At 69.1% G+C, this 57671-nt stretch carries 43 protein-coding genes and 5 pseudogenes (1 of these 48 running past the window's edge); 25 read left to right on the top strand and 23 right to left on the bottom strand.

From position 1 onward, the window contains the following. The 6 genes from J7E94_RS07655 to J7E94_RS07630 all read left to right on the top strand — a co-directional run. A protein-coding gene (locus J7E94_RS07655) for a hypothetical protein (RefSeq protein WP_308344686.1) crosses the window boundary here: on the top strand, positions 1-468 show its final stretch. Its footprint begins 1365 nt before the window's first position; the window shows 468 of its 1833 coding nt (coding positions 1366-1833); its start codon lies off the left edge, out of view; its stop codon occupies positions 466-468. 1 nt (position 469) lies between these two features. After that, on the top strand, positions 470-1990 hold the full coding sequence (locus J7E94_RS07650) for an SCO6880 family protein (RefSeq protein WP_215013498.1): 1521 nt from the start codon (positions 470-472) through the stop codon (positions 1988-1990). Then, complete coding sequence (locus J7E94_RS07645; protein ID WP_215013496.1) at positions 1990-3549, top strand: type VI secretion protein; 1560 nt, start codon at positions 1990-1992, stop codon at positions 3547-3549. The genes J7E94_RS07650 and J7E94_RS07645 overlap by 1 nt, the downstream gene beginning before the upstream one ends. Position 3550: 1 nt before the next feature. After that, positions 3551-5236, top strand: a complete 1686-nt coding sequence (locus tag J7E94_RS07640; protein ID WP_215013495.1) for a type IV secretory system conjugative DNA transfer family protein — start codon at positions 3551-3553, stop codon at positions 5234-5236. 30 nt (positions 5237-5266) lie between these two features. Continuing rightward, entirely contained in the window at positions 5267-5782 is a 516-nt protein-coding gene (locus J7E94_RS07635) for a hypothetical protein (RefSeq protein WP_215013494.1), read from the top strand. 330 nt (positions 5783-6112) lie between these two features. Then, a complete protein-coding gene (locus tag J7E94_RS07630; protein WP_215013493.1) occupies positions 6113-6286 on the top strand; it encodes a hypothetical protein in 174 nt (57 codons plus the stop codon). 74 nt (positions 6287-6360) lie between these two features. On the opposite strand, the gene J7E94_RS07625 is transcribed toward J7E94_RS07630, so the two are convergent. From J7E94_RS07625 to J7E94_RS07610, 5 genes and pseudogenes are all read right to left on the bottom strand, one after another. Beyond that, a complete protein-coding gene (locus J7E94_RS07625; RefSeq protein WP_251056284.1) occupies positions 6361-7032 on the bottom strand; it encodes a hypothetical protein in 672 nt (223 codons plus the stop codon). Further along, entirely contained in the window at positions 7029-7781 is a 753-nt protein-coding gene (locus J7E94_RS07620) for a hypothetical protein (RefSeq protein ID WP_215013492.1), read from the bottom strand. The genes J7E94_RS07625 and J7E94_RS07620 overlap by 4 nt, the downstream gene beginning before the upstream one ends. 289 nt (positions 7782-8070) lie before the next feature. Beyond that, positions 8071-8303, bottom strand: a pseudogene (locus tag J7E94_RS35600) (hypothetical protein); the annotation flags it as partial. A gap of 37 nt (positions 8304-8340) precedes the next feature. After that, positions 8341-9945, bottom strand: a complete 1605-nt coding sequence (locus J7E94_RS07615; RefSeq protein WP_215013490.1) for a hypothetical protein — start codon at positions 9943-9945, stop codon at positions 8341-8343. A gap of 1 nt (position 9946) precedes the next feature. Further along, entirely contained in the window at positions 9947-10354 is a 408-nt protein-coding gene (locus J7E94_RS07610) for a hypothetical protein (RefSeq protein WP_215013488.1), read from the bottom strand. A gap of 372 nt (positions 10355-10726) precedes the next feature. On the opposite strand from J7E94_RS07610, the gene J7E94_RS07605 reads away from it, so the two are divergent. Beyond that, positions 10727-11353 (top strand): ATP-binding protein, encoded by a 627-nt coding sequence (locus J7E94_RS07605; RefSeq protein WP_215013485.1) that lies wholly within the window; start codon positions 10727-10729, stop codon positions 11351-11353. 171 nt (positions 11354-11524) lie between these two features. Here J7E94_RS07605 and J7E94_RS34280 read toward each other — a convergent pair whose 3' ends face one another. The 5 genes from J7E94_RS34280 to J7E94_RS07580 all read right to left on the bottom strand — a co-directional run bounded on the left by J7E94_RS34280 (position 11525) and on the right by J7E94_RS07580 (position 21313). Next, positions 11525-15301 carry a hypothetical protein gene (locus J7E94_RS34280; RefSeq protein WP_251056283.1) on the bottom strand — a complete coding sequence of 1259 codons (3777 nt, stop codon included), beginning with the start codon at positions 15299-15301 and terminating at the stop codon, positions 11525-11527. Between the two features lie 459 nt (positions 15302-15760). Further along, the gene (locus J7E94_RS07595; protein WP_215013483.1) at positions 15761-16426 is read right to left on the bottom strand and encodes a nucleotidyl transferase AbiEii/AbiGii toxin family protein; all 666 of its coding nucleotides are present in this window, start codon (positions 16424-16426) and stop codon (positions 15761-15763) included. Beyond that, the gene (locus J7E94_RS07590) at positions 16423-16788 is read right to left on the bottom strand and encodes a hypothetical protein (protein ID WP_215013481.1); all 366 of its coding nucleotides are present in this window, start codon (positions 16786-16788) and stop codon (positions 16423-16425) included. Before J7E94_RS07590 ends, J7E94_RS07595 begins: the two co-directional genes overlap by 4 nt. Positions 16789-16796: 8 nt before the next feature. Further along, positions 16797-17006 (bottom strand): hypothetical protein, encoded by a 210-nt coding sequence (locus J7E94_RS07585; RefSeq protein WP_215013479.1) that lies wholly within the window; start codon positions 17004-17006, stop codon positions 16797-16799. Positions 17007-17110: 104 nt separating this feature from the next. Further along, a complete protein-coding gene (locus J7E94_RS07580; protein WP_215013477.1) occupies positions 17111-21313 on the bottom strand; it encodes a LamG-like jellyroll fold domain-containing protein in 4203 nt (1400 codons plus the stop codon). 442 nt (positions 21314-21755) lie between these two features. Here J7E94_RS07580 and J7E94_RS07575 point away from each other — a divergent pair, with 442 nt between their 5' ends. The 6 genes from J7E94_RS07575 to J7E94_RS35355 all read left to right on the top strand — a co-directional run bounded on the left by J7E94_RS07575 (position 21756) and on the right by J7E94_RS35355 (position 32247). Continuing rightward, entirely contained in the window at positions 21756-28985 is a 7230-nt protein-coding gene (locus J7E94_RS07575; protein ID WP_215013475.1) for an RHS repeat-associated core domain-containing protein, read from the top strand. Positions 28986-28998: 13 nt separating this feature from the next. Then, a complete protein-coding gene (locus J7E94_RS07570) occupies positions 28999-29415 on the top strand; it encodes an SUKH-3 domain-containing protein (RefSeq protein WP_215013473.1) in 417 nt (138 codons plus the stop codon). A 674-nt stretch (positions 29416-30089) separates the two neighbouring features. Further along, positions 30090-30254, top strand: coding sequence for a winged helix-turn-helix domain-containing protein (locus J7E94_RS07565; RefSeq protein ID WP_308344682.1), 165 nt, complete (start codon positions 30090-30092; stop codon positions 30252-30254). A gap of 267 nt (positions 30255-30521) precedes the next feature. Beyond that, positions 30522-30683, top strand: coding sequence for a hypothetical protein (locus J7E94_RS07560; RefSeq protein ID WP_215013471.1), 162 nt, complete (start codon positions 30522-30524; stop codon positions 30681-30683). Beyond that, positions 30680-31156 (top strand): hypothetical protein, encoded by a 477-nt coding sequence (locus J7E94_RS07555; RefSeq protein WP_215013469.1) that lies wholly within the window; start codon positions 30680-30682, stop codon positions 31154-31156. The genes J7E94_RS07560 and J7E94_RS07555 overlap by 4 nt, the downstream gene beginning before the upstream one ends. Continuing rightward, positions 31153-32247, top strand: coding sequence for a tyrosine-type recombinase/integrase (locus J7E94_RS35355; protein WP_215013467.1), 1095 nt, complete (start codon positions 31153-31155; stop codon positions 32245-32247). Before J7E94_RS07555 ends, J7E94_RS35355 begins: the two co-directional genes overlap by 4 nt. Positions 32248-32786: 539 nt before the next feature. Here the strand turns inward: J7E94_RS35355 and J7E94_RS07545 are convergent. The 3 genes from J7E94_RS07545 to J7E94_RS07535 all read right to left on the bottom strand — a co-directional run bounded on the left by J7E94_RS07545 (position 32787) and on the right by J7E94_RS07535 (position 36372). After that, positions 32787-33701, bottom strand: coding sequence for an aminoglycoside phosphotransferase family protein (locus J7E94_RS07545; RefSeq protein ID WP_215013466.1), 915 nt, complete (start codon positions 33699-33701; stop codon positions 32787-32789). A gap of 383 nt (positions 33702-34084) precedes the next feature. Further along, positions 34085-35014 carry a hypothetical protein gene (locus J7E94_RS07540; protein WP_374224400.1) on the bottom strand — a complete coding sequence of 310 codons (930 nt, stop codon included), beginning with the start codon at positions 35012-35014 and terminating at the stop codon, positions 34085-34087. Between the two features lie 665 nt (positions 35015-35679). Next, positions 35680-36372 carry a DUF1062 domain-containing protein gene (locus tag J7E94_RS07535; protein WP_215013464.1) on the bottom strand — a complete coding sequence of 231 codons (693 nt, stop codon included), beginning with the start codon at positions 36370-36372 and terminating at the stop codon, positions 35680-35682. A gap of 533 nt (positions 36373-36905) precedes the next feature. On the opposite strand from J7E94_RS07535, the gene J7E94_RS07530 reads away from it, so the two are divergent. Further along, positions 36906-37706, top strand: coding sequence for a maleylpyruvate isomerase family mycothiol-dependent enzyme (locus J7E94_RS07530; protein WP_215013463.1), 801 nt, complete (start codon positions 36906-36908; stop codon positions 37704-37706). Positions 37707-37994: 288 nt separating this feature from the next. Here J7E94_RS07530 and J7E94_RS07525 read toward each other — a convergent pair whose 3' ends face one another. Next, positions 37995-38366: a recombinase family protein gene (locus J7E94_RS07525; RefSeq protein WP_251056281.1), complete on the bottom strand. Its 372-nt coding sequence runs from the start codon at positions 38364-38366 to the stop codon at positions 37995-37997. Positions 38367-38659: 293 nt separating this feature from the next. On the opposite strand from J7E94_RS07525, the gene J7E94_RS07520 reads away from it, so the two are divergent. Next, positions 38660-39670 (top strand): recombinase family protein, encoded by a 1011-nt coding sequence (locus J7E94_RS07520; RefSeq protein WP_215013462.1) that lies wholly within the window; start codon positions 38660-38662, stop codon positions 39668-39670. Positions 39671-39687: 17 nt separating this feature from the next. Here the strand turns inward: J7E94_RS07520 and J7E94_RS07515 are convergent, their stop codons facing one another. Then, positions 39688-40044: a helix-turn-helix domain-containing protein gene (locus J7E94_RS07515; protein ID WP_215013461.1), complete on the bottom strand. Its 357-nt coding sequence runs from the start codon at positions 40042-40044 to the stop codon at positions 39688-39690. 158 nt (positions 40045-40202) lie between these two features. On the opposite strand from J7E94_RS07515, the gene J7E94_RS07510 reads away from it, so the two are divergent. Continuing rightward, positions 40203-40463, top strand: a complete 261-nt coding sequence (locus tag J7E94_RS07510; protein WP_215013459.1) for a hypothetical protein — start codon at positions 40203-40205, stop codon at positions 40461-40463. A gap of 380 nt (positions 40464-40843) precedes the next feature. Here J7E94_RS07510 and J7E94_RS07505 read toward each other — a convergent pair whose 3' ends face one another. Beyond that, a complete protein-coding gene (locus J7E94_RS07505) occupies positions 40844-41203 on the bottom strand; it encodes a hypothetical protein (RefSeq protein ID WP_215013457.1) in 360 nt (119 codons plus the stop codon). Between the two features lie 316 nt (positions 41204-41519). Here J7E94_RS07505 and J7E94_RS34270 point away from each other — a divergent pair, with 316 nt between their 5' ends. Further along, on the top strand, positions 41520-41849 hold the full coding sequence (locus J7E94_RS34270; RefSeq protein WP_251056280.1) for a hypothetical protein: 330 nt from the start codon (positions 41520-41522) through the stop codon (positions 41847-41849). Positions 41850-42006: 157 nt separating this feature from the next. Here the strand turns inward: J7E94_RS34270 and J7E94_RS35890 are convergent. Further along, positions 42007-42573, bottom strand: a pseudogene (locus J7E94_RS35890) (transposase); the annotation flags it as partial. Here J7E94_RS35890 and J7E94_RS07495 point away from each other — a divergent pair. Together J7E94_RS07495 and J7E94_RS07490 are read left to right on the top strand one after the other, a co-directional pair. Then, positions 42572-42727 carry a hypothetical protein gene (locus J7E94_RS07495; RefSeq protein ID WP_215013574.1) on the top strand — a complete coding sequence of 52 codons (156 nt, stop codon included), beginning with the start codon at positions 42572-42574 and terminating at the stop codon, positions 42725-42727. The pseudogene J7E94_RS35890 and the gene J7E94_RS07495 sit on opposite strands and share 2 nt — an antisense overlap. Beyond that, positions 42724-44202, top strand: a complete 1479-nt coding sequence (locus J7E94_RS07490; protein ID WP_215013453.1) for a site-specific integrase — start codon at positions 42724-42726, stop codon at positions 44200-44202. The genes J7E94_RS07495 and J7E94_RS07490 overlap by 4 nt, the downstream gene beginning before the upstream one ends. A gap of 142 nt (positions 44203-44344) precedes the next feature. Here the strand turns inward: J7E94_RS07490 and J7E94_RS07485 are convergent, their stop codons facing one another. The 3 genes and pseudogenes from J7E94_RS07485 to J7E94_RS07475 all read right to left on the bottom strand — a co-directional run. Then, on the bottom strand, positions 44345-45091 hold the full coding sequence (locus J7E94_RS07485; protein ID WP_215013451.1) for a nucleotidyltransferase domain-containing protein: 747 nt from the start codon (positions 45089-45091) through the stop codon (positions 44345-44347). Between the two features lie 228 nt (positions 45092-45319). Continuing rightward, positions 45320-46183, bottom strand: coding sequence for an ABC transporter permease (locus J7E94_RS07480; protein ID WP_215013449.1), 864 nt, complete (start codon positions 46181-46183; stop codon positions 45320-45322). Beyond that, positions 46180-46857 (bottom strand): annotated as a pseudogene (locus J7E94_RS07475) (ATP-binding cassette domain-containing protein); the annotation flags it as partial. The pseudogene J7E94_RS07475 and the gene J7E94_RS07480, both read right to left, overlap by 4 nt. Before the next feature lie 132 nt (positions 46858-46989). Between J7E94_RS07475 and J7E94_RS07470 the strand changes: the two are divergent. Continuing rightward, positions 46990-50211 carry a Tn3 family transposase gene (locus J7E94_RS07470; protein ID WP_215013445.1) on the top strand — a complete coding sequence of 1074 codons (3222 nt, stop codon included), beginning with the start codon at positions 46990-46992 and terminating at the stop codon, positions 50209-50211. Positions 50212-50500: 289 nt separating this feature from the next. Here the strand turns inward: J7E94_RS07470 and J7E94_RS07465 are convergent, their stop codons facing one another. Continuing rightward, a complete protein-coding gene (locus tag J7E94_RS07465) occupies positions 50501-50905 on the bottom strand; it encodes a MerR family transcriptional regulator (protein ID WP_215013443.1) in 405 nt (134 codons plus the stop codon). An 80-nt stretch (positions 50906-50985) separates the two neighbouring features. On the opposite strand from J7E94_RS07465, the gene J7E94_RS07460 reads away from it, so the two are divergent. The 3 genes from J7E94_RS07460 to J7E94_RS34260 all read left to right on the top strand — a co-directional run bounded on the left by J7E94_RS07460 (position 50986) and on the right by J7E94_RS34260 (position 54188). Beyond that, on the top strand, positions 50986-51795 hold the full coding sequence (locus tag J7E94_RS07460) for an alpha/beta fold hydrolase (protein WP_215013441.1): 810 nt from the start codon (positions 50986-50988) through the stop codon (positions 51793-51795). Beyond that, entirely contained in the window at positions 51792-53000 is a 1209-nt protein-coding gene (locus J7E94_RS07455; protein ID WP_215013440.1) for an MFS transporter, read from the top strand. Before J7E94_RS07460 ends, J7E94_RS07455 begins: the two co-directional genes overlap by 4 nt. A gap of 135 nt (positions 53001-53135) precedes the next feature. Beyond that, complete coding sequence (locus tag J7E94_RS34260) at positions 53136-54188, top strand: tyrosine-type recombinase/integrase (protein WP_308344678.1); 1053 nt, start codon at positions 53136-53138, stop codon at positions 54186-54188. A 56-nt stretch (positions 54189-54244) separates the two neighbouring features. Here the strand turns inward: J7E94_RS34260 and J7E94_RS35350 are convergent. After that, a pseudogene (locus tag J7E94_RS35350) lies at positions 54245-54493 on the bottom strand (ATP-binding cassette domain-containing protein); the annotation flags it as partial. A gap of 133 nt (positions 54494-54626) precedes the next feature. Here J7E94_RS35350 and J7E94_RS07435 point away from each other — a divergent pair. Continuing rightward, positions 54627-55796, top strand: coding sequence for a sensor histidine kinase (locus J7E94_RS07435; protein WP_215013439.1), 1170 nt, complete (start codon positions 54627-54629; stop codon positions 55794-55796). Further along, on the top strand, positions 55793-56452 hold the full coding sequence (locus tag J7E94_RS07430; protein ID WP_215013438.1) for a response regulator transcription factor: 660 nt from the start codon (positions 55793-55795) through the stop codon (positions 56450-56452). Before J7E94_RS07435 ends, J7E94_RS07430 begins: the two co-directional genes overlap by 4 nt. Positions 56453-56501: 49 nt before the next feature. Here the strand turns inward: J7E94_RS07430 and J7E94_RS07425 are convergent. Further along, a pseudogene (locus J7E94_RS07425) lies at positions 56502-57440 on the bottom strand (transposase); the annotation flags it as partial. Positions 57441-57671: the final 231 nt, after the last annotated feature.

Genomic DNA, 57671 nt, shown 5'->3' with positions numbered 1-57671 from the left:
GGCTCGGGCGCCGCCATGGCCTCGGGATGGCTGAGTTCTGCGGGGTCCTCCGCCTCCTCCATGACCGGTGGCTACCGCCCGGAGCCCAGCGGCGCCGGCTCGGTCGGCGGCGGCCCTGGCTACACCAAGGCCCTTGAATCGGAGAACACAACGACCTCCGCGGCTCCCTCGCCCTCCGGCACGGCCGGGGCAGGCGGCGCCGGGAGATCCGCAGGCCGCTTCGGCGGCCGGGCGCTGACCATGGCGGCCTTCGGCCTGCAGGTCGCGGCGGTCGGTAAGGACTCCCTGGAGTCCGGGCTGGGCAGCGCGGCCGCCAACGCCGGTCTCGACCAGGGTGGGGCCGGCGGCCGCCATGTGGTCATCCCGCCCCGCAGGCAGCCGTCCTCCGCGCCCGCTGCGGTCGGAGCACCGACCGAGGCAGCGGACCCCGGCCCGCGACCCTCCCCAGCCCATCGAACGGAGGGATGACGTGTCCCAGCCCATTTCCTACGGCGGCTGGCAGTCCGAGACGACCGGCTTCATGGGCCGCCTGTCCGGGCCCGGCTTCGCGATGGTCGCCGCCGCCTCCCTGCTCGCGCTCATGCCATTCAACGTCGGCTGGCAGGCAGCGTTCGTATGCGTGCCCATCGCACTGCTCCTGCTCGCCCTCGCCTTCGGGCGGGTGGCAGGCCTCAGCGCCGACGAATGGATCTCTCTCGCAGTAAGGCACCAGATCTCCGTGGCTACCCGACGCAACCTCTTCTTCTCCGGCGCCTTCGCCCCGCGCTCCGCCGACACCGGCCGCCAGCCCATGGACCTGCCCGGCGTCCTGGCCCGCCTGCGGATCCTGGAAGCCCCCGACGGGCTCGGCGGCCAGCTCGGCGTCGTCCACGACCCCGTGGCCGGTACCTACAGCGCCATCGCCCGCATCACCTTCCCCGGCCTGGCCCTCGTCGACACCGACAAGCAGACCGCCCGCGTGGCCACCTGGGCGCAGTTCCTGCGCAGCTACTGCACCGAGGACTCCCCCGTCGTACGGATCGCCGTGCACCAGCGGTGCCTGCCCGACGACGGCGCCGCCCTCGCCTCCTGGACCGCCCGCCACGTCACCGCGGACGCGCCGGCCGCCGCCGTGACGGCGCTGACCGAGCTGATGGACGGCGCCGGCCCGGCCGCCGCCTCGCGCGAGACGTACCTGACGGTGACCCTCTCCGCCGCCCGGGCCCGCCTCGCCATCAAGGGTGCTGGCGGCGGGCAGGTCGGCGCCGCGGCCGTCCTCGTACGCGAACTGCACGCGATGGGCCAGGGCCTGTCGACGGCCAGCCTCCAGGTCGTTGAGTGGCTGCCGCCCCGCAAGGTGGCCCAGACCGTGCGCACCGCGTACGACCCCGAGGCCCAGCAGGCCCTCGCCACCCGCAACGCGGCCGCCCAGGCCCCCGGCTGGACCGGTACCGCGCCCGGCGTCGACCCCGACCTCGCCGGCCCCGCCGCCACCGAGACGGCCTGGGGCGTCTACCGGCACGACGGCGCCTGGTCGGTGTCCTACCAGGTCCGCACCTGGCCCCAGGCCGAGGTCTACGCAACGATCCTTCAGCCCCTGATGCGGCCCCGGCAGAACGCCCGCCGCGCCATGAGCCTGCTCTACGAGCCGATCGGACCCCGCCGCGCCCGCCAGGAGCTGGCCCGCGACAAGGCCAAGCGGAGTTCCGCCCGCCACCTGCGCGCGAAGTCCGGTCGCGACGAGAGTGAGGACGAGCGCCGCGAGGAGGCCATCGCCCGTCAGCAGGACGCCGCCCGCGCCTCCGGCCAGGGCGTCATGCGGATGACGGCCGTCCTCACCGTGACCGTCACCGAACTCGACGAGCTGGAGACGGCCTGCGCCGAGCTCCAGGCCGACGCCGCCGCCTCCGGGCTGGAGGTGCGGCGCATGTGGGGCGCCCAGGACACCGGCTTCGCCACCGGCGCCCTCCCCCTCGGCCAGGGCCTGCCCGACCGACGGATGGGATTCTGATGGGCCTCTTCTCCCGCCGCCCGGCGGGCGACACCCTCCTCGACGCCATCAGCATCGACGAGGCGGCCGGCGTCGCCGACCGCCCGCCCCTGCCGATCCCGCCCCAGCGCACCGCCCGCGAACTGCGCCGCTCCCGCCTTCTGGAAGACCCGGCGACCTCGATGCGGGTGGCCCCCAGGAAAGGCTGGAGCCAGCCGTTCGCCGGCCGCGCCGCCGCCGTGCCGCGCACCGAAGTCGTACGCGCGGACACCGCGAACGCCGCCGGCCTCTACCCGTTCCTGCACGCGGCAAGCCTGCCGCCCATCGGCGCGTACATCGGCCGCAACGTCCTGACCACGGAGGCCTTCAGCGCCCACCCCGCGGTCTGGGTGAAAGAAGGACTGTGCACCAACCCCAACGTGATGATCACCGGCATCCCCGGGTCGGGTAAGAGCGCGCACGTCAAGGCCTTGTCGCTGCGACTGATGGCGTTCGGGCACCGCACGCTGATCGCCGGAGACGTCAAGGGCGAGTACCAGGCCCTGTGCCGCCACCTCGGCGTCGAGCCGGTACGCCTCGGCCCCGGCCTGCCCGGCCGCCTCAACCCGCTGGACGCGGGCCCGCTCGGCGCGGGTTTGGACCTCATCAAGGACCCGGCCGAGCTCAAGTCCCGCCTGACCGAGATCCACCGGCGCCGCCTGACCCTGCTGAAGGCACTGCTCGAACTCCAGCTGCGCCGCACCCTGCTCCCCCAGGAGGAAGAAGCCCTCGACGTCGCCGTACGCGAGGTCACCGGCGAGCTCCACGGCACCGGCACCTCCCGCTTCGCCGTGCCCACCCTCCCCCTCGTCTACGACCGGCTGCGCGACCCCACCGACGTCATGGCCCGCGAGTTGCGCATCCGCGACGGAGAAGTCCAGCGGGCCCGCGAGCAGATGGCCTCCATCCGCTCCGCGCTGGGCGGCATGGTCACCGGCCACCTCGGCGGTCTCTTCGACGAGGCCACCTCGATCGACCTGGACTGGGACGCCCCGCTCCAGTCCGTCGACATCTCCGCCCTGCAGGAGTACGGCGACGAGACCGTCGCCATGGTGCTGTCCTGCGTATCGAGCTGGGCGCAGTCCGCCATCGACCAGCCCGGACAGAAGCCGTGGATCGTCGTACGCGACGAGCTGTGGCGGCAGATGCGCTCCGGCGGCGCCACCATGGTCAAGAAGATCGACGCCGACCTCAGGCTCAGCAGGGCGACGGGCACCATCCAGGTCCTGGCCACCCACCGCCTCTCCGACTTCGAGTCCGTCGGCGCGGCGGGCTCCGAGGCCGTCGCCATCGCCCGCGACCTCATCGCCTCCTGCGAGACCCGCATCCAGCTCGCCCAGGACACCCGGCCCCTCCAGATCACCCGCGAGGCCATTGGACTCACCGACTCCGAATGCGCCCTCATCGGCTCCTGGGGAGCCGGCCAGCGCGGCCGCGCCCTGTGGAAGGTCGGCCGCGGCGGCGGCTCCCACGCCGTCCAGCTCGTGCTCTCCCGCACCGAGGAACGCCTCTTCGAGACCGACGAGAAGATGGTGATCTGACGTGCCCGAGCGAGGTACAGGCCCGTCCGCCGCCGGACTCGACGACAACACGCTGCTCGCCGCGTACGGCGCGGGCCTGGCCGTCACGATCGGCGGCTCCGTCCTCCTGGCCGGGCCGCTCGCCGGGCTGCTGTCCGGCAACGGCTGGGCCCGCAGCACCGGCAGCGTGCCCGTCACCGTCATCTCGGCCCTCGCGAAAGGCCCTGCCTCCGTCTACCAGCCGGCCCCGCCGCCCTGGCTGTTCTACGCACTCACCGTGCTCCTCGTACTCGCCCTGGGCGCCGTGATCGTCAAGGTCGCCGGCGCGGTGTCCTTCGGCGGCCGCTCGGGCGGAGCCCAGTGGGGAGGCGCGAAGACCGAGCAGAAGATGTCCGCGGCGAACGACCCGACGAAGCGGGTCAACCGCATCACCGCCGGACGGGGCCTGCGGACCAGGAAGGTGGTGGCCGCCCAGCCCAATATCTCCGCGACCGTCTTCGGCGTGCCCGGCTCGTCGAAGACGACCGGGCTGGTCCTGCCCAACGCCGCCGAGTGGCAGGGCCCCCTGGTCGTCACCACCACCAAGGCCGCGGACCTGGACGTCATCTACGCCCGCCGCCGCGGGGTCGGGCCCGTCTGGGTCATTGCCCCGGCCGGTATCCCGGGCCGCGACAGCGACCACTGGTCGCCGGTCGAGTACTGCGCCGACGCGAAGGACGCGGACCGGATGGCCTCGTGGCTGGCCGAAGCGTCCCCCTCAGGCGACGAAAAGCGGGCTGCGCCCTGGATCGACCAGGCCAAGAGCGTCCTCAAGGGCATCCTGCTCGCGGCCCACCTCTCCGGCGGTGGCATCTCCGACATGCGCCGCTGGATCTCGCTGGGCAAGGACGCCGTCGACCACGTCCGCGCCGTTCTCCTCGCCCACGGTTTCACCGACGTCGCCGACGACTACGCCTCCCCCTGGCTGCGCCTGCACGAGGACGGCATCGGCTCCATCCAGTTCACCCTCAACGTCCTGGCCCGCGTCTTCGCCGACGAGGAAGTCCGCGAGACCTGCGCCCGCTCCGACTTCACCTTCGCGGAATGGCTCGACAGGCGGGGCACCATCTGTGTCATCGCCTCCGAGGCCGACGCCGACCGCTTCGCCCCGCTCATCAGCTCCCTGATCGCCGGAGCCATCCACGCCGCGGAGTCCCGCTACAACCGCACCGGGAAGCCCATCGACCCCGCCGTCGGCATCCTCGTCGACGAGGCCGGCAACATGCTGCGCTACCCCCGCCTGCCCAACATCCTCACAACCGGCCGCGGCATGGGCATCACCCTCCTGACGGTCTGGCACGACCTCTCCCAGCTCCGCGAATCCCTCGGCACGCAGAAGGCCAACACCGTCCTGTCGGCGAGCGGACTGCGCATGCTCCTGCCGGGCTGCGGCGACCTCGAGACGCTGCGCTACTTCTCCGGCCTGTACGGGCGGACCGAGGTCATGAAGACCAGTCACGGCCGCTCCCGGGGCGAGCACTCCACCAACACGCAAGCCACCGAGACCGACCTGGCCCCGGTCCATTCCCTCCAGCAGCTGCCCGACTTCACCGCCATCGCGCAGTACACCAACCTGCCGCCGATCAAGGTGAAGATGCGCCTCACCTTCCGCGACAAGGACCTCAAGAAGCTCCTCGCCGAGCCCACGGCGGGCCCCGCCACGAAGTAGAGCCGACGACGAACCGCCCCAGGAGCGCACGTGCCCGACCCGATGAACCCCGCCGACCTCTGGCCGATGCCACCCAACGCCCCCCGGCTGACCGAGCCACAGCGCTGGGTGTGGGCGGCCATGGACCCCTCGGAGCGGCGGATGCGCATGCGCGAGCTCGGCGGATGGGTCGACTGGCTCCGCAAGACCTTCGAACTCCACAACACGCTCACGCACTGCTGGTACCGGCACTCCGCGGTCGTCGAACACCTCACCGCCCTCTACGCAGGCTGGATGCGCACGTACGCCGGCGAGGAGGCCCCAGGCCGTGAGCTCGCCGAAGCCGACTGGATCAACACCCTGCACGCCTTCGTCCCCCGCCTGCAGCTCGCCGCCTGCGCGACCGGCACCCACCAGGACCCGCCGCTCATCGTTCGCCGCCCGGCCGGCAGCGAGGACGCCTTCGAGCTGTACCTGACGCTCTCGGACGCGACGACCGCCGAGGCCGCCCACCCGGCAGCCGCCGAACTCGACCGCCGCGAAGCCGAGCTCAACGCGCCGCTGTAGCGACGTACGGACCTGGGGAGGCACCCGAGACGGCCACACCAGCAGACCGGGCCGCCCCCCTGGGGCCGCCACCCAGGAGCGGCGTGAAGGCGATGCCCCTGTGGGGCGGCGCTGATCGTTCAGCCCCCGGCCGGCCGGCCCCGGGCCGGCCCGAACCTGACCCGTCTGCGGTCAGGTCCACGCCATCCGGTGACGTCCCGACCTCAGAAGACGTCAACTGGGCGGACTTCGACGAAGTCCTCGCCGCCTGGGACGAGCTGGCCCTTCCCGTCAGGGCCTCGGAGGTCCGTGCCGCCGTACCGAGGCCGTGGCCGTCTTCAACCCACACGTTTGGGACGTGATGAAGGAGAAGGCCGACCCGGCCTCTACTGGAACACCTTCCAGAACGACCTCCGCTTCCAGGGCTTCTGGAAGGCCTCGATCCGGGTCTTCGAGGCGATCTCCGTCCAAGCCGGCAACCACTCGCGGCCTTGCTTTCCCGTCGGCCGTCACCAGTTCCCGTAGATATCCACGATGTTGGCGATCAACTCGCGCAGGGCGTCGGCGCGGTGACGGTCCTCGCGCTGATCGCGCAGGGACTACTCGTCGGCGGCCCGGAGCCGGGCCAGGGCGACCGGATCGCCGTCCTCCACGTCTTCGAGCACCGGCTCGGTGGTCAGGTCCAGGCATTCGGTGAGCAGGCGACGGGCCTCGGGGGAGGGCGGGCCGGGATCGGGGTCGGCGAACGTGGTCGTCAGGTACCGGACCGGGTCGGTGAGGCTCCAGCCGACGACGGTGCCGTGCTGGACGAGGAGCGCCACGTCGGGTGCGATGCCGATGCGGGCCTCCAGCGGCTCGTCGAGGACCTCGAGGTCGCGCAGGCACGTGAGCACGGTGTCCCCGGGAGCACGGCACAGGACCGTGGTGATCTCGTGCCGGAAGTCCCGGGCCTCGTCAGCGCGGAGTCCGCCCGGGCGTGCCGCGGGCGTGACGGGGACACGGGCGGCGTCCTCGGCGGATGCGGTCTCTCCCGGCAGCTGGAACTCGGCCCCGACCAGATTTCGGCCGGCCGGATCAAACCGGAAGACGTCAGGGGTGTCCCACAGCCAGTCCTGGCTGCCGAACGTACCCAGGAGCCACCGCTCACGTTCCTTCACGTCCGCGTACTGCACGACATCCACAGAAGTGCCCGTGAAGCGGGGAGCGATGGGCAGCGGATCGTCCGTCACCGCTGCCCGCCACTCGCCGTCGAACGTCAGCTGCGCGGTCACCCGTAGTCCTCGAGCAGTTCCGCGACGAGCGCGAGCAGGGCGTCGGCCCGGTGGCGGTCCTCGCGCTGGCTTCGCAGGGCGCGGTCGAGCGCCCGGAGTCTGGTCAGGGCCACTGGGTTCCGGTCCCTCATCTCGTCGAGCAGCGACGTGGTGATCAGATCCAGGCATTGGGTGAACAGGAGCCGGGTGGCCGGGGAGGGAGGAGCCGGGTCCGGGGCGGCGAACCCACTGGTCAGATAGCGCACGGGATCCGTGAGGCTCCAGCCGACGACGGTGCCGTGCTGGACGAGGAGCGCCACGTCGGGTGCGATGCCGATGCGGGCCTCCAGCGGCCCGTCGAGGACGTCGAGGTCGCGCAGACAGGTCAGCACGGTGTCCCCGGGAGCACGGCACAGCTCCGTGGTCACCTCCAGGCGGAAGTCCCGGGCCTCGTCCGCACGGAGGCCGCCCGGCCGGACGGCGGGTGTGGCGGCCACGCGGACGCTGTCCTCGGCATCCGCGACCTCACTGGGGACATGGAACTCGGCACCGACCAGTTCCCGGCTCGCCGGATCGAAGCGGAAATCGTCGGGCGTGTCCCACAACCAATCCTGACTGCCGAAGGTGTCGAGCTGGAACCGCTCGCGCTCCTTTACGTCCGTGTACGTCGCGATGCGCACACGGAAGTCCCGGAAGACGAAGCCCGGGGCGATGGTCAGGGGTTCGCCCGTCACGGTCGCGGTCCAGTCGCCGTCGATGGTGAGTCTCATGGTGGTTGCTCCTCATCGGATCTACACGGCCGGAGCCATGTAGCCGTGCTTGCCCTTCGCTTCGTGCAGCCCCCTGACGCCGGTCCCGGAGCGCGACCGCAATGCGCCGGCCGCACGCGTCCTCCTCATCAGTGAGCTGGCCGCTGTACCCGCCGTCGGCTCGGTGGACCTCTCGGCTCCCCTGATGCGCACGCAGTTGTGCTGCGTTTCTGCTGCCAACTGACCTGGATACGCTGGCAACTACTGACTCGTCTCCGCAGCCACAACCACTTGACCAGCACAAATGGGCCTAACTCCCTCTAAAAACGCCAGCCCCCCGATGCTGCGCAGTGCGGGCTTGTCTCCGGTCTCCGTCTGCGGGCTCCACGCCCGCGCCGGCCGTGAAGGCCAGGACGGAGGCGGCGGAGGCCGCACAGCCGGCGAGGACGGCTACCGGGACGAGACGCGAGGCCACGGTCCACCTCCGGTGGCCCAGGCGGCGAGCGAGCCGGCCAGCACGACGAAGGCGGCGCACAGAGCGACGGTCCGGCCGGTGAGTTCGCCCGGGAACGGGGCGGGCTCACCGGCGCATCCCCGGGCGGCGCCCGGTCAGCAGTTCGGTCGGGACGTGTGCCCGGGGCAGGTCGCGGGGCGGCGCCTGTACCGGTTTGGTGGTGACCCACTTCTGTTCCCGGGCGATCGCCTGGTGCGCGGAGGCGTCCAGCACCGCACGGGCAACGGGCGTTCCGGCGTGGAGTGCGGCTTCGAGGAGTTTGCCCGCGGAGCTCTGTTCCGCGCTCATCACCGCCGTGTAGGCGGTGGTGAGGGCTTCCACCTGTCGGAGGTGGACCGGGTAGAAGCGCCGGCCCGGGTCGAGCTGCGCGGGCCGGTGCTTGGCGGTGTTGGTCACCAGGCCCGCTCCGGCCCGTCGGACGGTCCATGGGGCGGCGACGGCCATCTGCCACCCTGCCGCCGGCAACCGGTAGAGCGATGCGGTGAGCGGGCCCGCGCCTCCCGCGTCCGCGAGGATGTCTCCGGCGGGACGGGGTGTTCCCGGCGCCTGTTCCGGCGTCCACCGGGGCCCGAACATCAGCTGCCCGACGCGTACGCAGGCGGTACGGGAGATGACCACGGCCGGGTGGGGGTCCGTCGACGGAAACTGTGTGACCTGGCCCTTGCGGACGAGCTCGTAGCCCGGCGGGGGTAGCTTGGGGCGCTCACGGGGGTCGCCGATGTCCACGACCTGCAGCCACTCCTGCGCGGCGGCGGCCCAGGCCCGGGACGACGTACGCAGCGCGCTTGCGGCCTCGTTGAGACCGGCACGCAGAGGCCCGTCCGGGGTGTCCGCCGCGACGTGACGCAGCACCTGGCCGGACAGGATGCGGGCCATCGCCATCCAGTGGGAGAGCTGCTTGAGATCCGATCCGCCCAGCCGCTGCTCGGCCCGGTCGTGCAGGGCCCCGTAGGCCGCGCGGGACAGCCGCTCGCTGTCCTGCTCCAGCCGGGCCGTGACAGCGCTGGTGGGATCGGTGGCGGCGGCCTGGACGGGCTCGACGGCCAGCGCCAGGGGAAAGGAGGCCAGGGAGTGGTCGGCGTCTCGTGCGGAGGCCCGGGCGTGCACGGAGGCCTGGTTCAGGGAGGTCCGGGCCGCCTCGAAGGCCTCGGCGGCGCCGGGGTGCTCGGCGCCCTGGGCGAGGCGGTGCAAGACCTGGCCGCCGGCCCAGGCCACCTCGGAGTACCGGTGGGTGAGGTAGTCGAAGGCGGCCTGGTGGCGCAGGAGATAGGCGTACGGGGTCAGCGGCTCGCGGTCGGGGCCGAGGTGGCTGCCGATCGTGTCCCGTACGGCGCCCAGAGCCCGTACGGCGGTCGCGATCCGCTCATCGGCCGGTCCGGCGTTGCCCGCGGCCGGAGCCCGCAGGTACTCCTGGGCGGTGTCCAGCCACGAGCTCGCCCGGTCCAGGCCGCCCTCCAGATTGCGTTCCCCGGTGGTCAGGGCCCGCTCCTCCGTGGTGGGGACGGGCGTGTAGGCGCGCGGGCCGAGGCCCCTCTTGACCTGCCCCAGGACCTGGTCGATCCCGTCCACCAGGGCGACGCGCTCCTGCGGGCCGATGGACGCCGGAGGGATCTCCGCCACTGCCCGCAGCTGCCCGACCGCGACATCGAAGAGCTCTCCCAGTGTGGTCACGTCACCGCTCCCGGACTCGGGTCAGCGCCACGGACGCGCCGGAGGCCAGAGCGGTGGCCTCGCTCAGCGCGTGCGCCGCGCCTTCTCCGACGCTGTCTGCTGTGGTGAGGAGCCGGTCCAGGGATTGCCTCGTGTGCTCCAGGAGCCGCACATACGGGTCGAGGCCGGCGGCCCCGGGTCCCGGCGGCGGCGCCGTGACCGGCGTGCCCGTCTGCGGCAGCGGAAGCAGATCCCGGCCGGCCGCGCACTTCTGCGCGGCGAGCATCGCCTGCAGCTCGTCACTGCCCTCTTCGAAGGTGATGCTGTCGCAGAGCTCGGCGGTCACACCGAAGACGTCCCAGGCCGCAGCCAGCACCACGGCGGTGTCCTCGGAGTCGAGCCGTGCGTCGAGTTCCATCAGGGCGGACATCAACATCCCCTCCTTCACGTCGGAATGAGGGTGATCGTCCCACTCTGAACGCGGCCGCCGGGACAGTCTGTGGACGAGGGCCGCCCTGTGGACAACCCGCCGCCGGGTCCCGTAGACGAGAGAGACCGCCGGGCTGGCTCGGGGCGCCGCCAGCCCGCCAGGCGCCCGCGTGGAGGGGTGGTGATGACTGGCCGTTGAGCTGACGCCGGTCGACGGCCAGCAGAACCCCCCGATCGTGGTGGGCTGAAACAACTCGGTATGCGGGGCGCGAACGCGCAGCCGACGCGCCCCCAGCCGATATGAAGTAGTTCAGGCACGGGTTCCGTGAACGGCGCCCTTGGGGCTGTCCTGACCTGGCTGGATACTTGCCCGATGAATGTTTCGAGGGCTTCATGGGTCAACACGACGCACGATTGGTCCAGTGTCGTTGACACAGATCATCTGGCGCGCATCCGGCGGTGCCGGGCGCAGTTCGCTCCGGATGGACCCTGGCACCTCGTGCTGGAAGTCGTTGCGTATGCCGCCGACGAGGCGTGGAGCAGGGGCGGAGGGCGCTGCGTCGTCGCGCTCCATCTCGACGGCTCGCTGTCCGTCGGAGATGACGGACGGGGCACCGACACCAGGGTGGACGAGCACGGCCGGAGCGTGAAGAAGCCGGTTATGGCAACGAAGGATCTCCGGTTCTTCGACTTCCCGCAGGTGGAAGTGCTGCCCGACGGCCATCCGCGGCGCGGTATGTCGGTGGTGGCAGCGCTCAGCCAGTGGCTCGTCCACACCAACCGCCGCGTCAACGGTGCCTGGACTCAGCGCTACGAACACGGCATCCCGGTGTCGGACTTCGAGCCGGTCGAGGCCAACGGCACCACCGGGACGCTGGTCCACTTCAAGCCGGACGAGTCGCTGGGACCGGTGAACCTGCCATCGGCCGGCGACCTTACGCGCTTGGCCGCGAGCTGGCCGGATCTGGAGATCCAGGTCGAGGACCGGCGCGACGGCTGACGGGACCAGCGGGGTGACCGGGCTCAAGCCCCCCAGGTCCCCGGTCTACGGCGCGGTGACCCTCCCGCAGCTCCTGCTCCTTCCTGCCGTTACCGGCGACCACCCCGCTCCCTGAAATGGCGCTGCCGCGCCGCCCGACTCTCGGGCGGCGCGGCAGGTCGGCGGGCGGGGTCAGCCGATGAAGTAGCCGTTCAGGTCGGCGATCAGGTCGAGCGATCCGGCTGCGCCGTAGAAGCTCACCTGGCCGTCGATGACCGGGACGATCACCAGGTTCGAGACGGTCTGCCCACTCAGGTAGTTGAGGTTCGACACGTTGGGCCGTGTGACTCCGTGGGGGTAGACGACAAGGTGGCTGCCGAGGGTGGGGGCGGTGACGGTGACGTTGAGGACGACGGCAGTCACGCCGCTCGCCGGAACGCCCTCGGCGCCGGCCACCTTGAGGTTGAGCGTTTCGCCGCTGCCCACGGCCCCCGGGTGCCCGCCGATGCTGGTGCGGGTGTCGAGGAGGCGTACGGGCGAGCTTGCGGAGAAGGTGGACCCGGTGGCCGAGTAGTAGGCGGTGACGTCGGCGATGAGGTCGACGGACCCGGCGTTGTTGCGCAGGTCGACCTTGCCGTTCACCACCGGGACGGTGACCAGGTTCGGGACGATCTGCCCGGCGGTGAAGTTGAGGTTCGACACGTTGGGGGCCGCCTGCCCGTTGGGGTAGACGGTCACGTGACCGGCCTGGGTCGGGTTCACGGCCGTGACGTTCATGACGACCGCCGTGACCCCGGTGGCCGGGATCCCCTTGACCCCCGAGACCTGGAGTGTGACCACTCCGCCGGGCCCGACGCGTGCCTTGGCGGCCCCGACGCCGTCACGCGTGTCCAGGAACCGGGAGGGGGTGATGGGCGTCAGCGCGGAGCCGGGGCCCTGGTCGGTGTAGTAGCCGGTGACGTCGGCGATGAGGTCGACTGAGCCCGCGTTGTTGCGCAGGTCGACCTTGCCGTTGACGACCGCGACGGTGACCAGGTTGGGCACGGTCTGCCCGGCGGCGAAGTTGAGGTTCGACACGGACGGCCTGGGCTGCCCGTTCGGATAGACCATGACGTGGCTGGCTTCGGTCGGGTTGACGGCGGTGACGTTCATGACGACCGCCGTGACCCCGGTGGCCGGGATCCCCCTCACGCCCGCGACTTGGAGCGTGACCACCCCACCCGGACCGACACGTGCCTTCGAGGCCCCGACGCCGTCACGCGTGTCCAGGAACCGGGAAGGCGTGATCGGTACGAATCGGCCCTTGCCCGTGGTGTCCTCGGGGGTGACCGTGTACGCCTTGGGGAGATAGCCCTGAGAGGGCACTCCGCTGGTGTACCCGACGCCTTCGAGGACCACGTCGTACTGGCCCGGCTCCAGGCCGTTGGTGTCCACCCGGACGGTCAGCGCGGTGCGGTCATCGCTGACGGAGACCGGGGTCAGGACCGACTGCTTGTCGCTCCCGGCGCGGACCAGCTTCATCCTGGTCGTCATGGTGAGCGAGGTGCCGCGGATGACGGCCTGGGTCTGCGTCTTCGCCGGGCTGGTGGCGGGGGTGATCGAGGTCGGCGCTTCGATGGCCGGAGCCCAGCACCCGCCGCATACCGCCCGCATGCTGTAGACGGCCGGAGTGGGGGTCTTGGCCGCGCTCAGTATCAGGACTGCCTGGGCGGCCTCGGCCTCGCGGGCCGCTTCGCATTCGGCGCTGAATGAGTCCCACCGCTGGTTGCAGTGATACGTGGGCTTCACGCTGTCCCACTCGCGGCTGCTGTGCAGGCTCAGTGCGGGAACCTCGCGGCCGGGGGCGTTTCGGATGCCGGTGACGTAGAAGGACTCGTCGGGCTTCATGTCGACCACGGCGCAGTAGGCGGTCGAGGTCTCGGAGAGGACTCCGTTGCGCAGCGGGAAGCCGTCGACCGAGATCGGGTTGGCAGTGCACTCGGGCGCCCAGCCGGCGGCCGTGCCCACCCTCCAGATGTCCATGGTGCTGCGGATGGGCTGGCCTGCGTAGCGGTAGGGGGACAGGACCGCCGTGTACGAGGTCGAGCCCGTCACCTTGCATGGGACGCTGCGCAGCTGCTGGCAGAGGACCTTGCCGTTGGCGTCGACGAGCGTCAGCCACGTGGAGGGAGTGTCGCTCGAGTATGCCTCGGGTATTCGGTCGTTCAGCCAGTACCTGTCGGTGGCGGCGCCGCGGATCCGCAGGCAGCGGGCGTCCAGGCTCGAGCCGAGTTCGAACGGGGTCGATGGGCCGCCGACCTTCGTCGAGGAGGTGGCCGTGCATGTGGCAGCCGACGAGATGTCCCGCCGGGCCAGTTTGAGTCCGTACATTCCACTGCCGTGCAGCATTGCGGTGTACGGGACTCCGGGGGCGAGTTGGCAGCTGATGGGGGCGCCGTCTTTACATGCCTCGGTGCCCGTGGGGTCGACCAGCTGGATCACGCCGGGCCGCCTGTTGTCGCGGTCGGCCAAGTCGATCATCTCGGCGGCGGAGTGCTGGTCGGCGGGAATGCTCAGGCACGTCTGCTGTGCCGCATCGATCTGGAGACCCCAGGAGCCGTCGAATCCGGTGCGTGGCCATGCGGTGCAGCCCGCGTGCTCACCAGTCCGATGAATGATCAATCCGTAGGGCGAGGTGGGATCACCGCTGAGCACCGCGCGGAACGGGGCGGCGCCGCTCAGCTTGCAGAGGGCGCTCGTGTCGCCGTAACGGCCGGTCATGGCGCACTGCTCGGCGCCGGCGGCATCGTAGACCACGGCGTCGAGACCGCTGCCGGTGATGCGGTTGAGCAGATACACGCCCTGGCCGGTAGCGGTCGGCAGGGTCAGGCAGAGCTTCTGCCCGGGCCCTGCGAAGGTGCCCGAAACCGCACCGGCCGCCATGCCGTTGTCGTGGGTGGCGGCGCAGCCCCGGGTTTCCTTGGCCGAGTGGAACGCCATGCCGAACGGGGTGGCATCCAGGACCTGGGTGTACTTCGCCCAGGTGTAGCTGCCGGCCGCCAGGTCGCAGGACCCCAGTCCGCAGTCGTTCATCAGGCTGCCATCGGACGAGAGCAGCTGCCCCAGAGGTGCGTAGCCACTGGAAACGAGGGGGCCGAAGGTATACCGGGTGGACTGCGTGGCCCGCAGGACACGACAGGGCACGGTGGAGGTCAGGTCGGGCGACGTGCCGAACGTCAGCGGCTCGACCACCGCGCAGCCCTCTGGATCGGAGAGCCGTGCAAAGGTGAGGTCATGGTCGGCTTCCACACCGTTGGCGGCTTCGACCGCGACCCGGAACGGCGCTACGCCCGTGAGCTTGCAGTCGAGGTGGCTGCCGCCCTGTTCGATGCAGATCCTGTTCCCCACGCCGTCGTACACCGTCGTGTACAGATGGATGGTGCTCGCGTAGACGCGCAGCGTGTCCTTCGCTGCCAAGCCCAGCGTGTAGCAGTCACCCGCTGCACGGAGTGGCACGAATCCGTGGAACCGGGTCGGGGCGCCGAGCTTGCTGTCGGCGGCGCCCACCGTCTTGCACGCGCTGGAGGAGAGCAGCGGGACGTACGACACCGATATGTCGCCGCGGCGTTCGCCGCCGTTCTGGGTGACCAGCGTGTACGTCCCGGCCCCTGTGGTGGGGCACTCGTTGGTGTTGTACCGGCAGTTCACCACAGTGCCGTCGGGCGCGATCAGCTTGGTGGTCATGCCGTTCTCAGTCGCGACGGTCTTCAGCAGGACCAGGTCCTTCTGCAGCGGCAGGGTCAGCGTCATGGAAACGCTCTTTCCCTGCTCGACCCCGCAGCTGACGACCGTGTGCGGTGCGATGGCGGTTGGGCAGACCTCCAGTACGTCGCTCTGTTGCAGCGCACGCACCTCGGCCTCGCGTTCGGCCTTCGGATCCGGCGCGGGCGGCGACTGCGGGCCCGCCTTCGCGGCCGGCGGTGTACTCACGCCGGACCCCTGCTGGGACGAAACGGCGGCAGTCGGCTCGGGCGGCGCCGCGAGCGCGGTACCGGACTGGCCCGTGAGCGAGGCCAGGAGAGCCAGCAGCAAGGCCTTGGAAGCGATTCCGCTTCTCCGCCCGCGTCTCTTGCGCCCTCTTCTGCCCATAGGCAGCAAACTCATGAACCCCCCAGTTCAAGCAGACCCGGCCCCTGTGATCTTCACGGAGCTTCGGGCAGGCGGATCTTAGCCTGCCGCGCTCCGTGTCAAGGGGGCCGGTGGTGGGTTCAGCCGTTGGCGGCCGGACTACGCCGATACGTGCGTGGATACGCCCGTGGGTGCAGCCGGCCGTCCTGCTCTGGTCAGGTCGCCGGACGGGGGGACCGGGGCGCGGCGGGCGGCGGAGCGGCGCTGCACGGCGCCGGGGCCCAGCCCTGTGGGGCGGCCGCTCCCCGCTGACCTGGGCTCTTAGGCCTCGTCGCCATGGTCGTGCAGGCGCTGGTCCAGGTCGCTCACCCAGTGCTGGGCCCAGGCGCGCAGCTCGGCCGTCTCGTCCTCGGTGAGACCGTAGGCGGCGAACTCGGCGTCGTCGGCCCAGTCCGCGCCGACGAGGCGGTCGCGGAGATCGTGGAGGCGGAACTCGTCGCGGCCGTGCCGCTCGCCGAGGCGCTCCAACTCGTTTCGGGTGCGGTGGCGGGAGGCGGCGTGCACGTCGATGAGGTCGCGTACGGCGCCGCGGTCGGCGAGGGCACGGACCTTGGTGCCGATGACGGAGTCGAGGGCGAGGACCGGTCCGTACTCGGTCTGGGCCGGCGGTGTCCAGAAGTGTTCCTTGAGGACGTCGACCTCGCACTCCTCGCCGGTGTCCGCATCGGCCGCCATGAGGCGGGCGGACAGCGCGTCCACGTCGATCACGCGCACCCGCCACCCCCGCGCGGCCAGACCCTCCTCGAGGCTGGCGACGATCTCTGCCATCGGAGCAGGGTTCTCGGTGGCGACGTCGAGGTCCTGGCTCAGGCGCTCCACGAGGCCGTGGGCCTGGACGGCGTACCCGCCGGTGATCACGAGAGGGTACGGAGTGCCGATGTCGATGACGGCGGCCAGCAGCCTCCGGTGCAGGTCGCTCAGCTTCACGCGGCTGCGGATCCCGAGGTCGGGAGCTCGGGAAAGGCTTCCTCCCAGACCTGCCGCACGTGCCGGCTGACCAGCGTGCGCAGGACGGGCCACTGCGCCAGGAGAAGGTCGCGGCTCAGCAGGGTCACGAGGTCCTCGTGCTGCCCCTCGGCCAGAACGGTGCGGTACAGGCCCATGCGAAGGCGGGGGCGGTCCAGGTCGTAGGCACGCAATCCGGACCAGGCCACGTGCAGCGGCAGCTCGACCACACCGTGCTCCGGTCCTGCCAGCTCATCCAGCGAGGCGGGCAGCCGATGCGCGTAGCGGGCGTGAAGCACCTCGGCCGCCGACGGCACCGCACTGCTGGAGAAGAGCATGACCATGGACCCGATTATCCCGCGTACCGCCCGTCCCCGGTACCCCAGGCACGCCACACCGCCCCGGCGGCAGCATCCACCATGGCCGGAGCCCGGACCAGTGTGGTGGAGTCCCACAGGGTCGGGGTGGGCGCGTGGAAGACCGTCCGGCCCGATCCGTCGGCGGGCTGGAGCTGCCACACCGGAACCCGGGCTTCGTCGAGGGAGGCGGCCAGCACTCCCACGCCCGCCCCTGCCAAACCCTGGTCAGCGCGGATGCGGCCTGCCACTGTTACGGCGCCGGCCGCCCTTCCGTGCGGAAGAGCGGCCGGTGACGTGGTGGTGCTGCCTACGGAGTCGGGTTGGGCAGGGGCGTCGTTGCCAGGGCCGGGATGGACCAGCGCTGTGCGCCCGAGGGGTTGCAGTCGTAGAGCCAGAGCTGGGTGGCCGGGGTGGTGTTGAGGTTGCCGAGGTCGACGCAGCGGCCGGAGGCCGGGTTGTAGAGCACGCCGTCGGCGAAGGGGATGAACTTCTGAGCGGGCGAGGGGCTTCCGTCACGGCAGGTCATCAGCTGGAGCAGGGTCAGGTTGGCCGTGCTGTCGTTGGCTGCGTTCACACACTTGCCCTGGATGCGCAGGGAGCCATCACCGCGGACCTCGAAACTCTGGGCGGGGGTGCCGTTGCAGCCTGCGATCTGGATCTTGTTGCCGTCCTGAGTGCTGGCGTAATCGTTGTCCATGCACGTACCCGGAGCCGCGGGCATCGAGATCTCGCTCAGGGCTCCGGGAGTGGTCAGGGACGCGGCATAGGGGTAGACGGCCAGGTTGCTGATACCACCGCCCTCGAGGCTGTCCCAGGGCCCGCCGTTGTTTTTGGATCGCCCGAGGACGAACGGGCCACTCGGGGCGGGGCTGCTGGAAGCCTGGTGATGGGCGCTGCCCGCGAGGACACCGTTGACGTACAGGCTCATCAGCCCGCTGTCCGCGTTGTAAGAGGCGGTCAGCCGGGTCCACGTGTTGGGGGTGAACCGCGCCGCGTCGTTGGTGGCGGCGGTGTAGTCGAAGGGCCACCCGTCGACATCGGCGTACGCCAGGGCGAAGTGCCACTTGCCGGTGTTGGTGTCGGCGTAGAGGAAGAACGAGCTGCTCCGGTTGCCGTCCTGGCTGGCGATGATGCTCGTCTTCGTACCGGGCTTGGCCCAGGTGCTGATGGTGAAACTCTTGCGGGTGTCTATGACCGGGCCGGTCGTGGTGATGGTGGATTGCGGACTCGTGAAGGCGGCGTATGCCGTATCACGGCCTTGGATGGAGGCGGTCGGCCAGGTGATCCCGGATGCGGTCGCGGGGTAGTCGCCCACGGCGCTGGGTGTCGCCGTGCCGTTCTGGCCGGTCAGCTTCCACTGGGCGGACGGCTTGTTGAGGTTGCCCAGGGAGACCGGCGTGGTGGAGAAGCCGGTGCTCGTTCCGGTGAAGGCCACGAGCTGCTGGTTGGTGTCGATCGCCCAGATGTCGGCGCGTCCGTCCCCGTTGAGGTCCCCGTACGAGCCGACCTGGGGGTACAGCTTGGGGTCGATCGTCGTGAGAGCGGAGGCGGGTGCCTGGGCCGACGGCGGGGTCAGCACGGCGGTGGGAACGTAGCCGGCGTTGAAGGACAGGGTGTAGCTGTGCACGCGGCCTGTGACCTCGTCGCGTGCCCACAGGGTCGGTGTGCCGCCGACCTTCCCGGGGGCGATGAGCGTGGTGCGTGACCAGTCGCCGGAGCCGAGCAGCATGCCCTGGCCGAGCCGGGTGTTGCCCATGGAGCTGCCGGGGTAGTACCAGAGGCGGTTGTCCTCGACCGTGACGAGGTCGGCGAGTCCGCTCGCGTTGGCGAAGCTTCCCGGGGCCAGGATCTGAGTGACCTTGGACCAGTCGGTGACGTAGCCGGTGCACTGGGCGGCCGGGTTGCACGTGGGCTTGGTGGCGACGGGCGTGACGTTCTCGGTGAGGGTGAAACGTCCCGGGGTGCCGTTGGAGGAGGCGTCGTTGCCGTAGACGTACATCTTGCGGGTCGTGCGGTTGTAGGTGAAAACGTCGTCCACGCCTGACTGGCTGAGGCTTCCGCGGTGGGTGACGAGGTAGTTGTCCCAGCCCGTCTTGTCCGGGCTCTGAGCGGCTGTCGATGAGGTGATCGCAGGAGCCGAGACGTCCGTGTTACCGGGGCTGAGCAGCAGGTTCCCGCTTCCGGTGCGGTCGGGCCGAAGGATATCGGGGATGCCGTCGCCGGTCAGGTCCCCAGCTGTCACAGGGGTGGCGGGATTCCACGGGGCGTAGAAGCTGTAGGCGGCTGGGCGTGAGTTGCCGGCTCCGTCCACGGCCCTGACGTAGAGGGCGTGGGTGCCCCACTGCTGGGCCGTGAGGCTGATGGGGATGTTGGTGGTGGCGGCACCGTTCGCGTCGGCCGTGACGGCGACGGACTGGGCCCCGCTCACCGGGATGGGCGCGTCGAGGGCGTACTCGAAGCGGCGGATCTCGCTCTTGAGGCAGGCCATCAGGTCACAGCCGGTGGGGAGGATGTCCTTGCTGGAGACGGGGATGGTGATCCCGGTGTCGCCTGCGTGCGCGGTGGGGGTGCGACCGCTGCCGAGCGGGGGGTAGGCCTTCGAGTCGCCGAAGGCCGCAGCCGTCGGGGGCGTCAGGTCCACCTTGAAGTTGCAGTCCGAGGTCCAGGGTCCCTCGAGTGTCCCGTCGTAGGCCTTGACCCCCCAGCCGTACTGGTGGCCGTCGGCGACGGTGATGCCGATGTTGGTCCGTGCCGTCGTCCCGGAGGCGACGAAGGGGCTTCGGGGCTGGGACACGGTGGCGGCACCACCGCTGCCATTGTTCTTCATGTTGTCCCAGACCGTGTAGATGGCCTGGAGGTTGGCGCCCTCCATCGGAGTCGTCAGGCGGGCGTTGAGCGAGATGTTGCTCATTCCGCCGGTCGTGGAGGTGCGGCCGATCCAGCCCGGGGTCCCGCCGTTGCAGGCGGCGCCGCCCGGGTTCGCGGAGTCGGGTGTCGTGCTCACCGAGTCCGGGGCGGTCGGCGGGATGTCGAAGACCGTTGTGATGTAGGGGTTGCTGGCGAACCGCATGAAGCCGAGGTTCGACCTGACCTTGTTGCCGTCGCCGTAGAGCCCGAATGTCCAGGTGTCCGCGTCATGCGAGGCTACTTGCCGGATGCGATCGGTGATGTCGAAGGCCGCGTACTTGTAGCCGCAGTCGAAGTAGGCACTGGAGATCTGCTGGGTTCCCACCGTTGAGACGACCCCGGGGCGGTTGTTCCAGTTCGTTCCGCTGCTGATGGGGTTCGTCTGCTTCACGGTGACGGGCCATGTGTTGGAGCACCCGTGGTCGGCGGCGTAGGTCGCGGTCAGGTACAGGGTGGACTTCTGGACCACCATCTGTGGCGTGAGCGCGCTGGTGTTGATCTCGTAGAAGGACTCCTGCATCCCGAAGCAGTTGGAGGAGTACTGCTGGTAGCCGACGCCCTGGCCGTAGTCCTGCGCCTTGTCGTAGGTGGTGGCGTTCGAGCAGCCCTCCTGGGCCACGACGAAGTGTCCAGTGCCGGAGGTCACCGGGTTGACCATGGGATCGATGTAGACGGGATAGGTCGTCTTCTCACCGGTGAGCAGCTCCTGGTCCGGGGTGAGGGTCACCGCATCGGGCTGCGTCGAGATGCCGATCGTCTTGACCTGGGCGCCGGGGCCCGGGCTGTCGGTCGACGACGGAGTGGTGAGTTCCGTGGGGAGGGGACCCGTGGGGCCAGAACCATCCTCGGTAGCCGTGCTGCGGTTGACCAACAGGTTCGTGAAGGAAGGCGTGGCCTTCTGGCCGGACGTGCTGGAGTCCCACATGAGCGGGGTGGCGCTGGTGTACGCCGGGGTTCCGTCCGGTGCGGCCGCCTGGAGGTTGCCCGCGCTGTCACTGCCCAGGGTGAGGCCTTCGGCCTTCGTCGCCAGTCGCAGGCTGTGCAGGGCCGGATTGGCTGCGGCCTGTGCCGTGCGGACGATCAGTACTTCGCTGAAGGCGCCCTGATCGTTGACTGAGGCCTGAAGGTCCACACCGGGGAAGACGTCCGGATACAGGGCGCTGTCGCCGGTGATCTTGGGGGCGGGCAGGGCGACGGGGAAGGACAGTTCGAGGCTGCGGCCCTCGTGATGCTTCAGGGTGGCGAGCGGCCCGGTGCCCCCTCCGGAGAGGGTCACCTGCGTGGGCGTCGCCTGTGGTGAGTAGGTGCCGTCCGGGTTGAGCTGCAAGGTGGGGTCGAGCTCGGTCCACTTTCCGGACTTCAGGACCCGCACGGGCTTGAGGTGGGTGGTGGTGCTCAGCGAGCCGTTCGGGTTGGCGACGGTGTCACCGGTCGGCGTGGTCAGGGAGGTGACCGGGACCGGTTCGCCCTGGGACTTTGCCTGCTGGACCGCGTATGGGATCGAACCGGCGGGTGGTTCGGCAGTGGCAGCGGACGGTGCGGCAGATCGTGCCTCGGCGAGTGCAGTTCCTGGCGCTCCGGAAAGCAGACCGAGGGCTGTCATCAGGACGGTGGCCCGTCTGATGCCCGAAATTATACGGTTTTGCATACGTGGTATCCCCCCACATGGCGCTCCTGCTGGATGTCGTCATCCAGCCAATGTGCGAACGAGAACGGCAAAGATTTACAACACTGCCCGCAGTTGAATATTTCATTCCGGTTTTCTTGAGTCGAATCGGCCAGCCCTTGACTGGGTGTTATTGGGACACATGCGCCAAAAGGTTGGGGCTGATTCGCGAAGAGGCTATTGCGGTTCGCACTGTTGTGGCAATACGGTTCCGTTGATCTAGCGGCGCTGGTCACAGGCCGTTTCTTTTCGGCCCTCACCGGGCCGCGCACTTGGGGTGGGGACTGTCAAGGTGCGTTCATCAATGCGCAGATCCGTCGGTATGCCTGTTAGGGGTTGGAGACGTCGGGCCCTGCTCGTCACGGTGATGACGGCAGCAATGTCGCTCGTCGTGCCGTTGGCCAATGCCGACGTGATGGTCGGGTACAAGTACACGGGCAAATCCTGGGCGGATGGCGCACTGCCGGATATGCCTGTGGTGAAGGGGCATCCGGCCAAGGGCTCTGCCAAGCCACCCGCCCCGCGTACGCCACAGGGGGCGCGTGAGCTGCGTGCCCACGTCCCCAAGGCTCCCAAGTGGCCGACGGCGAGCACGGCAACAGTCACGGTTGGTCAGACCGCCAAGGCGGCATCCGGTGCCGCGCTCCTCTCAGACAGTGCTGCCCTGGCGCCGGTCACGCCGGTCCGGGCCGGGAAATCGCCGGTATGGATAGCGGCGGCCACGCCTGCCGCGCCACCGGGCTCGTCACGGTCCACCGTCGGCGCACAGAACGCCCCTGCAGCCGATGGGCCGGCCACGGTCCGGGTACAGACGGCGAGTCGGCAGCAGGCTGCATCGGCCAATGTCAACGGCCTGCTCGTCGGTGTGGCGTCTTCCGACGGGAAAGCCACCGGAGGCCGGCTGTCCGTAGGCCTCGACTACAGCACGCTGGCGAACGCCTATGGCGGCGGGTGGGCATCCCGCCTGCACCTCGTGTCCATGCCCGGCTGTGCACTCACCACCCCGTCGGTTGCCGCCTGCCGGGTTCAGACCCCCTTGCAGACGGTCAACGACCCGACGTCCCAGCGGCTCACCGCCAACGTCGACATGCCCAACAGCACACCCCGGTTCAAGGACGCGGTCCTGTCTGGTTCGACGACCCCGCTGATGACTGCGGCGGCGGCGACCCAGTCGACCGCCGTCGCGGCGGTGTCGGACACGGGCGGCTCGCAGGGCGACTACGCGGCGACCTCGCTGTCCACCTCGGGGTCGTGGACCCAATCGGCCTCCGGCTCTTTCACCTACAGCTATCCGATCGCGGTCCCGCCGTCGCTCGGCGGCAAGGGGCCGTCGGTGGCCCTCGGCTACGACTCGCAGTCCATCGACGGCAAGACCTCAGCGCGCAACTCACAGTCCTCGTGGATCGGTGACGGCTGGGGCTACTCACCGGGCTTCATCGAGCGCTCGTACAAGCCGTGCAAGCAGGCCGGGATAGAAGACTCGGGTGACCAGTGCTGGGCCGGCTTCAATGCCACTCTGTCGCTTGGCGCACATACCGGGCAGCTGGTGCGGGCCAGTGACGGTGTCTACCACCTGGAATCCGACGACGGCACGAAGATCGAGCGCTTGACCGGCGCAACGAACGGGCTGTGGGAGGGAGAGCACTTCAAGGTCACGACGACGGACGGCACCGCCTACTACCTGGGTCTCAATCACACCCCTGGTACACCTTCTGACGCCGCGACCAACAGCGCCTGGGGCATCCCGGTCTACCACCCGAAGTCCGGCGACCCCTGCTACAGCTCGGCCAAGGGCGACGCGTCCCAGTGTGACAAGCAGCTCGGCTACCGATTCAACCTCGACTTCGTCGTGGACCCGAGCGGCAACGTCCAGCGGTACGACTACGCCACCGAGACGAACTACTACAACATGGGGTACGGCCAGGTCGCCAAGGACGGTGAAGGCGGCACCCTGACCCAGTACACCCGCTCGGGCTACCTCACGCGCATCTCATACGGCTACAAGCTCGCAGACGCTGCCGCTGGCAAGGATCCGGCAGCGCGGATCAACTTCGACACCAGGCAGCGGTGCACGACGTCCGATGCCGTCTGTAAGCCCGACAACCTGAAGTCGGACACGGCGAGCAACTGGCCGGACGTTCCGTACGACATCAACTGCCCGTCCACCTATAAGACAAAGGGCGAGGGCGACGACGTCTGCAAGGCCGGCTCACCCACGTTCTGGTCCACGTACCGCCTCAAGGACATCACCACCCAGGTCAAGGTCGATACACGCTGGCAGGATGTCGACCGGTACACCCTCACTCACGTCTTCTCCGACGCGGGCGGAGTCATCGACCCCGTCACCGGCAAGACCGTCGACCCGAAGAACGCCGGACTCCTCCAGTCCATCATGTGGCTGTCCTCCATCCAGCACACCGGCCTGGACACGACCGCAGGGGGTACCGGGGCGATCTCCCTGGAACCGGTGACGTTCACCGGCATCGAGATGGACAACCGCGTCGACGGGCTCACCCCTGGGGCGCCACCGCTGTACCACCCCCGGATCTCAAGCATCCGGACGGAGATGGGAGAGTCCGTCTCCGTCAAGTACCAGGACCCGGAATGCTCGCGAGTCAAGGGCACTATGCCGGTCTCGGCAGACACCAACACCATGGCCTGCTACCCGGCCTACTGGTACCCGTCGGGCGCAGCCACACCCGTAGAAGACTGGTTCGTCAAGACTCTGGTCACCGAGGTCGTGAACAGCGACCTCACCAAGGCGGGCTCCCCCGCCAAGGTCACCAAGACCGCATACGGCGGCGGCGCGGCCTGGCACCGTGACGACTCGGAGCTCACCGACGACCAGTACCGGACTTGGAACAGCTTCCGGGGATACCGCACGGTCACCACGACATCCGGTGCGGCGCCCGATCCCGTCACGCAGACGATGTCGACGTACCTACAGGGCATGGACGGCGACTACAAGGCGGACGGCACCAAGCGTTCGGTCTCCGTAGCGAACTCCCTGGGGGAGTCCACGCCGGACGAGAGCTGGCTGGCAGGCTCCTTGCTGGAGACCCAGGTCAACACCAAGGCCGACGGAACGGTCACTTCCAAGACCCTCAACGGTCCGCTTTCCTCCACGGTGACGACAAGCAGCTCGCGCACGGCGTGGACGTCGAAGGAACCGGCACCGGCAAAGCTCTCCACCCTTCCGGATCTGACAGCGCGGAGGGTCAACGAGGTCACCAACCGCTCGTCGAACCTGCTGTCCACCGGCAAGTGGCGCACGACGAAGAACGTCACCACGTATGACAGCCTCGGCCGTCCCTACCAGATCAACGAGAAGGGTGATGTAGACCAGCCGGCCCAGGAGAACTGCACCACTGCCAGCTACGCGTCCGCGCCCTCGGACAACCCGATGATGCTCAGCTACCCGAGCGAGACCATCGCAGTAGCCGGCCCCTGCACGACCACTCCCGGCCCCAGCACGACGCTGAGCCACAAGCGTTTCTTCTACGACGGGGACGGCTCCGTCAGCAGCCCCGGCACCTACGGCAAGCTGGGACAGGAATGGGCCTCTGACGGCAAAACGCACTCCCGCGGCTACACGACCGCCGTCCAAGTCGCCACCAAGTACGACGGAGCCGGCAAGCCGGTCTTCCAGACCAACGGCGCCCTCACCTATGACGGCTACGGCCGTGTCACCAAGCAGCTCGACGCATTGTCGAACGCCACCACCACGACGTACTCACCCGCCACGGACACGCTGCCCACAAAGGTCACCACGACCTATCCCCAGCCGTTCGGCTGGACCTCCACCTCCGACCTGGCACCCACCCGCGGTCTGAACAAGCGGACCGTCGACGCCAACAACCGCGTCACCGAGAGCACGTATGACGCGCTCGGTCGACGCACCCAGGTGTGGACTCCGGGCCGGGACAAGGGCACACAGTCACCGGACCGTAAGTTCACGTACGCCGTGAATACTGCGGGCGACAGCCCCAATCCGCCTACGGTGACCACCGAGACTCTCCGTGAGGACGGGAGCTACGGCAAGTCCGTCACCATCTACGACGGCATGCTCCAGGTCCGCCAGCAGCAGACGACGACCGCGAACAACTCCGCGGGTCGCCTGATCGCCTCGACGTCGTACGACAGCCACGGCTGGACCGTCTCCAGCATCGCCGCTTACGCCGACCCGACGACCGACCCCGGCACCACCATGTGGGTCGAGACGGAGACCACCGTCCCGTCCCAGACCAGGCAGGTCTACGACGGCCTGGGCCGGGTCACGGCCACCCAGCAGTGGTCGAAGGGCGCCCAACTCTGGCAGTCGACCACTACCTACTCCGGCGCGGACAAGACCTCCACGCAGCCGCCCAAGGGTGGCCAGGCCACCACGACGTACACCAACGCGCTCGGCCAGACGACGTCAAGCCAGACCCGGGACACCACTGCGGACCAGAAGCTGACCGCAGGCACCGCGATCCTCTCCGGGACCAGCGTCGCCTCCCGCAGCGTGCAGCTGAACATGCAGGCAGACGGCAACCTCGTCCTGACCGGAATCGCCAACAACAAGGTGCTCTGGGCCTCCGGCACTGCAGGCAACCCCGGCGCAACCGGCAGCGTGCGGGCGGACGGCAGCCTGGCCGTCATCAGCACGACGGGGACGGTCCTGTGGTCCTCGGGCAGCGGCACGGCGGGTTCGACGGGTGCCTACGCCATGGTCAAGGCCGACGCCACCCTGCAGATGTACAACGCAGCGGGCACCAGCATCTGGACCTCCGGCACAGCTGGCAAGGCCACCGCGGCGGATACGACGACCACTTACACCTACACCCCCGCCGGCGACGTTGATTCCGTCAGCGACACGGTCGGCAACAAGTGGACGTACGCATACGACCTGCTGGGCCAGAAGACCTCGCAAACCGACCCCGACACCGGGCTCAGCACCTACGCCTACGACCTGTTCGGCCGCCAGACCCTTGTCACGGACTCCCTGGGCAAGAGTCTCTCCTACACCTACGACAACCTGGGGCGTAAGTCCGGAGAGTACGAGGGCACGAGCACCACCGACCAGAGCAAGAAGCTTGCGGAGTGGACGTACGACACCCTCGCCAAGGGCTACCCCACTTCCTCCACGCGGTTCGTCGGCGGATCGAACGGCCGTGCCTACACCAAGAAGATCAACGGCTATACGACCGCCTACCAGGCCACCGGAACGACGACGATCATCCCGGCAGAGGAAGGCAAGCTCGCCGGCACTTACAAGGCAACCGCTCAATACACCCCCGAGGTCGGCCTCCTGGCCTCTACCACCTATGGAGCTGATGGCGGTCTCCCAGCCGAAACCATCGGCTACGGCTACAACCTGCAAGGCCAGCTGACGCAGACCGGAACCGCAACCACGCCATATCTGAACAAGGCCATTTACACCCCGCTCGGCCAGATCATCCAGTCCACCTACGGTGTCTATGGCAAGCAGCTGCGTACAGCGCAGACATATGACGAGGCGACCGGCAGACTGGCCACCGCGACAACCAGTCTGCAGACGACCAGCACCTCCCCGATCGACGCCACCACGTACGCCTACGACGAGGCAGGCAACCTCACTGGCGCGAGCACCGTTCAGTCCAGCGGCGGCACGGTCACTGGCACCGACACCCAGTGCTTCCTCTACGACGGACAGAACCGCCTGGCCCAAGCCTGGACGGACACGAAGGGCCTTGCCGCAGCGACAGCCGGGCAGCTCTCCCGATGCAACACCCGCAAGCCGTCCCCGTCGACGATCGGTGGCCCCAGCCCGTACTGGCAGTCCTTCACGTACAACCGGCTGGGTGACCGTACGCAGCAGGTCAAGCACGACACCGGCGGCAACGCGCTCAAGAACGTCACCCAGAACAGCGTCTACCCGGGCAACGGCACGACTCCCGCCGCCCAGCCCAACACCGCCACATCCATCACCACCACGGGACCGGACGGGACAACCAGCCTCACCCCGCACTACGACCCGGCCGGCAATACCACCAGCCGCGACACCAAGGTCGGCGCCGCGGCGGCGACGACCCAGACCTTCACCTACAACGCCCAGGGCCGCACCCAGAGCGTTACTACATCCAAGCCCGGTGGCGGTACCCAGACCGCGGACTACTTGTACGACGCCGACGGTGCTCTGCTCCTTCAGCGATCGCCCGACAGCGATGTCCTGTACCTGTTCTCCGGCGCAGAGCAGCTGGCCCTCACCAAGTCGACGAACACCGTCAGCGGCCTGCGTCACTTCACCAACCCCGACGGCACTCGCATCACCCGCTCGTCCAACGGGACGGTCACCTACCAGCCCACGACGCGCCAGAACACTTCTCAGCTCCAGATCGATGCCACGACGCTCACCGTCACACGTCGCGCCTTCGACCCCTACGGCGCACCCCGCGGCACCGCACCGCCCAAGTGGGCCGACAACCGCGGCTACCTCGGCCAACCCGTCGACACCACCAGCGGCCTCAACCTCCTTGGCGCCCGCCACTACGACGCGGCCCTAGGACGGTTTCTGACAGTTGACCCCATCTTCGAAGCCGGCGACCCCAACCAGATGGGGGGCTACGCCTACGCCAGCAACGACCCGGTCAACATGAGCGACCCGTCCGGGCTCTTGAGCTGGAGCGACATCGGCGCAGGCCTGTCCGGCATACTCGACGCCGTCTTCGGTGGATTCAGCGGCGACTTTTTTGGCCCTCTGCTTAACCCCGGCGGGTGGGCGCTCAACAAGCTCACCGATGTCTACAACGGTGACAACGAAACCTGGAATGGATGGACGGGCTACGAGGGGCCGGCCGACGAAGACCGCGTACCCAATCTGTGGGGTAGCGCGCCTACCGCCGAGCTCTTCGGTGTCGACCAATCCTCTCCCGCCTACATTGGAGGATATATAGGAGGCCTCGTCGCCTCCGCCTTCGTCGACGGCATCGGCCTTGGCATGGGTCTCGTCAAGGGATACCGACTCGTCAGAGCAGCCGGCGGCATCCGCGAAGCCTTCGACGCAGCCAAGAACCTCCTCAAGAGCGACCATCCGGAACCTCCCCCGGCCAAAGCAGCCCCCCACGCCACCCCTGACGAGGCGACGCCGAGTGCGCCCGGTACGGGCACGCCCAAGTCTGCTGAGCCAGACAGTTCGGCAGGCGGATTCAAGGACAGCCCCAGGGAGGATGGAAAGGTCCTTGATGTAGCACGTGGTGAGGCGGTTGCTACGACGAACAATAAGAGCTTCTCTTCAAGAAGCCGCCCTTCCGTAGCGGAGGCGCTGGAGCTGCCCAATGGCAGGATGTACAGCAGTCCGAATAAAACCGGAGAGGCGCCTGAACTCCATCCCTTCATCCATGAGATGCTCGATGCTGTGCCTGACCTTGAGCGGGGAAGCGCACATGGTATGTGTGGTTTGGCTATCTGCCTCTCGGAGGCGCTGACAGATGGGCATGACCCGACGGGAGCGCGAGTGGCTGCTGTCAGGGTGCGAAATCAGCTAACCCATCCGAAGCATGGCAGTCGGGTCGGCCCGTGTGATAGTTGTGTTGCCTTTGAAGACGGGTTCGATCTGGACTTCACGACTGCCGGAGGGTTGGATGACTAGATTTTCGAGTGATGTGGAGGAGGAGCTCTATGCGTCGGGTTGGTTTCCGGGAAGGTCGGTGGGGACCACGGGATGGACTTCACGATTCGAATCTGTAGGGCTCCGGGCGCACGATGCTGCACGGGAGTTTCTGGCGGAATTTGGTGGGCTTAAGTTCGTCTTTTCGGGTCCAGGTATCGAGCGCGCGCGCGAGCCGTTCGAACTTGATCCAGACTTGTGCGACGGAGAGGAGGATCGATTCATTGAATGGGGTGAGGAACTTGGCATTCCCTTCTTCCCTGTCGGTCACCTTGATTCGGGTCGATTCTTTCTTGGTATTGACGAGGCTGGTACGGTCTATCTCATTGAAACGTGGGTAGCCAGCTTCGGTAAGGTGCCAGAAGCGTTCGAGCGGCTCCTGCTTGGGCTGAATCCAGAAAGAATCAGCTAAGGGCTCGTAGTGCGAGCGAGATTCGTGTGATTTGACGTCGCTCGCGGAGTGGCTGGTAGGACTCCGTCGGTCCGGGCAAGCGCCTGGGCGGATCTACTCCGAACGGGCCTGGCTTCGCTGGCCGGAAGATTTCTGCGATGCACCACAATCGACGAATCGGTCGTCACCGGGTACTGGTGACGACCGATTCGTGTTTTCCGGAAAATGTTCTCCATCAGTCACGTTCAAGACGAGGCTGGAGTCACGGATGATGTCGCCATCCTTCGGGATGGAGTGATGATTGTGGCGCTCCAAGGGGGGGCTAATTCGGACCCGACGGCTCTACGAGGGTCGGCGGGTACCTCGTGTCGGCCGACCCTCAGTGAGGGCAGCGAACAGCCCATCCCTCGGGAGGGGGGTCTTTGGGTGACGGCTCCATGACTACTCGCCTCGGTCCCCGGCCGGTGGTGTGCCGCCGGCGCGTCTGATGGCCGTGAAAAGGACCCTCACGGGTTGTCCGGGCATCCGGTAACTGACCACCTACAACACCGCCCCGGCCAGCGTCGATCAGGCGCAAGGCCAGGCGATAGCCCGCGCAAAACCGACCCGTACGGCAACCCCAGCGGCACCCAACCCTCCGACTGGCCCGGTGACCGCACAGCTGGAGCGAGGACCAGCGGTGGGCCCAGGCGCGCGTGGCGGAGTTGATCCACCGCTTGTTCGGCTACTGGTACACCCCGCGTGGGGTGTCGTATCTGGTGCACCGGCTGGGCTGGTCCCCGCAGGTCCCCGCTCATCGGGCGGTCGAGCGGGACGAACGGCCCTTGCCCGGTGGCGGACGGATCAGTGGGCACGGGTAACTTTCGGGCCGGGATCAGGCGCGGTGAAGCGGCGGCCCGCCGATGGAGAGCAGGTGTACGGCGGAGAACGGTCCAAGCGGAGCTTCCTGGGTTCCCACCTGTGCTGGATGTGGACCCCTGACTATGGCCGACACCTACCGGGCAGGGCGCCGGCCGAAGATGACTCCAACGCCTCATCACCTCGGATAAGATGCCATATCCGAGGTGATGCCCCGGTGTGACGGATGGTCACGGCCGGCCGCCCGATCCGGAGGCCACGACCGAGTCATGAGCACCGACCCTGTTGCCGATCACGCCCTGGTGCACGCGAAGGACATCACGGCCGCCGATGTCGAGCGCCTCGAGGCGTTCCTCAAAGTGAGGGTCGCTCGTGCAGCGGGCGCTGCCCGGGGAAGCGACGAACAGCAGCGTCGTGAGGCCACCCGGTGACGGGCGGCCGCCTCGAGAGCGCTCCGCGCTATGCCACGGACATCACCGCGGACGACGCCTGGGCGGTCTACGAGTTCGTGATGCCGCGCCTGGACGCACTCCTGTCCACGCATGACGCCGGATCGGAGCAGCACCGCATCGCGGAGGCACTCGCTGAGGCGCTGGCCACGCTGGTGCTGCGCCTCGACACGGAGATCCTTCGTCCCACCCGGAAGCCCCACCCGATCCGCCCCGCCACGCTGTCGCCCCCCGTGTGGACCGAGGAGCAGCTGCGCGCTGCGGAAGAACGGCGTCGTGACGTGATCCATCAGTCCTGGGACGACCTCTGCGCCCTTGTCCGCCCGTGGCAGGGAAGTGAGGGATACGACGAAGTGCGGTGGCGCATGGTGGACTTCAGGGACGCCGCCCGGGAGACATATTACGACCGTACCTGCGCCGAACTCGCCATTGCCCTACGGGCGGAGCGGCCATGACGAGCGAAATCGTGCACACCCGAGGCGTCATCGACGCGGAGCTCGTCGAGACCGTTCCACAGCAGGCCGCCGGATCCGGCGTCACGGCGTACGACCCTGCTGTGGCCGCCGTACTCCACGCTCTCGACCGGGGTGCGCAGGAGCATTTGGACGCGGTTCGGCCGCGCAAGACCAGGGTCGGGTATGCCCGGGACTGGGCGCTGTGGGAGGAGTTCCACGGCTGGCTTGCCGAGCGCACCGGTGTCCCGCTGCCGGTGACGGCCGTCGACAGGGGCACTCTGGTGGCGTTCGTGGCGTGGCTGGACGAGGTGAAGGAGGCGGCGCCCAACAGCATCGACCGCCGCATCACCGGCGTCACCACCACCGCGCGGCGCCCGCCCTATGGCGTCGAGGTGCCCAAGGAGGCCACCCTCGCCGCCCGCACCGCGCTCAAGCCGCTGAAGAACGACCGCCTGCGCCGGGCCCGCGGCCGCGGCCAGGCCGCCCCGGCGAGCCCGGCGCAGCTGCGGGCGATGAACAGCGCAGGCCCTACGGAGGGCCTTCCCGACCTGGCCGTCTACCGCGACCGCGCGCTGGTCACGCTGGCGTTCGGGATCGCCGGCCGCGCCGAGGAGGTCAGCGCCCTCACCCTGGCCGACATCGTGCTCGTCGAGGAGGGCCTGGAGGTGCACGTCCCCTCGGTCAAGGGGCGCCCCGCCCGCGACGTCGAGATCGCCTGGGGCGCGCACCCCGACTCCTGCCCCGTCCTGAACTGGCTCGCCTGGAAAGGCGCCGCCGAGGCGGCCGGACTCGGCGACAGCGGCCCCGCCTTCCGCGCCGTCGACCGCTGGGGCCACCTCGGCACGGGCCGGCTCTCCCCCGACGGCTGCCGCCTGGCCATCACCCGCAGCGGCCGCCGCGCCGGCCTCGAGGTGAAGGTCACCGGGCACTCCATGCGCTCCGGCTTCATCACCACCGGCGCCCGCAACGGCAAACGCCCCGACCAGCTGCGCCGCCAGTCGGGCCACAGTCCTTCCAGCGCCGTCTTCTGGGAGTACGTACGCAAGGGCGCCCGATGGGAGGAAACCGCCAGCCAGGGCATCGGCCTGTGACCGCCGCCCGCCCGTCTGCTCCCCCTCCGCGGGAACAGCGGGACCACGGGGGCAGGCCGCTGCCGGCAGGAGCGGCGCCAACAGGTCGGCGAACACGAGGCAGACGCATACGAGCGGGGAGCTGGCGCCGTCCAGCCTCACAGCGACCAGAGGGCGCGGGTCATCGGCCGCTTCCTTGACCAGGCATCCCGATGGCTCTTCCCCGGTTGCCGGGCCGGCCAGCCTGCCCGCCCCGACCACCTGTCCGCGCTCCTGGGCGAGATCGGCGTCCCGGTCGCCGCCGCTCGCGGCGCCGCCATCCGACAGCAACTTCTTGAGCTACCCGCCCCCGTCGTCGTGGACGCTGTCGGTTACCACGACAAGACCACCAGCCGCCTCCTCGAGGAGACCGGCGGGACGTGGAGCCGATACGCCGCCAGAGATCGCAAACGGTCACCAACGGGCTGGGTTCCACGGGGATCTGCTGACAGTTGAAAGAGGAAAGCTGACCAGGAGCACCCAGGCCCACCTTGCTCCGGCGGCCCGCTCGGCCCGGTCGCTCAGCGGGCCGTTGCGATGAGGCGTCGCAGCGTGGCGTGGGCCGGTGGCCCCCAGGTGGGCTTGCCGCCGGGGCGGCCGTGGACTCCGGCATCTCCGATGAGGATGCAGGCGAGGGCTTTCAGCACCGCACAGCCGCGGGCGCGACGCAAGGTCGCGGCGTCTGGGATCGGCTGGTAGGCCCCATGGAAGCGGTCGGCGGCGCTGTCCGGTAGCAGTACCCAAGCGGCGGCGAGGTCCCAGGCTGGATCGCCTGCGAAGAGGTCGCCGAAGTCGACCACGCCGCAGAAGGTGCCGTCCGCGGTGAGAACGTTGGCCGGATGCAGGTCGCCATGGAGCCACAGTGCCGGGCCCGCCCACTCGGGCGCGGCAACGGCGTCTTCCCAGACCGCGAGGACGGCGTCCGGGTCGGGGATCAGCCCCAGCTCGGTGGCCGAGGTGAGCCCCTTGGCGAACCCGTCGGCGTGGTCGGCCAGCGGCCCCCCGCGGCCACGACCGGCGGGCGCCCCGGTGGGAGCGGGTCCGTGAAGAGCCGTCAGGAAGGCGGCCAAGGTGTCGGCCGCCTCCGCACCGCGCGTGACAGGGGCGCGGTCGGCGGGCTCTCCCGGCACCCAGGTGGTGACGATCCAGGGCCGCGGAAACCGCTCGGAGGGCTCGCCGAGGCGCTGCGGGACGGGGACCGGCAGCGGAAGGTACGGGGCAAGGACGGGCAGCCAGGCGTGCTCCTTGCGCAGCAATGTGTCCGCAGACTGTGTCGCCCAGGGCAATCGGACGGCGAGGTCGTCGCCGAGCCGCCACAGCTGGTTGTCCCAACCACGCGCGCCGAGCTTCAAGGGGTGATCGGCCAGGTCAGGGTGCTGGTCCCGCAGCAGGTGCCGGACTAACTCCGCTGTGATCTCGATCTCGGTCTGGGTCATGCGGAGCAACGATAGAGCCGCCGACCGTCCCATAGCGGAGCGGCTGTGGCTGATGTTCCCAACCCCGGCGGAACCGGATCTCGTTCAGCGTTGCTGCGAAGATCAACAGCTGAAGACCGAGAGCGGACAAGCCGCCAAGCGGGGCTCGGAGGCACCAACCGTAACGGGCTCGGGATCGGCCCACCCTCGCCACCGAAACGCCCTGGGGGAGCACGCATCGTCACAACCGTCCCCGTTCCACACGAGAACTGGCGACAGCTGCATACGCGAGCTGACCAGTACCGAGGCCGGAGAGCAGCTGGCGGATCAAGGGGACCTGAGATCCGAACCGAACGACGAGCGGACCGCTGCGACCTCGGCGCCGTGGACGCCCAGTCAGACGTTCATGATCGGTACGCGTCGTGGTACCTGCGCAGCCGGGGGGCGCGTATGGCGGGCAGCCCGACCAGGGTGTACTCGAAGGCGCGGTGGCGGGGCGTCAGCGGGCACCGGGGGCGCGGCGGCAGGGGATAGTCGTCGCGCAGGACGCCGTCCGGAAGCACCCCCGTCGCGGGCATCGGCGAGGTCTCGCCCGGGTGGGCGAGGTACGCCCAGACCCCGCTGTCCAGCGGCACCACGGCCGCGTCGTCGCCGGGTGGGCGCCAGGGAGTGCCCGTGAGGGGGTGGCAGGGGACGAGGAGGACGTCGGGACGGGGCCGGGGCGTTCGGATTCCCGGGCCGGCCAGCCCCACGGTACGGGTATCGGGCCCGGCTGGCAGGTACCGGCCGACGGCGTGGCCGAGCAGCTCGGTGACGGGGCCGGCTGGGAGGGTCACGGGGCGGTCCTCAGTGGCCGCCACGAGGTGGGCCAGCGCGACCCCGACCGCCGCCTCCCAGCGACGGCTCCACGACCCGTCGGGTTCGACGGGTGGGACGCGGTGCTCGGCGCGCTCCAGCTCGTCCCAGTCGGGAGGCGGACCGGCGGGGAGCCCCGAGGGGCGGCGTACGACCGCGTCGGGCTCCAGCCACACCGTCTGCCACAGTCCGCAGTCGTCCATGCGGGTCGCCACGGCCCGCCCGCACCCCTCGCACGCCAGGTTGGGGCCGGCCCGGCCGTCCACACCCTGGCAGTAGCCCTCGCACTTCTCGGGTATCAGGGCCATGGACCGGGAGTCGCCGGGGGCGATGACGATCCTGTTCCGCACGCCGAAGGAGACGGAGTACACCGGCGCGTATACGCCCTGCCGGGCAGCCGCGTCCTCTCCGACCTCCTCCCACAACCGCCACGGCGGTCCAGTGGGTCGGGGGTCGACGGCGTACGTCGCGGGCTCCATCAGCGGAGGATGGAGTTCCTCCCAGCCCCCGTGATGGGTGTGGGCCGGGAGGGCCACTCGGGACACCGGCGCCGTCAGCTCGGTGCCGCACCCGGCACACGCGAACACGTCCAAACAAGCTCCCCCTCGCCCCGGTTCCCCGGGAATTGTGCCTTGCCTACGGCGAAGGACCCACCGGATTTTTTGGGGTAGGGCCGATGGGCCGCGTCTACGTCGCCACATCAAGCCGCCGCCGTCCGCATCACATGTCGTGCACCGCAGCGGCCAAAGCAGAGGCACTGACCACGACATCCGTGAGGGCGCCTACCGCTCGTTCTTCGAGAAGCCCGACAGAAGCGACGTGCCCGAGGCAGGCACCCCAACCCCGCCTCGGGCTTACGCCCTCGGCGACCTCCGTCGCCGAGGGGGGTTGTCAACCTGAACTCGCTGGTCAGAGAGAAATCAGGCGTTCTGTCACATGAGGCACACTCAGCCCCGTGGCGTTGCACAGGTGACCTGCGACAGCGAATCTTGAGCGGCTGTTGCCGTTCCGATCCTGTGGGGTGTTGGTCGAACGGGAGTCTCGATCGGGTGACTGTGGCTGGTGCCGCACAGAGCAGGGCCTCCTGGCAGCTCGAAGGTTGTTTACGCCAACAGGCTGTCCAGAAGGCCCTGCTGCCCCGCTCTTACGCTCCCGCCGCCGATCGCGACACGTGCTGCGGCGTGTCGTGCAACCCGACGCGGCTCAGGTCGGTGCGCACGTCGGTCGGAGCGCCAAGGAGCTTCGAGTGCTTCGCAGCATCGACGGAACCGAGATCGTGGATGGTGAGCTCGAAGTCACGATGCGCCTTGGCGTCCAGGGCCAGCGGCAGGTGGATACGCCCGTCCCCGACCATGCGTCGTACCCCACTGCGGCTGAGACCGAGCCCGAGCATGAGCAGTCGTTCGACCCGGACCGGCGCGGGCAGCTCGAAGCTGACCAGGACCTTGAACGGTGCCGGGTCGTCGAGTGCGTAGAGGGGCGTGCGGGTCTCCACCTCCCACGTACCGGTCCAGTCGAGGCGGTATCCGTTCTTCGCGGCCAGCGACTGACTTATCGTCAGCTCCCGTACCACGGCTGGGTCATTGTTCTCGTACGCCACCAGGCGAGCGGGCTCCAGCGACGAGACGTGGACGCGCTCGTGGACGGGCACCTTCGAGGTCCGGTCGCACCCTGCACAGCTCAGGAGAAGCCAGACGTCGAGGAGTTTGCCGCTCGCGTTGACACGGATCTTGCCCGAGGGACGGTGCCGGCTGCCGGAGCAGTCCGGGCAGGGGCGTACGACGGTGGGCAGCGCGGACTCACGCACGGCCCACAGGGCCTTGCGGTCAGTATTCATGAATGTGGTTGCTTTCAGGACTGACCAGGAGCTCTCGCAGGCGAGGCTGCGGCTCCTGGGATATGACGGATGCACACGAGGGCGCGAGTCATCGCCTCGGGGCCGAGTCGTCAGGCTCCGGGGTCAACCGCGCGACAGGTTGGCTTTGCTACGTGGCAGCCGTTACAGGTCCATGCAGGCGATCATGATCGAGGCCACGACCCGCGAGCAACTCGTTTTCCGCGGGCCGCCCGCCGACAGGCCGTGGCAGCGCCTCGGCCTCGTTGCAGGCAAGGCCTGGATCGCTTGGCCTGCCGCGAACTGGCCTTTGCCGTGCCTGGGGGTTGTCTCAGAGATCAGTGACTGTTGTCGTTGTTCCGATGTCGAGGGGTGTTGGTCGAACGGGAATCCCCGATCGGGCGACTTCGACCGATGCTGTGCATGAGAGCAGGGCACCGCGCCATCCGAGGGTGCGCGGCCCGTGCCGCGCGCCCGCCGCGTCGGCTGTGAAAATCCGCGTGCGGTCGCACGGGGCGCAGTGATAGACATCCGGCGTGCAAAACACTCTGGACTTCCCTGACCTGCTGCGACTCATCGACGAACGGTCGGGCGCCTTCCGCGCCGCGGTCGCCGCCGCTCCCAGCCTCGATGTGCAGGTGCCGACCTGCCCCGGGTGGACGCTGTTCGATCTGGTGAAGCACCTGGGTGGGGGAGACCGTTTCTGGGCCGCCATCGTCGGCGCGGGGCCTGCCGACGCTCCCCCGGCCGAGGCCACCGCTGCGCGCGCCGCTCTGGAAGTGCCGCGGGAGCGTGAGGCCCTGCTGGCCTGGCTGGCCGCGTCGACGCAGCTTCTGGTGAGCGCCCTGCGCGAGGCAGGACCGGAGAGCGGTTGCTGGACGTGGTGGCCCGCGTCGCAGTCACCGCAGACCGCCGGCGGCACCGCCCGGCACCGGGTCCAGGAGACCGCGGTGCACACGTACGACGCCCAGCTCGCCGGGGGCGCCTCGCAGCCGCTGCCGGTCGAGGTGGCACTCGACGGTGTGGAGGAGTTCCTGTTCACCGTCTGCGCGACGCCGAGTGCCTGGCCGCACAAGCCCACGGCCTTCGACTTCCACGCCGCCGAGGGCCGCTCCTGGCGCCTCACAGTCGACGGCAACGGCGCACGCGTCACCCGCATCCCCGCGGACACTGCCGCGACCGACGAGGACTCGGACGTAGCCGGCGCCTCCGTCCATGGCACGGCCAGTGAGTTGGTCCTCTACTTGTACGACCGTATCCCGGCCGCCTCCTTGCACGTTGACGGAGACGCAGGGCTGCTCGACCTGCTCCGCGCCTGGGAGCCGGAGGAGAAGTAGGACGTAGCGGCCCGGCCGGCTGCTGTTCGCGTTCTTCGCCACGCGAGCCCGTATTTGATACGGGCGGCGCTGATGTCGGGGCAGTGCGCGATCAGCGCCAGGGCGGCGTCATCGTCGTCCAGGTGGGCCGGAGCGCGGGTCAGGTAGAGGGCGCCGAGGTCCTGCTCGTAAGGGTGGGTCATACGCGGTTCAACGCCGGACGGGAGCGGAAGGCCATCACCCATTCGGCGTCTCCTCCCCGCCGTAGCTCCTCCGCTCGGTTGAGGTCCTTGGGGAGGATCGGATCGGTCAGTAGCGACTCTCTACGAGCTGGTGGGCGCGAGCGCTGACCGCTGGCGTAGGGCCGCGAAGTCGGCCTGGGCTGCCTCGAGCCTGGGCCTTGTGGTGCTCGGCCAGGGCCCGGTAGATGCTCGCGACGGAAGGGCTCTGCCCTTTGCGCTTGCCGGTGGGGATGATCAGGTCGGGCTGGATCTCCTCGACGGACTCGCCTGCCGTCCGGCGGCGGATGACGGTATGGAGCATGTCGTCGGTGATGACCGGTGGCCGGCCACCGTGCTTGCCCTTGCGGGAGGCGGTATCGAGGCCTTCGAGGGTGGACTCCCGGATGTTCTCCCGCTCGGTCTCGGCCATCGCCCGCCATTTCGTTACGACGGGCGACACGAGCCGGATCGACGCCTACTTCAATGCCGCGGACATCGGTCCCGACCACGAGTTCGGCGCCGGGCTGGTCGCCTTCGCACGCCGGATGTCGAACGGATGCGGATGCTGGAATGGGCGATCACCGGAGTCCACCCGAGCGACACCGACCCTGACGCCGAGTGACTCGCACAAACGGTCATCTGTGAGAGTTCTGCGAGAGCCCCCCGGAGTGATCACGTTTCCGCAGGTCGCCGTTCGCAAAAGTCCTCTCGAAACCCGCATGTTGTGCGAGGCACTTCTGAGAGACTGCCGCCATGGACCTCACGCACGATCAGGCCGCATTAGCGGTAGAACGTCACGACTGCCCGAACTGTGACGCGCCCGCTGGCAGCGCCTGCCGCACCCGGGGCGGGAAGACCGCCGCGAAGTACCACACCCCCCGCTTCGTCCTCGTCCCCGCGCTCCGCGAGGAACTGGAGATCCCCGTCCCCGCCGACCGGCGCCCCGGCCGCGCGTGGAAGCTGGGCCCGGCGCTCGCCGCCGTGCCCGCGCCCCGCACCGAGCGGCCCGTCCGGATCGGGTACGCGAGGACGTCGACCGCCCGCCAGGAGCTGGCGAGCCAGCTCGAAGCCCTCCGCCGGGCGGAGTGCCACAAGGTCTTCTCCGAGCAGATCAGCACCCGCATCAAGGTCCGGCCCGAGCTGGAGAAAGCCCTCGCACTGGCCCACCAGTTCAAGGAGGCCGCCCCCGAAACACCGGTCATCTTCACCGTCCACGAACTCAAGCGCCTCGCCCGCAACGCCGCCGAGCTGATGACGCTGTCCGCCGAGCTCCAGGCCGGCGGCATCCAGCTCGAACTCCTCACCGGCCCGCTCACCGGGATTTACGACCCCCACGGCATGGGCGCCCTGTTCTTCGCCGTGCTCGCCGTCGCCGGGCAGATCGAGCGCAACTACATCCGGGAGAAGACCCTGGAGGGCCAGGTCATCGCCGCGTCCAAGGGCAACCACGGCGGACGCCCGAAGGTCATCGACGACGACATGCTCACCTTCGCCGTCGCGCTGAAGGACAAGGGCGTCCCCGTCCCCGAGATCGCGAAGAAGCTCACCATCAAGGTCGGCAAGAACGCGGGCAGGTCCCCGTCCGTCGCCTCGCTCTACCGCGCCCTCGCGGAAGCCGAAGCCGCTGCGGCGGACGACGGCCTGCCTCTCAGGCCCAAGCCCGTCCGCATCCGCCGGCCAGACGACCCTCTCACCCCCGAGGAGATCGACCTCCGCGAACGGCTCCAGGCCCAACCCCATCCGAACGCGAAGGCCCGCAGCTAACGACCATGATCAAGTGCTTAGCGCCAACGGCTGTACGGCTGGTCCCCAAGGCCGGACCAGTGAGAGAGCCCGGAATCCGCCGGCGGGGACATCCTCGTCAAGGCGATCACCCGGGCCCGCGTCCGGGGCGGCACCTGAGTTCGCGGCCCGCCCCGGCGCTTGTCCTCCAGCCCGGCAACACCCCGCTCGGCATAGCGGGACTTACAGCGGTCCACCGTCAGCGGTGCCACACCGGCGAGCTCGGCGATGTCCTTTCGCCGCCGCCCCTCGGCCGACCACAACACGATCCGCGCACGAAGTGCCACGACAGCCGGCACATCCCGCGAACCAGCCAACTCCCGTAGCTCGGAGACCTGTTCAGAAGAGAGATCCATGCCAGACTCAACGATCACAGACGCCTCAGGTTCCACAAACAGAATCACGAGACACTAGCGCGCAAATCTGACAAGGCACCTGGCAGATAGGGCAGAGTGACCGCCGGCTTCGTTGTACCTCCCTGTTTCATGAGTAGTACCGAGCGCTCGTCGACGACGTGCTGCTGCAGGCGACCAGCGCCGAGGTCGCCGCGCAGTGGATCTGCGGCGCCGCTCTGGAGGTCGCCGCGCGCGGCCAATTGTGGCGCAGCACGCACCCGACCCTCGCCGCGTACTGCGAGGACTTCGTCGGGATCAAGGAAGCGCACGCCCGCTGCGGAAGGGCGCGCCGCTCGGCCTCGCCGTGGGACAAGCAAGGCGGGCATCAGCACCCGCTCGGCCCTGGCGGCCCTGACGGCCCGCTCGACCCCGGCCCGTGAACCGCTGCCGGCGGTTCGACCCACCACGCCTGCGCCCACCCGTAACACCCGGCCGCACGACCGGAAGTGCCGGTGGCCCCCGAACGGGCGCCACCGGCACTGATTCACACACCGCATTCGGACTGATTACCTCAGTCCGAACAATCGAGGCGTTTACCGAATGACACAGGAAGGCCAAGAAAGCCGGTCACTTCGAGCCTTCCGACCGCGACCCCGCGCGGAGAATCCCCACCTTGCTGAGGGCCAGAGCATAGAGACCCCCCAGAAGGAACGTCGCCAGGTATTGCGCCCAGACGGTGTCGTGGAGGCTCCGGTTGACGAGGACGAGTACAGCGACCCAGAGAACAGTGAATACGATCCTGGCCATGATTTTCCCTGCCTTAGGCGAGTGCCGCGAGGCAGCCGGTGGCACCGGCGACCACGGTCTTGGAAACTATGTCCTTCGCCACGTCCTTACTGACGAAGCGACCGACGATCAGCGCACCGGCCCCACCGATGGCGCCCTTGATCAGGCAACTCTTCACCATGTCGTTCATCTTGACGTGAGTCATCAGGTACTCGCAGTCCCGCTTGCTCTTGGACATGATGCACAGCGAGCGAGCCTCTTCGAGCGGGTTCACCTGGACCGACTGGACCACGGGACGCGGACCCGAATCAGCGTGCGCCACGCCGACCCCGCCCGCCATGACGAAACCGCCGACAAGAGCCACCGACAGAACGCCGGAAAGCATGTTCTTCATTATTGAACTTCCCCGATTCAATTAACTTTTCAACACCGAGCTGGTCAGGCCCGGCGTCTTCGATCAAGAAGAACCTACTCGGCGGTCACATCGCAAGGGAACAAATTTGAGGAAATGTTGAGCATGATCGACTTAGCCGTTTCACCGCGGCAGCGGGATCGAATTCTCGCCATTACGGCCGAATGCAGGCGGCTCCGGCCGACCCTCGGTGCACCGCGCGAGCGGAATCCCCCAGGGGGACGGCTGTCCCGGTTGCCGGCTTCCCCCGGCGCTGGGGACGAGGACGCTGGGAGAGTGAGCGGCAAGGTGCGACGGTGTGCGGCCACTGCCGAAGCCGCTGCCGAAGGACGCGGGTCCGAACCGGCGGTACTGCGGTGCGACCTGCCGCAGCCGGCACTGGCGGCTCGTCCGGCGCGAGGAGACGGTCTTCCGGCGGGCGGTGGCCCAGGGCATCGAGGAGATCCGCGGGGGTGTCGACCGCTACGTCCAGGGCGGGTGCCCGGTCTGCGGCTGGAGCGTCCCCGTGCGGAAGCGGCTCGATGCCGTGTACTGCTCGCCGCGGTGTCGCACCCGTGCCCGGCGGATCCGCCGGGCCTGTGACGCTTCCGAACGGCCGTTGCCGGACGCGTCACCTGGTGACGGCTAAGCCTCGATCCACCGACGTGGTTTGAAGGTGGTCTTCTGAGGGCGTTCTGCGCCGGTTCCGGGGCGGCGGCTGGGGGTGGGCAGCGGGTATCCGCTGGTCTACCCAGCTTTTCCACGGTTTCGGTTTCCGGTCGGGCCCTGGCGGGCGGGGTGGGCAGGTGCAGGGTGATGCGGCGGGCGGAGCGGGCGATCCGGGCCGGAACGTGGACCAGGTGGGCCCGGAGGGTGGCGGTGGTGGCCTTGGCGTGGAAGGCGGAGGTCAGCGCGCCGGTGGCCCGCAGCAGGTTGTAGGCCATGGCCCACAGGGTGAGCCAGGCGGCGTTGGCGTGGAAGTGTCCGGAGGGCAGGTGGGCCAGGGCGGAGGCTTTGCTGTCCGCGATGACCTGCTCGACGACCGCGTGGTGGCGGTGTTCCCGCTCCGCCTGGAGCGTGGGAGCGGGATTGTCGGTGAAGAACGGGTGGTAGCGCCAGACAGGGAACAGTTCGCCCTGCTCACCGACGGTGGCGGGTTTGGCCAGGTCACGGACCCGGCGCACGATCAGCCGGGCGGTCACCTGTTCGACCTTCTTTCGGCCGGTGAACGCGGTGTAGGCGGGTATCTCGGCGACTTCGGCGTCCGAGATGAGTTCGCCGGTGGCGGGGTCGGGCACGGCGGTGGGGTAGATGATCTGCTGCCATGCGGTGTCGGGGATGGCGTGGACGGCGCGTTTGACAGAAGGGTTCATGCCGCAGGTGATCGATGTCAATCCCACCGACCTGATCGCCACCCGGGCGGAGAACGTCGCCCCGCGCCGCACCGCCGCCTCCGGCGGCGCCGACGTCGTGGACCTGGCCAACACCATCCGGCCCAAGCGCGCCCGGATCACCCCCGACTCGTGAGCCCGGCCTACGACAGCCGCGAGAAATACGAGCGGTGGCACATACGCACCTGCGCACGCTGCGGCCGCCGCGCCGCCAAGTCCGCGAACTGGTCGGACGGACCCATCTGCCGCACCTGCTACGAGCGGGCCACGCGGGACCGGGGCCGCTGCCCCGGCTGCGGAACCGAGCGGCTGCTTCCCGGCCGGGACGCGGCGGGAACCGCGATATGCCGGGACTGCGCAGGCATCAGCCGCGACTTCTTCTGCGACTGCTGCGGTTTCGAGGGCCTGCTCCTCGGCGGACGGCTCTGCGAACGCTGCACCCTCTCCGACCAGCTCACCGCCCTCCTGGACGACGGCACCGGCCGCATCCACTCGCAGTTGATCCCACTGCACCAGTTCCTGGTGAGACTGGATCGCCCGAAGAGCCGACTGACCTGGCTCCGTAACCCACAAGTCCCGGCTCTCCTGCGAGACCTGGCCACCGGAACAGTGCCGCTCACACACGACGCCATCCAGGCCCTGCCGAACTGGCGGACCGCCGCGTACCTGCGCGACCTGCTCATGGACAGCGGCGTCCTGCCGTCCCTCGACCGGCGGCTCCTACTGTTCGAGCGGTGGCTCGCCCAGCGGATCGCCACCACGGAGGACGCCGAACACGCCCGGTTGCTCCAGCACTTCGCCACCTGGCACCAGCTCCGCAAGCTCCGCGCCAAGGCGGCCAAGAGCCCGCTGGGCACCAGCACGACGCAGGAATGCCGCCAGCAGATCACCCAGGCCGGCGTCTTCCTGGTCTGGGTCGCCGCCCGGCACGTCGCGCTGGACGCGTGCACCCAGACCGACCTCGATGCCTGGCACGCGGAGAAGTACGCCACCCGACGCCCCGCACAGGCGTTCCTGCGGTGGTGCATGGACAGCCGCCGGATGCCGCGGCTGTCCATCCCGAACCGTCCGACTTCCAACCCTCACCCGATGGGCCAGCACCAGCGGGTCGCCGCCCTGCAACGGGTCCTCGCCGACGACAGCACCTCATTGAGAGTTCGGGTCGCCGCCTGTCTGGTCCTGCTGTTCGCCCAGCCGGTCAGCAGAATCGTCCGCATGACGGCCGACGACGTTCTCCGCGACGGCCAGCACGTCGCACTCCGGCTCGGCGACCCGCCCACCCCGGTGCCCGAGCCGGTGGCCGACCTCCTACTCGGCTACCTCCAGGCCCTGCCCGCCGGCACCCCCGCCATCAACCAGAACTCGCCCTGGCTCTTCCCCGGCCGCCGAGCGAGCCAGCCCATGAACCCCGCCACCCTGCGCGACGCACTTCGCGAACTCGGCATCCCGGCCGAGAAGGGCCGCACCTCCGCCATCCGCCAGCTCGTCCTCCAGGCCCCGGCCCCCGTCATCGCCCAGGCACTCGGCTACCACGACAAGAGCACCACCCGCATCGCCACCGACGCCGGAGCTCCCTGGAAGCATTACGCACCCGGCGACCACAGACGTTGATCCACAAGACTTTCCCGGTGGGGCACTGGCCGCACCAGCCTTGGACTTACACCTCCAAGCGCCTGATCCAAGGGTGGGGTCCGTACGTCTCGGTGATCTCGTCGGCGAGCCACCGTCGCTGCCGTTCCGTGAGCATCTTTTGTCAACGCCCGATGCCTGCGGCGACGGATTCGATGACACCCCGCCACGTCCTGCAATAGCCCTCGTGAAGCGGCCCACCGACGAGGTCGAGGATTCGGACGGCTGCATCGATCAACAGCACCGGGTCACCCGTCTCGCACAGATGTCGGTGCCCTTGGAGAAGGGCTCCGCCGCGCTCCCTATCAGCCTCCAGCAGCCGCCTGGGCAGCCACTTCCCGCCGCCCGCCCAAGCGCGATGCTGGTCGAAGAGCAGGTCAGCGGCAACGTTGAGGACGACCCCTGCCACCGCCAGGCGTTCGAAGGGATCATCTGCATCCGCCAGATCATCCAGAGCGTCTGTCAGCCCATACCTCTTGGTCTCGACCGTCTCCGGCTCCAGCGTCGACGGACCATTGCGGAGGTCGGACTCGGCCCGGGCCCGGGCACGTCCGGCCTCCCCACCGGTGTCGACCAGGACGAGGCCAGTGGCATACATGCTTTGCAGCACCCCACGACGCGCGGCGACATCTGCGGAAAAGAGCTCCACGAGACCGGCACGGGTGTGGATGAAGAGCTCCACAAGGCGCCCCTCGAACCGGAGCGTCTCCCGGCGGGTCTCGCCGCCATCCCCAATGAGCACCGCGATGTCCAGGTCACTGCTGGCGGTCGCCCGTCCCGTGGCGGTGGATCCAGCCAGGACCACGGCGAGCGCATCGGGAAAACGGCCATGCACAAGACGTCGAGCCAGGTCAATCGGGTCCGGATGCATGTCCGTCAGCGTTTCACGAACCCTTGACCAGCGGCGACAGATTTCCCGCACCCCAGGCTCGGATTACTACAGCCCGTGACAGACCTCACCGCGCGCAGAAGGGATACAGGCCAGCTGAACAACGACGCCTACCAGTCCCAAGGCCGAAGGCGGGCCGCTCGTACGCCGGATCACTGGCCGAGATGTACCTCGCGATGGCGGCAAGGCGGCACCCGGGCTGAGCCGGTCTCAGACATCCCGGCGCCGCACGACAATCACGGCTATGGCCACCGAGACGAGCGCCCAGGCCGCGAGCGCTGTCCAGGAGCCCGTGATCGTGGCCGGATACTCGCCCAGGCTGGTGTCGGACTCGGGGTTCAGCGCCAGCCGGGCCTGGGCGGCGAGCGGCAGGTGGTTGCCGATCTCCTTCAAGAGCCGGTACCTCTCGCCACCGAAGAGCATGGGCAGGATGAAGAGCACTCCTACGACTGCGACGATCGAAGCCGTGGCGTGTCTCAGGACGGCGCCGAAAGCCATGCCGATGAGCGCGCAGACCGGGATGACCAGTGCGTATGCCGTGACGGCCCGCAGACAGCCGGGGTCGTGGATGGAGAGTCCGACGTGGCGGGAGGCCAGCATCGCGTTGGTGGTGAAGAACGACGTCACGGAGACGATCACACCGAGGACGAGCGTGATCGCCGTGACGAGGGCCACCTTGGCCGTGATCACCGCGCGCCGGTCGGGAGTGGCGGCGAGCGTGGTGCGGATCATTCCGGTGGCGTACTCGCCGAAGACCGTGATGGCGCCGAAGCTGGCCGCGGCCAGTGCCATGACGTCGGCGGCGATGCTGCCCAGGCCGTGGAACAGCGGGTCGTATTTGAAGGGCGGGAAACCGGGGAGCGCGGGATGCGGCTGGTCGATGTACGTCAGGTCGGAATGGACTGAGTTCACGTTGATCGCGATGGCGACGACGGCACTGAGGGCAAGCAGCCAGTAGGTCGACCGGAGCGACCGCATCTTGATCCACTCAGAGGCGAGCAGGTCGACGAACCCGGCCACCGGTTCGGCCGCGCGTTCGGACGGCCTGGTGCCGGAGGACGTCATTGTGCTCATCGGGCTTCTCCTGCGAGGTATTCGACGCTGTCTGCGGTAAGGGACATGAACGCCGACTCCAGGGACGGGGTGTGGGTGGCGAGTTCGTGCAACACGATGCGGTGCCGGTGGGAGAGTTCGCCGATTCGGGCCGCGGTCAGGCCGGTGACCCGGCCCGCCTGGTCGCTCTCCCGGCGCACCGACGCGCCCTCGGCGATCAGCACGGCCTCCAGGGCCGCCAAGTCGGGTGTGTGCACGGTCACGCCCAGGGAGGCGTTGCGGTCCGAGAAGTCCTCCAGGCTCTGGTCGGCGATCAGCCGGCCCTGGCCGATGACGATGAGCCGGTCGGCGGTGTGCTCCATCTCGGCCATCATGTGGCTGGAGACGAACACGGTGCGGCCCTCGGACGCGAGACGGCGGAACAGGCCGCGTACCCACAGCACGCCCTCGGGGTCCAGACCGTTCAGGGGCTCGTCGAACAGGAGCACCGGCGGATCTCCGAGCAGCGCGCCCGCGATGCCGAGACGCTGTTTCATCCCGAGGGAGAACCCTCCGATTCGGCGCGCTGCCGCCTTGGCCAGTCCGACCTCCTGGAGGACCTCGTCCACGCGGGTCAGCGGGATGCGGTTGCTGCGGGCCAGCGCGGACAGGTGCGCCTGCGCGCTGCGTCCGCCATGGACGTCCTGGGCGTCCAAGGGGTGTGACCGAGATACGCACCAAAGGGGCAACGAGATGATCTTGAAACCCTGAGCGCCCTCCCCCGTCACCCATTCGGCTCAGTGTCGTTGGTGGGGATGTTGAGCGTCGTCTGGGGCCTGAGGTGGGTTGTGACATCGATCGAACGGACCGCGTATCCGCGGTTCAAGCGGCTGATCACCGCGCACGAGCTGCATCTGTTCTTCTCGCCGACTCGCGATGAGCTGGAGTGGGCGGCCGACGCCACAGACTGCGATGAGCATCTGCTGGCCCTGCTGCTGATGCTGAAGTCGTACCGGCGCATGGGGTGTTTCCCGGCACTGGAGGACGTCCCGGTGATGGTGGTGGACTTCGTGCGGCGGGCGGTGGAGCTGCCGGAGGACACGCTGCCGGTGTACCGGGCGGAGCGGACCGCCAAGCACCACCGTGGCCTGGTCCGCAAGCAGGTCGGCGTGACGTACGACCAGGCCAGGGCCCGGGGAATCGTCGAGCAGTCGATCCGCAAGGAGGCCGCGGCGAAGAACCGCCCGGCGGATCTGATCAACATCGCGCTGGAGAAGGTGGTGGAGGCCGGGCTGGAGCTGCCGGGGTTCTCCACCTTCGACAAGATGGCCGCGAAGATCCGTACCGAGGTGAACGCCTCGATCCGCGCGGGCATCCATGACCGCATGAGCGCCGCTCAGCGGGCGGGGCTCATGCGGCTGCTGGAGGAGCGCGACAGCGACGGGACGACGCTGTTCAACCGGCTGAAGAAGCCCGCCAAGGGCCCGACCTGGTCGCACTTCAAGAACCTGACCAAGCGTCTGGAATGGCTGGACGGTCTCGGCGACACCGATGTGTGGATGGACGGTGTCGCCGCAGGGAAGATCACCGACTTTGCCGGGGAGGCGGACGCGGCGGATGCCTCGGAGCTGCGGGACTTCGCCCCCGTCAAACGCATTGCGCTGGTCGCGGCCCTGACGCACAAGGCGCGGATGCGGGTGCGGGACGACCTCGCGACGATGTTCTGCAAGCGCGTGGCGACGAAGATCAAGAAGGCCAAGGCGGAGCTGGAGGACATCCGGCTCGCCGAGCGGGAGATCGTCGAGGCCCTGATCGGGAACTACCGCACCGTGCTCAAGCACATCGACGAGGGCGGCCCGGCACAGGAGGCGCTGGAGAAGGCCGCGGCCATGACCGCCGAGGCCCGTCAGGCGCTGGAGGGCCTGGACGAGGAGGCGTCGGTGGACGAGGTCGCGAAGCGGCTGGAGGGCCGGGTTTCCCCGGCAGTCCTCGCCCTGGTGAAGGCCCAGATGGTGCAGGCCAGCGGGCTCGGCGCGGTCACGCGGGCGGTGGAGGGCTTCGGCGGATTCGCCAAGCAGTACGAGCAGATCGAGAAGGTCTCCGCCCACCACGGCAACTTCTGGGAAGTGCTGCTGTACGGGCAGATCGGCCGGGACCGGGCAGTGATGTTCGACTTGGCCGACGCCGAGAACCTTCAGTTCACCGCGACCAGCGAGGACAGCCGGGTGCTGGACGCGCTCGCGCACGCCCAGCGGCACCAGGCGGCCCGCGGCGAGTACATCACCGCCTTCAACGAGGAGGGCAAGGAGGTCGACATCTCCTTCGCGACCCAGAACTGGCGCAAGGCCGTGATCGACAAGACCCGGACCGGGCAGTTCGTCCGCAAGCACTTCGAGGCGATGGTCTTCACCGCACTCGCCGAGGAGCTGCGTACCGGCGACGTCGCGGTGGTCGGCTCGGAGGAGTACGCCGACTGGTCCGAGCAGCTGCTGAACTGGGAGGTCGTCCAGGAGACGCTGGGGTCCTACCTGGTGGAGGTCGGCCTGTGCGAGCCGGGCGAGAGCGCCGAGTTCGACGCGAAGTTCTTCCGCCGGCAGCTGGAGGACAAGCTGCGAGGCGCCGCCGCGGCGGCGGACGCCGGGTACCCGGAGAACGAGGGCCTGGTCATCGATGCGGAGACGGGTATCCCGTCGCTGAAGGCGTTCAGGGCTGATGGTCAGCGGCCTTCGGCGAAGCGGCTGGAGCAGGAGATCAAGGCGAGGATGCCGGAGCGTTCTCTGATGGGGATCGCGGCCCGGACCGCGTACTGGGTGGAGTGGTGGCGCCGCTTCGGCCCGCCGTCCGGCAACGAGCCCAAGCTCACCGACCCCTTGGGCCGCTACGTGATCGTCACGTTCGTCAAGGGCACCAACATGGGCCCCTACGAAGCCGCCCGGCACATCCCCGGCGTGTCCGGGCACGAGCTGTCGTACGTCGCCAACAAGCACTTCTCAATCGTGCTGCTGAACGAGGCGGTCGCCGACCTGGTCAACGCGCACGCCCGCCTGGACATCTCGCAGGCATGGGGCGACGGCACCGCCGTGGCGGCGGACGGCACCCACATGGACACCTACCTCGACAACCTGCTCTCCGAGACGAGCGTTCGGTACGGCAAGCCCGGCGGCATCGCCTACCACCACGTCTCGGACACCTACATCGCGCTGTTCACGCACTTCATCCCGTGCGGTGTCTGGGAGGCCGTCTACATCATCGAGGGCCTGCTGAAGAACACCAGCGAGGTGCAGCCGACCACGGTGCACGCGGATACCCAAGGCCAGAGTTTCCCTGTCTTTGCGCTCGCCCACCTGCTGGGCTTCGACTTGATGCCCAGGATCAGGAACTGGAAGGAACTGACCTTCTACCGGCCCTCCAAGCAGACGGAGTACGTGCACATCGACGCCCTCTTCGGGGAGCCGGGCAAGCACGTCATCGACTTCGACCTGATCGAGTCCCAGTTCCGCCACCTGATGCGCGTGGCGGTCTCCGTGCGCGAGGGCGCCATCTCCTCCTCCACGCTGCTCAAGCGGCTGCGCTCCGGGTCGAGGAAGAACGCCACGTACGCCGCTTTCCGCGAGGTCGGCCGCGTGATCCGCACCGTCCAGCTCCTTCGGTATCTGTCGGACGCGCCGCTGCGCCGGCGGGTGACGGCGGCGACCAACAAGGTGGAGTCGTTCAACCGGTTCTCCCAGTGGATCGGCTTCGGCAACCGCGGCGTCATCGCGGACAACGACCCGATCGAGCAGGAGAAGGCGATGAAGTTCAACGCGCTGCTCACGAACGCGGTGATCTTCCACAATGCCCTGGACATTGCGGAGATCGTCCGTCAGTTGCTGGAGGAGGGCTGGGAGATCGATCCGGAGGACCTGGCGCACATCTCGCCGTACCTGACCGAGCACATCAACCGGTTCGGCGAGTACTCCACGCACGAGCTCGGCATCCAGCCGGACGCGTACGACCCGAAGCTCGACGTCGACTTCACCCCGCTGCGCGAGCAGGACCTGACCGCCGCCGGACTCGGTCAGGCCGCTTGACCGAACCGCGAGCCTTCTTGCGTGCGCACGGGCCGTACAGTCGAAGCGGCGCCCGAAGCCACCTTTCGGGCGCCGCTTGTCTGGTGGTGTGGTGTCAGGCGCGGGTGGGCGATGTAGCGCCGGGCGGCGACCATGAGGCCGAAGGCCAAGGCGAGGCCGACGAGGCGTGAGCCGCCGAGGACAGTCTTGGCGGTAGCGCTAGCGAAGTCCTGGTCATGTTCTGGTCGAACATCAACCCGTAGGACACCTCCGCCTCGCAATGGCAAGCCGCTCGATCTGGGACTTCCTGTCAGCTTGCCTCGGCAACGCCCGGCTGAGGCGACCTCGGCGTCCCGCCGCCCCCCGGGGGCGCGGCGGCGATGATGGTGTCGAGCATCGCGCGCGACGCCTGTAGATCCTTGATGGCGTGGGTGATTCGCTCGCCCTCCCGGCGCAGCTGGGCGAGCAGGTCCGGACAGGTGGGCACGAGGCGCTCGTCGTCCGCCCGGATGCATGGCAGAACCTGAGCGATCAGAGCGGTCGGAAGGCCTGCCGCCAGCAGACAGCGAATGCGGCGCACCGTCTCGACGTCCGACTCGCCGTAGACGCGGTAGCCGCTGGGCAGCCGCTCGGGCGTCAGCAGTCCTTGCTGCTCGTAGTAGCGCAGCAGCCGCTCATGGACCCTGGTACGCCGCACCATCTCCTTCATGCGCATGCCCCTCGCCCCATTCCCGTTTCCCTTGCACACGCCGCAACTTGACTCTGACACTGATGTCGGAGTTTAGCGTCGGCGGCATGACCACTGATCACGCGCTTCCCACCCCTCACCTCGACGTCCTCGTGCAGGGGCGCGGCCCCGCACTCCTGCTCGCCCACGGCGCCGGCGGCGGCATCGAGGGAAACTTCGGCCTCGTCCTCGACGACCTCGCCCAGGACCACACCCTTGTCGGCCCGCACTACCCCGGAGCGGGTGGCTCCCCCGCAGCCATCGAACCACTGGACCTGGACGACCTCGCCGACCGCCTGGTAGCAGCCGCCGTTGCAGCCGGCCAGGATTCGTTCGCCGTCCTCGGAGAGTCCCTCGGCAGCGCCGTGGCCGTCCGGATCGCCACACGGCACCCCAACCGTGTCCGGGCCCTCGTCCTCACCGCCGGCTTCCCTACCGCTGACCCCGTCCTGGCGCTCGCCGCCCAGCTGATCAAGTCCCTGGCAGCCGCGGGTCAGTGGGGCGACGTGGCACGACTCGCCCTCCTGTCCTGTATGTCCCCTGCGGACCTGGCGGACCTCGAACCGGCCGACCTCGACGCACCAGTCGCCCAGACCCTGACCGCAATGCCGCCAGGCACGTTGGATCACTTCGACCTGGTGTCCCGCGTGGACGTCCGGACCGATCTGGCGAAGGTGTCCGCGCCCACCCTGGTGGTGGCGCCGACCGGCGACCGGCTGGTGCTGCCCGAAAGCTCATACCGCCTGGCGGCCGGCATCCCGGGCGCCCAGCTGATCGAACTGCCCGGCGCCGCCCACGTCCTGAACACGGCAGATCGAGCGACCTGGCTCCGCCACGTCCGCGAGTTCCTCGCCGCTCTGCCCGCCACGTCAGCGTGAGCGCACCGCTCCTCACGGATCAGGCCGGTCCGCCCACGAAGTCGCTGGCCCGGCCCTGGGCTGGCCTGCTCGTTCTCGCCACTACGATCTTCGTCGTCGTCACCACAGAGCTGCTGCCGGTCGGGCTGCTGACGCCGATCAGCGACGATCTGGGAGTCGCGCGATCACGGGTGGGGCTGCTGGTCACCGTGTACGCCTTCACCGTCGGACTGACGGCAGCTCCGCTCACCCACTGGACCGCCGCCTGGCCGCGCAAGCGCCTCTACATGACCGTGAGTGCGGCCTTCTCCCTCGGCACCGTGCTCTCCGCTGCCGCGGAGAGCTACCCGATGCTGGCGATCGGCCGGTTCCTGTGCGGGATGGCGCACGGAGTCTTCTGGTCGATCGTCGCCGGATACGCCGCCGCGCTCGCCAAGCCCGGCCGCTCGAGTCGCACAACAGCCATCGTCTTCGCCGGAAACTCGGCGGCCCTCGTCCTGGGCGTCCCCCTGGGCACCGTCCTCGGCAACGTCGTCGGATGGCGTGGCGCCTTCTGCGCCGCGGCGGCCCTCGGTCTCGGGGCACTCGCCGCCGCCCAGCGACTCTTGCCCGACATTCCCAACCGCTCCGCCCCACCGCAGTCGGCAGGCCTCGGCGGCGCGCTGCGCCTGCCCGGCCTACGAAGCATGGTGACAGCGACCGCGTTGCTCGTCCTCGGACACTTCACCGTCTACACCTACGTGACCCCGCTCCTGCACGACGCCGCTGCCTTCAGCGAAGCCGCCACCAGCATGCTTCTTGCCTTGTACGGACTGGCGGGCTTCCTGGGGACCTGGCTCGGCGGTGTCCTGGGGGACCGTCGCCCGCACACCGTCCTGCTCGGCACCATCGCCCTGATGGCCGGCTCACTGGTTCTGCTCGGTGCGAGCGTCCGGCTGCAGCCTCTGGCCGTGGTGGCCGTGGCCCTGTGGGGCGTTGCCTTCGCCGCACTGCCGGTAACGCTGCAATCGAGCGTTCTCCGCCTGGGAGCGACCGCGCCCGACGCGGCGTCTGCCTGGTACGTCTCCGCGTTCAACCTGGGCATCGGAGGAGGAGCCCTCACCGGCGGACTGCTGAGCAGCTCCCCGGTGGCGATGCTCCCTTGGACCGCCCTGATCCCATTAGTACCGGCCTTCGTCTTTGCCTGGTCCACGCGGGCAGCCTTCCCGCATCCACCGTCGCGGTAAATGCCGGATTTACTGCGGCAGAGCCCCTACCGTGATCACCGCGACCTGCGGCGGACGATTTTGGCCGCCGGGGCGAGGTGTACGCATTTACTGCGGCAGTGCCAGAAGGGCGGGGCGGGGATGACGATCGAACCAGTGACCGAATTCGGAAGCGGGGGCACGCTCCGGCTGCCGCGCGCCCGGGTCGTACCGCTGTCTGCCCCTCCCGCGTCGTACACCGCGGCGGTCGACCGGTACCTCACCGGCGCGGGCATCGCGAAGTCCTCCGCGCGGATCTACCGGATCTCGCTCACGACGTGGGGATGGATGCTCACCGGCGAACCCGCGCCGACCGGACCCGCCCGCCGGGGCGCGAAGCCCCCCGTCTTCCCTGTCGCCGCGATCGACGACCCGGCGCTGCCCGAAGTGCTGGCCGAGCTGGCGGCGGCGCGGGCGGACGAGATGGACGCCGACACCGTCAACCGCGAACTGTCCATCGCGCGCAAGGCGATCGGCTGGTGGCAGCGCCAGGGCTGGATCGACGGTGACCCGACGATCGGCATCGAGCGGCGGCCGGCACCACCGGACCGCACCAAAGCCCTGGCCGAGAACCAGATCGCCGCCCTGTGGCGCCTGGACGTCGGGCTCCGGGAGAAGACGCAGTGGAAGATGCTCTACGAGTCGGCGGCCAGGGCCGACGAGGTGCTGTGCCTGAACGTGGAAGACCTGTATCCGCAGGACAAGCGCGGCAGGATCACCGCCAAGGGCGGGGCGACGGAGTGGATTCACTGGCAGTCCGGCACCGCCCAGCTCCTGCCCCGCCTCATCGCCCGCCGCACCCGGGGCCCGCTGTTCCTCACCGACCGCAAGGCCCCCGCCGGAACACCGACATTGGACGTGTGCTCGGAGACCGGCCGGGCCCGGCTCTCCTACCGCCGCGCTGAGGAGATCTTCGAGGAGAACACCCGGCTGCTCGCCAACCCGCTCGCCTCACCCGAGGACATCGAGGACCTGGACGGTTGGACACTTCACCGGCTCCGGCACAGCGCCCTGACGCACGACGCCGAGGGCGGCACCTCTACCCCGATGCTGCTGGCCCGCTCCCGCCACGCCTCCGTCCGCTCCCTGGAGCGGTACGCCCGCCCCGGCGTCGACTCGGTCGCCCGGCACGTCGCCGAACGCGACCCCGCTGCACGTCGCCGCACGTAAATCCGAGCGGATCAGGGCTTCAAGATCATCCCGTTGCCCCTTTGGCGCGTATCTCGGTCACACCCCTCCAACAGCGCGCCGACGTGGCGCAGCCCGCGCGGACGGTGCGAGAAGGGAACCCCGTCCACGGTGACGGACCCACTGGTGGGGGCGTTCAGGCCCAGGATCATCCGAAGTGTGGTGGATTTGCCGGCCCCGTTCGGGCCGAGGAAGCCGGTGACCTTGCCCGGTTCCACAGTGAAGGTCAGGTTGTCGACGGCGACGGTTTCGCCGTACCGCTTGGTCAGTCGGGTGGATTCGATCACGGGGTCCAAGCTGCCGGGGCGGGTACGGAGCCCGCATCGGCCAGTGGTTCACACTTGTGAGCCCTGTTGGTAGCCCGAGGGATTACGCCCGTGGGCCAATGCCCCTGCGGGAGCGCGTCGATACGATCGACAGATGATCGCCACCCCTCATCCACCCCTCCTCAAACGCGTGCCACCGGGTGTGTGGGTGGCGGCCTTCTGGTCGACCACCATCCTGGTGCGCACGCTCCAACGGCCGGACGAACTGCAGCGTCTGCTCCGGTACAACGGCAACATCGAAGACGCACCGCTCCTGGTCACCGCCGTCGTCACGACCCTGGGCGCACTGCTGCTGTTCCGCGCGCCGCTGGCGTCCGTGGCCATCGCGCTCGCGGCCGCCGTGTTCTCGCTCGGGATGCCGGTGCGGGAGACACCGTTCGTACTCTTCCTCCTGGCCGACGCAGCCGTGGGCTACACCGCTGCAACCCGCTCACGCCGGGTCTCGGTACTCGCCGCCGTGCTGCCTGTCGGCATGTTGGCCGGCTACACGCTCTGGCGGCTTGCCCAGGGGTACTTCTTCAACCTCTCGGTGCCGGCGGCCCTCGCGTCAACCGTCGTCATCGCCTGGCTGATCGGCAACACGATCCATCAGAACCGGGCGCATGCGGACACGGTGCGCGCCCAGGCCACGCAGCAGGCGGTCACGGCCGAGCGGCTGCGGATCGCCCGGGAGCTGCACGACATGGTCGCCCACAACATCGGCATCATCGCCATCCAGGCCGGCGTGGGCAGCCGGGTCATGGACACCCAGCCCGCCGAGACGCGCAACGCGCTGGACGCCATCGAGGCCACCAGCCGGGAGACCCTCGCCGGCCTGCGGCGGATGCTCGGCGCCCTGCGCCGCAGCGACCAGGAGACCGTGCTTCTGGACCCGCTCCCGGGTCTGTCCGCACTCGGTCAGCTGGTCGGGAAGACCGCGGCCGCCGGGGTCCGGGTCGACGTCCGGTGGCGGGGGGACCGTCGCGACCTGCCTTCCGACGTCGACCTGGCGGCCTTCCGCATCGTCCAGGAGGCGGTCACCAACGTGGTTCGGCACTCAGGCACCCGGGACTGCAGCGTGACGGTCGACTACCGCCACGACGAACTGGCCGTCGATATCGTCGACCTCGGTTGCGGCGGCACCGTCGCAGGCTCCGGATACGGCATCGCCGGCATGCGGGAACGGGTCAGCCTGCTGCACGGCGAGTTCAGCGCCGGGCCGCGTCCGGAAGGCGGCTTCCGCGTGGCGGCGCGGCTGCCGGTGCCCGTGGAGGCAGGACGATGATCCGTGTCGTTCTGATCGACGACCAGCCCCTGATCCGTACCGGCCTGCGCGTCCTCATCGCCGACACTCCCGACCTGGAGGTGGTCGGGGAGGCCGGGAAAGGTGGCGAAGCGGTGGAACTGGTACAGCGGCTACGGCCAGACGTCGCCATCATGGACATCCGCATGCCTGGTATGGACGGCATCGAGGCCACCCGCCGGATCAACGCGGATCCGGAGTCGAAGACCCGCGTACTCGTCCTCACCACCTTTGACGACGACGAGTACGTCTACGGCGCGCTTCGCGCTGGAGCGAGCGGCTTCCTCGTCAAGGACATGCCGCTGGAGACCATCTTCGACGGGATCAGGGTCGTCGGCGCCGGAGACGCTCTCATAGCTCCGAGTGTCACACGCCGTCTCATCGAGGAGTTCGCGGCACGGCCCGAACCCGCCTCCGCCCGCCGGGTGGTGGTCGATGGCATTACCGACCGGGAACGTGAGGTCTTGACCCTCGTCGGCCGCGGCCTGTCCAATGCCGAGATCGCCGAGGAGCTCTCGATCAGCGTGGCCACCGCCAAGGCGCACATCGCGCGGCTCTTCACCAAACTCGACGCACGCGACCGGGTCCACCTCGTCATCCTCGCCTACGAAATCGGCCTGGTCGCGCCCCCACGGTGAGGTCCTCCCGCAGCTGACCAAAGCAACGACGGGCCACCCAACAGCGCCGGGCGACGGCGGCCTCGTGGTTGTCGGCTCCGCTGCCGGTGGTGAGCGCGACCTCGGTGAACAGTCCCGCCTCGGGCTCGAACGCGGCATGCGCGCGAAAGCCCTCCTGGTGGCGGGTTCGGTTCTTGTGCATGTGCCGGGCCTCGGGATCGACCGTGGAAACCACGCGGTCGGGTGCGGTCCCCTGGGTGATGCGCCAGCGTCCGTCACGGCCGTCGGACTCCTCGGCCGGCTCGACGTCCTGGCCCGCGACCAGGGCCAGCAGGCCGGCCGCGTTCGCGGCCTTCTCACCGAGTTCCTGTTCGGGCAGGTGGCCCAGCAGCCGCAGCGCGTCACCAACGAGGGCGTCCACCAGGTCCGCCCTGGCCTGCTGGTCGTTCCAGGCGATCCTCGGTTTGCCCGGGTCGCTGTAATCGTGGGCGGTGCACTGCACGGCCGCGACCGGTCCGGCGCCGGGGACCTCACGGATCACCGTCCGCACGGCGGAAATCAGCTGGGTGACGGTGTCCTGGGTGGCCACCGCATCATCGAGGACAGTGGAGTCCAGTGCCCGCCGGTGCTTGCCCTTCAGCACGCCGGTGGCCTTCACGACCTCGCGCACCGCCTCGAAGACCCGGTTCGGGCGGGCCGAGCGGGCCAGGCGACGGCGGAAGTAGGCCAGCAACGAAGGATCGAACGCCATATCGTGCAAGCCGAGCCCGCACGCGGCCTTCCACCGCAGGTCACAACGTAATTCCTGGACCGTCTCGAAGTCCGACATCCCGTGCAGGGCCTGCAGCGTGATCGCCGCGGCCAGGATCTGCGGAGGCATGGACGGACGGCCGTTCGCCGACGGATACATGTCCTCGAACATCACCGCGGGAAACAGCTGCCCACGATGCTCGGCCAGGAACGCGAACACGCTCCCGACCGGGATCAACTCCCGGCACGTAGCCCACACATCCGGCCCGACCGTCTCCCCGACCCACTCCCCTTGAACCACGAAAACGAGTCTGGCCCCGCCGCTCCCGGACACCTCGACCGGGCCAAGACCGTCCCCCGCCAGCCCAAGAAGACCGCGGCCACGAAGCCCTGAAGTTACCAGTGGGTTACTTGCTCCCTGGTGTCTGAGCTAGGACTCCGGGGCCTTGTCGGCGGTGTTCTCGTATAACTACGGCGAGCGGACATGTAG

Origin of the sequence: Streptomyces sp. ISL-94, from assembly GCF_018614075.1 — a bacterium.
Lineage (GTDB): Bacteria > Actinomycetota > Actinomycetes > Streptomycetales > Streptomycetaceae > Streptomyces.
The sequence above is the reverse complement of the archived record's forward strand: the minus strand, read 5'-3'. Positions and strand labels throughout refer to the sequence as shown.

Bases quoted from the DNA above. Each gene is read 5' to 3' on its own strand.
- J7E94_RS07505 (WP_215013457.1), bottom strand. From the start codon at position 41,203: ATGAAGAACATGCTTTCCGGCGTTCTGTCGGTGGCTCTTGTCGGCGGT.
- J7E94_RS07575 (WP_215013475.1), top strand. From the start codon at position 21,756: ATGTCGCTCGTCGTGCCGTTGGCCAATGCCGACGTGATGGTCGGGTAC.
- J7E94_RS07435 (WP_215013439.1), top strand. From the start codon at position 54,627: ATGATCGCCACCCCTCATCCACCCCTCCTCAAACGCGTGCCACCGGGT.
- J7E94_RS07540 (WP_374224400.1), bottom strand. From the start codon at position 35,014: ATGGAGCCCGCGACGTACGCCGTCGACCCCCGACCCACTGGACCGCCG.
- J7E94_RS07465 (WP_215013443.1), bottom strand. From the start codon at position 50,905: ATGCGCATGAAGGAGATGGTGCGGCGTACCAGGGTCCATGAGCGGCTG.
- J7E94_RS07610 (WP_215013488.1), bottom strand. From the start codon at position 10,354: ATGTCCGCCCTGATGGAACTCGACGCACGGCTCGACTCCGAGGACACC.
- J7E94_RS07480 (WP_215013449.1), bottom strand. From the start codon at position 46,183: ATGAGCACAATGACGTCCTCCGGCACCAGGCCGTCCGAACGCGCGGCC.
- J7E94_RS07620 (WP_215013492.1), bottom strand. From the start codon at position 7,781: ATGAGACTCACCATCGACGGCGACTGGACCGCGACCGTGACGGGCGAA.
- J7E94_RS07460 (WP_215013441.1), top strand. From the start codon at position 50,986: ATGACCACTGATCACGCGCTTCCCACCCCTCACCTCGACGTCCTCGTG.
- J7E94_RS07590 (WP_215013481.1), bottom strand. From the start codon at position 16,788: ATGGTCATGCTCTTCTCCAGCAGTGCGGTGCCGTCGGCGGCCGAGGTG.
- J7E94_RS07515 (WP_215013461.1), bottom strand. From the start codon at position 40,044: ATGGATCTCTCTTCTGAACAGGTCTCCGAGCTACGGGAGTTGGCTGGT.
- J7E94_RS07545 (WP_215013466.1), bottom strand. From the start codon at position 33,701: ATGACCCAGACCGAGATCGAGATCACAGCGGAGTTAGTCCGGCACCTG.
- J7E94_RS07495 (WP_215013574.1), top strand. From the start codon at position 42,572: ATGCCGCAGGTGATCGATGTCAATCCCACCGACCTGATCGCCACCCGG.
- J7E94_RS07580 (WP_215013477.1), bottom strand. From the start codon at position 21,313: ATGACAGCCCTCGGTCTGCTTTCCGGAGCGCCAGGAACTGCACTCGCC.
- J7E94_RS07645 (WP_215013496.1), top strand. From the start codon at position 1,990: ATGGGCCTCTTCTCCCGCCGCCCGGCGGGCGACACCCTCCTCGACGCC.
- J7E94_RS07605 (WP_215013485.1), top strand. From the start codon at position 10,727: ATGAATGTTTCGAGGGCTTCATGGGTCAACACGACGCACGATTGGTCC.
- J7E94_RS35355 (WP_215013467.1), top strand. From the start codon at position 31,153: ATGACGAGCGAAATCGTGCACACCCGAGGCGTCATCGACGCGGAGCTC.
- J7E94_RS07535 (WP_215013464.1), bottom strand. From the start codon at position 36,372: ATGAATACTGACCGCAAGGCCCTGTGGGCCGTGCGTGAGTCCGCGCTG.
- J7E94_RS07485 (WP_215013451.1), bottom strand. From the start codon at position 45,091: ATGCATCCGGACCCGATTGACCTGGCTCGACGTCTTGTGCATGGCCGT.
- J7E94_RS07560 (WP_215013471.1), top strand. From the start codon at position 30,522: ATGAGCACCGACCCTGTTGCCGATCACGCCCTGGTGCACGCGAAGGAC.
- J7E94_RS07520 (WP_215013462.1), top strand. From the start codon at position 38,660: ATGGACCTCACGCACGATCAGGCCGCATTAGCGGTAGAACGTCACGAC.
- J7E94_RS07430 (WP_215013438.1), top strand. From the start codon at position 55,793: ATGATCCGTGTCGTTCTGATCGACGACCAGCCCCTGATCCGTACCGGC.